At 73.9% G+C, this 56,680-nt stretch carries 56 protein-coding genes and 1 tRNA gene (1 of these 57 cut by a window edge); 36 read left to right on the forward strand and 21 right to left on the reverse strand.

Annotated features, from left to right (window positions below):
• Nucleotides 1-171 precede the first annotated feature (171 nt).
• The 7 genes from WCD74_RS27375 to WCD74_RS27405 are packed head-to-tail and all read right to left on the reverse strand — an operon-like array spanning nt 172 to nt 7,049.
• Nucleotides 172-1,410, reverse strand: a complete 1,239-nt coding sequence (locus tag WCD74_RS27375; RefSeq protein WP_337698081.1) for a cytochrome P450 — start codon at nt 1,408-1,410, stop codon at nt 172-174.
• A gap of 59 nt (nt 1,411-1,469) precedes the next feature.
• Nucleotides 1,470-2,564, reverse strand: coding sequence for a M20 family metallopeptidase (locus tag WCD74_RS27380; protein ID WP_337698082.1), 1,095 nt, complete (start codon nt 2,562-2,564; stop codon nt 1,470-1,472).
• 15 nt (nt 2,565-2,579) lie between these two features.
• Nucleotides 2,580-3,353 (reverse strand): enoyl-CoA hydratase/isomerase family protein, encoded by a 774-nt coding sequence (locus WCD74_RS27385; RefSeq protein WP_337698083.1) that lies wholly within the window; start codon nt 3,351-3,353, stop codon nt 2,580-2,582.
• Nucleotides 3,350-4,453 carry a cation diffusion facilitator family transporter gene (locus WCD74_RS27390; protein ID WP_337698084.1) on the reverse strand — a complete coding sequence of 368 codons (1,104 nt, stop codon included), beginning with the start codon at nt 4,451-4,453 and terminating at the stop codon, nt 3,350-3,352. The genes WCD74_RS27385 and WCD74_RS27390 overlap by 4 nt, the downstream gene beginning before the upstream one ends.
• Before the next feature lie 40 nt (nt 4,454-4,493).
• Nucleotides 4,494-5,201, reverse strand: a complete 708-nt coding sequence (locus WCD74_RS27395) for a YwaF family protein (protein ID WP_337698085.1) — start codon at nt 5,199-5,201, stop codon at nt 4,494-4,496.
• 4 nt (nt 5,202-5,205) lie between these two features.
• Nucleotides 5,206-6,357, reverse strand: coding sequence for a hypothetical protein (locus WCD74_RS27400; RefSeq protein ID WP_337698086.1), 1,152 nt, complete (start codon nt 6,355-6,357; stop codon nt 5,206-5,208).
• The gene (locus WCD74_RS27405) at nt 6,354-7,049 is read right to left on the reverse strand and encodes a substrate-binding domain-containing protein (protein WP_337698087.1); all 696 of its coding nucleotides are present in this window, start codon (nt 7,047-7,049) and stop codon (nt 6,354-6,356) included. The genes WCD74_RS27400 and WCD74_RS27405 overlap by 4 nt, the downstream gene beginning before the upstream one ends.
• 64 nt (nt 7,050-7,113) lie before the next feature.
• Here WCD74_RS27405 and WCD74_RS27410 point away from each other — a divergent pair, with 64 nt between their 5' ends.
• Together WCD74_RS27410 and wsfD are read left to right on the forward strand one after the other, a co-directional pair.
• On the forward strand, nt 7,114-7,512 hold the full coding sequence (locus WCD74_RS27410) for a DUF5997 family protein (protein ID WP_444876352.1): 399 nt from the start codon (nt 7,114-7,116) through the stop codon (nt 7,510-7,512).
• Entirely contained in the window at nt 7,509-8,969 is a 1,461-nt protein-coding gene (gene wsfD / locus WCD74_RS27415; RefSeq protein WP_337698089.1) for a glycan biosynthesis hexose transferase WsfD, read from the forward strand. Before WCD74_RS27410 ends, wsfD begins: the two co-directional genes overlap by 4 nt.
• Before the next feature lie 12 nt (nt 8,970-8,981).
• Here the strand turns inward: wsfD and WCD74_RS27420 are convergent, their stop codons facing one another.
• From WCD74_RS27420 to WCD74_RS27440, 5 genes are all read right to left on the reverse strand, one after another.
• Nucleotides 8,982-9,299, reverse strand: coding sequence for a helix-turn-helix domain-containing protein (locus WCD74_RS27420; protein WP_337698090.1), 318 nt, complete (start codon nt 9,297-9,299; stop codon nt 8,982-8,984).
• Nucleotides 9,296-9,661: a type II toxin-antitoxin system RelE/ParE family toxin gene (locus WCD74_RS27425; protein WP_337698091.1), complete on the reverse strand. Its 366-nt coding sequence runs from the start codon at nt 9,659-9,661 to the stop codon at nt 9,296-9,298. The genes WCD74_RS27420 and WCD74_RS27425 overlap by 4 nt, the downstream gene beginning before the upstream one ends.
• 104 nt (nt 9,662-9,765) lie before the next feature.
• Nucleotides 9,766-10,092: a DUF6247 family protein gene (locus WCD74_RS27430; RefSeq protein ID WP_337698092.1), complete on the reverse strand. Its 327-nt coding sequence runs from the start codon at nt 10,090-10,092 to the stop codon at nt 9,766-9,768.
• Nucleotides 10,093-10,158: 66 nt separating this feature from the next.
• Complete coding sequence (locus WCD74_RS27435) at nt 10,159-11,088, reverse strand: cold-shock protein (protein ID WP_337698093.1); 930 nt, start codon at nt 11,086-11,088, stop codon at nt 10,159-10,161.
• An 89-nt stretch (nt 11,089-11,177) separates the two neighbouring features.
• Nucleotides 11,178-11,261 (reverse strand) — tRNA-Leu (locus WCD74_RS27440).
• A gap of 112 nt (nt 11,262-11,373) precedes the next feature.
• Here WCD74_RS27440 and WCD74_RS27445 point away from each other — a divergent pair.
• The 3 genes from WCD74_RS27445 to WCD74_RS27455 are packed head-to-tail and all read left to right on the forward strand — an operon-like array spanning nt 11,374 to nt 14,398.
• Entirely contained in the window at nt 11,374-12,690 is a 1,317-nt protein-coding gene (locus WCD74_RS27445) for a M20/M25/M40 family metallo-hydrolase (protein ID WP_337698094.1), read from the forward strand.
• On the forward strand, nt 12,684-13,439 hold the full coding sequence (locus WCD74_RS27450) for an SDR family oxidoreductase (RefSeq protein WP_337698095.1): 756 nt from the start codon (nt 12,684-12,686) through the stop codon (nt 13,437-13,439). The genes WCD74_RS27445 and WCD74_RS27450 overlap by 7 nt, the downstream gene beginning before the upstream one ends.
• Before the next feature lie 2 nt (nt 13,440-13,441).
• Nucleotides 13,442-14,398, forward strand: a complete 957-nt coding sequence (locus WCD74_RS27455; protein WP_337698096.1) for an NADPH:quinone oxidoreductase family protein — start codon at nt 13,442-13,444, stop codon at nt 14,396-14,398.
• 149 nt (nt 14,399-14,547) lie between these two features.
• On the opposite strand, the gene WCD74_RS27460 is transcribed toward WCD74_RS27455, so the two are convergent.
• Complete coding sequence (locus WCD74_RS27460) at nt 14,548-14,763, reverse strand: DUF5703 family protein (RefSeq protein WP_337698143.1); 216 nt, start codon at nt 14,761-14,763, stop codon at nt 14,548-14,550.
• Nucleotides 14,764-14,834: 71 nt separating this feature from the next.
• On the reverse strand, nt 14,835-15,824 hold the full coding sequence (locus WCD74_RS27465) for an aldo/keto reductase (RefSeq protein WP_337698097.1): 990 nt from the start codon (nt 15,822-15,824) through the stop codon (nt 14,835-14,837).
• A gap of 107 nt (nt 15,825-15,931) precedes the next feature.
• Between WCD74_RS27465 and WCD74_RS27470 the strand changes: the two genes are divergently transcribed.
• The 6 genes from WCD74_RS27470 (at nt 15,932) to WCD74_RS27495 (ending at nt 21,184) form a co-directional block, all read left to right on the forward strand.
• Complete coding sequence (locus tag WCD74_RS27470; protein WP_337698144.1) at nt 15,932-16,765, forward strand: undecaprenyl-diphosphate phosphatase; 834 nt, start codon at nt 15,932-15,934, stop codon at nt 16,763-16,765.
• A gap of 19 nt (nt 16,766-16,784) precedes the next feature.
• Entirely contained in the window at nt 16,785-17,516 is a 732-nt protein-coding gene (locus tag WCD74_RS27475) for a histidine phosphatase family protein (protein WP_337698098.1), read from the forward strand.
• Between the two features lie 70 nt (nt 17,517-17,586).
• Nucleotides 17,587-18,156 (forward strand): DUF3090 domain-containing protein, encoded by a 570-nt coding sequence (locus WCD74_RS27480; protein WP_337698099.1) that lies wholly within the window; start codon nt 17,587-17,589, stop codon nt 18,154-18,156.
• A gap of 16 nt (nt 18,157-18,172) precedes the next feature.
• Nucleotides 18,173-19,003 (forward strand): SCO1664 family protein, encoded by an 831-nt coding sequence (locus WCD74_RS27485; RefSeq protein WP_337698100.1) that lies wholly within the window; start codon nt 18,173-18,175, stop codon nt 19,001-19,003.
• A gap of 1 nt (nt 19,004) precedes the next feature.
• Nucleotides 19,005-19,940, forward strand: a complete 936-nt coding sequence (locus WCD74_RS27490) for an MBL fold metallo-hydrolase (RefSeq protein ID WP_337698101.1) — start codon at nt 19,005-19,007, stop codon at nt 19,938-19,940.
• Nucleotides 19,937-21,184: an MFS transporter gene (locus WCD74_RS27495; protein WP_337698102.1), complete on the forward strand. Its 1,248-nt coding sequence runs from the start codon at nt 19,937-19,939 to the stop codon at nt 21,182-21,184. The genes WCD74_RS27490 and WCD74_RS27495 overlap by 4 nt, the downstream gene beginning before the upstream one ends.
• Nucleotides 21,185-21,487: 303 nt before the next feature.
• Here WCD74_RS27495 and WCD74_RS27500 read toward each other — a convergent pair whose 3' ends face one another.
• From WCD74_RS27500 to WCD74_RS27510, 3 genes are read right to left on the reverse strand one after another with little or no spacing between them, the layout of a single operon-like run.
• Nucleotides 21,488-21,913 (reverse strand): excalibur calcium-binding domain-containing protein, encoded by a 426-nt coding sequence (locus WCD74_RS27500; protein WP_337698103.1) that lies wholly within the window; start codon nt 21,911-21,913, stop codon nt 21,488-21,490.
• Nucleotides 21,914-21,929: 16 nt separating this feature from the next.
• A complete protein-coding gene (locus tag WCD74_RS27505) occupies nt 21,930-22,565 on the reverse strand; it encodes a class F sortase (protein WP_337698104.1) in 636 nt (211 codons plus the stop codon).
• A complete protein-coding gene (locus WCD74_RS27510; protein ID WP_337698105.1) occupies nt 22,565-22,729 on the reverse strand; it encodes a hypothetical protein in 165 nt (54 codons plus the stop codon). The genes WCD74_RS27505 and WCD74_RS27510 overlap by 1 nt, the downstream gene beginning before the upstream one ends.
• Before the next feature lie 194 nt (nt 22,730-22,923).
• Here WCD74_RS27510 and WCD74_RS27515 point away from each other — a divergent pair, with 194 nt between their 5' ends.
• The 5 genes from WCD74_RS27515 (at nt 22,924) to eccB (ending at nt 29,694) form a co-directional block, all read left to right on the forward strand.
• Nucleotides 22,924-24,375, forward strand: a complete 1,452-nt coding sequence (locus WCD74_RS27515) for an ATP-binding protein (RefSeq protein ID WP_337698106.1) — start codon at nt 22,924-22,926, stop codon at nt 24,373-24,375.
• Nucleotides 24,365-26,344: a VWA domain-containing protein gene (locus WCD74_RS27520; protein WP_337698107.1), complete on the forward strand. Its 1,980-nt coding sequence runs from the start codon at nt 24,365-24,367 to the stop codon at nt 26,342-26,344. The genes WCD74_RS27515 and WCD74_RS27520 overlap by 11 nt, the downstream gene beginning before the upstream one ends.
• 293 nt (nt 26,345-26,637) lie before the next feature.
• Nucleotides 26,638-27,900 carry a cysteine--1-D-myo-inosityl 2-amino-2-deoxy-alpha-D-glucopyranoside ligase gene (mshC, locus tag WCD74_RS27525; RefSeq protein WP_337698108.1) on the forward strand — a complete coding sequence of 421 codons (1,263 nt, stop codon included), beginning with the start codon at nt 26,638-26,640 and terminating at the stop codon, nt 27,898-27,900.
• Nucleotides 27,901-27,925: 25 nt separating this feature from the next.
• A complete protein-coding gene (locus tag WCD74_RS27530) occupies nt 27,926-28,282 on the forward strand; it encodes a DUF2237 family protein (RefSeq protein ID WP_337698109.1) in 357 nt (118 codons plus the stop codon).
• A gap of 2 nt (nt 28,283-28,284) precedes the next feature.
• A complete protein-coding gene (gene eccB / locus WCD74_RS27535) occupies nt 28,285-29,694 on the forward strand; it encodes a type VII secretion protein EccB (protein ID WP_337698110.1) in 1,410 nt (469 codons plus the stop codon).
• A 9-nt stretch (nt 29,695-29,703) separates the two neighbouring features.
• On the opposite strand, the gene WCD74_RS27540 is transcribed toward eccB, so the two are convergent.
• The gene (locus WCD74_RS27540) at nt 29,704-30,561 is read right to left on the reverse strand and encodes a PAC2 family protein (protein ID WP_337698145.1); all 858 of its coding nucleotides are present in this window, start codon (nt 30,559-30,561) and stop codon (nt 29,704-29,706) included.
• Between the two features lie 128 nt (nt 30,562-30,689).
• Between WCD74_RS27540 and metH the strand changes: the two genes are divergently transcribed.
• The 4 genes from metH to hisG all read left to right on the forward strand — a co-directional run bounded on the left by metH (nt 30,690) and on the right by hisG (nt 36,338).
• Entirely contained in the window at nt 30,690-34,238 is a 3,549-nt protein-coding gene (gene metH, locus WCD74_RS27545) for a methionine synthase (RefSeq protein ID WP_337698111.1), read from the forward strand.
• Nucleotides 34,239-34,246: 8 nt separating this feature from the next.
• Entirely contained in the window at nt 34,247-34,918 is a 672-nt protein-coding gene (locus tag WCD74_RS27550) for an HAD family hydrolase (RefSeq protein ID WP_337698112.1), read from the forward strand.
• Nucleotides 34,919-35,021: 103 nt separating this feature from the next.
• Entirely contained in the window at nt 35,022-35,303 is a 282-nt protein-coding gene (locus tag WCD74_RS27555) for a phosphoribosyl-ATP diphosphatase (protein WP_337698146.1), read from the forward strand.
• 51 nt (nt 35,304-35,354) lie between these two features.
• Nucleotides 35,355-36,338 carry an ATP phosphoribosyltransferase gene (gene hisG, locus WCD74_RS27560; protein ID WP_337698114.1) on the forward strand — a complete coding sequence of 328 codons (984 nt, stop codon included), beginning with the start codon at nt 35,355-35,357 and terminating at the stop codon, nt 36,336-36,338.
• A 29-nt stretch (nt 36,339-36,367) separates the two neighbouring features.
• On the opposite strand, the gene WCD74_RS27565 is transcribed toward hisG, so the two are convergent.
• Nucleotides 36,368-37,192, reverse strand: a complete 825-nt coding sequence (locus WCD74_RS27565) for a thioesterase family protein (RefSeq protein ID WP_337698115.1) — start codon at nt 37,190-37,192, stop codon at nt 36,368-36,370.
• 8 nt (nt 37,193-37,200) lie between these two features.
• Nucleotides 37,201-38,016 (reverse strand): RecB family exonuclease, encoded by an 816-nt coding sequence (locus WCD74_RS27570; RefSeq protein ID WP_373696142.1) that lies wholly within the window; start codon nt 38,014-38,016, stop codon nt 37,201-37,203.
• 252 nt (nt 38,017-38,268) lie between these two features.
• On the opposite strand from WCD74_RS27570, the gene WCD74_RS27575 reads away from it, so the two are divergent.
• From WCD74_RS27575 to prcA, 9 genes are all read left to right on the forward strand, one after another.
• Nucleotides 38,269-39,198, forward strand: a complete 930-nt coding sequence (locus tag WCD74_RS27575) for a DUF559 domain-containing protein (RefSeq protein ID WP_337698117.1) — start codon at nt 38,269-38,271, stop codon at nt 39,196-39,198.
• A 223-nt stretch (nt 39,199-39,421) separates the two neighbouring features.
• Entirely contained in the window at nt 39,422-40,258 is an 837-nt protein-coding gene (locus WCD74_RS27580; RefSeq protein WP_337698147.1) for a tRNA (adenine-N1)-methyltransferase, read from the forward strand.
• Between the two features lie 203 nt (nt 40,259-40,461).
• Entirely contained in the window at nt 40,462-42,192 is a 1,731-nt protein-coding gene (gene arc, locus WCD74_RS27585; RefSeq protein ID WP_337698118.1) for a proteasome ATPase, read from the forward strand.
• Between the two features lie 20 nt (nt 42,193-42,212).
• Entirely contained in the window at nt 42,213-43,484 is a 1,272-nt protein-coding gene (locus WCD74_RS27590) for an esterase/lipase family protein (protein WP_337698119.1), read from the forward strand.
• Nucleotides 43,481-44,725 (forward strand): multidrug effflux MFS transporter, encoded by a 1,245-nt coding sequence (locus WCD74_RS27595; RefSeq protein ID WP_337698120.1) that lies wholly within the window; start codon nt 43,481-43,483, stop codon nt 44,723-44,725. The genes WCD74_RS27590 and WCD74_RS27595 overlap by 4 nt, the downstream gene beginning before the upstream one ends.
• Nucleotides 44,722-46,239, forward strand: coding sequence for a depupylase/deamidase Dop (gene dop / locus WCD74_RS27600; protein ID WP_337698121.1), 1,518 nt, complete (start codon nt 44,722-44,724; stop codon nt 46,237-46,239). The genes WCD74_RS27595 and dop overlap by 4 nt, the downstream gene beginning before the upstream one ends.
• Nucleotides 46,240-46,313: 74 nt before the next feature.
• Complete coding sequence (locus WCD74_RS27605) at nt 46,314-46,508, forward strand: ubiquitin-like protein Pup (protein WP_337698122.1); 195 nt, start codon at nt 46,314-46,316, stop codon at nt 46,506-46,508.
• Between the two features lie 127 nt (nt 46,509-46,635).
• Nucleotides 46,636-47,469, forward strand: coding sequence for a proteasome subunit beta (gene prcB, locus WCD74_RS27610; protein ID WP_337698123.1), 834 nt, complete (start codon nt 46,636-46,638; stop codon nt 47,467-47,469).
• Nucleotides 47,470-47,524: 55 nt separating this feature from the next.
• On the forward strand, nt 47,525-48,310 hold the full coding sequence (gene prcA, locus WCD74_RS27615) for a proteasome subunit alpha (RefSeq protein WP_337698124.1): 786 nt from the start codon (nt 47,525-47,527) through the stop codon (nt 48,308-48,310).
• A gap of 92 nt (nt 48,311-48,402) precedes the next feature.
• Here prcA and WCD74_RS27620 read toward each other — a convergent pair whose 3' ends face one another.
• The gene (locus tag WCD74_RS27620; protein ID WP_337698125.1) at nt 48,403-49,980 is read right to left on the reverse strand and encodes a bifunctional phosphatase PAP2/diacylglycerol kinase family protein; all 1,578 of its coding nucleotides are present in this window, start codon (nt 49,978-49,980) and stop codon (nt 48,403-48,405) included.
• 68 nt (nt 49,981-50,048) lie between these two features.
• Between WCD74_RS27620 and pafA the strand changes: the two genes are divergently transcribed.
• The 7 genes from pafA to WCD74_RS27655 form a co-directional block, all read left to right on the forward strand.
• Nucleotides 50,049-51,407: a Pup--protein ligase gene (gene pafA, locus WCD74_RS27625; RefSeq protein WP_337698126.1), complete on the forward strand. Its 1,359-nt coding sequence runs from the start codon at nt 50,049-50,051 to the stop codon at nt 51,405-51,407.
• A 102-nt stretch (nt 51,408-51,509) separates the two neighbouring features.
• Nucleotides 51,510-53,258: a serine/threonine-protein kinase gene (locus tag WCD74_RS27630; RefSeq protein WP_337698127.1), complete on the forward strand. Its 1,749-nt coding sequence runs from the start codon at nt 51,510-51,512 to the stop codon at nt 53,256-53,258.
• Nucleotides 53,259-53,326: 68 nt separating this feature from the next.
• A complete protein-coding gene (locus WCD74_RS27635) occupies nt 53,327-54,319 on the forward strand; it encodes a helix-turn-helix transcriptional regulator (RefSeq protein ID WP_337698129.1) in 993 nt (330 codons plus the stop codon).
• Nucleotides 54,316-55,290, forward strand: a complete 975-nt coding sequence (locus tag WCD74_RS27640; RefSeq protein WP_337698130.1) for a helix-turn-helix transcriptional regulator — start codon at nt 54,316-54,318, stop codon at nt 55,288-55,290. The genes WCD74_RS27635 and WCD74_RS27640 overlap by 4 nt, the downstream gene beginning before the upstream one ends.
• Nucleotides 55,291-55,317: 27 nt before the next feature.
• Nucleotides 55,318-55,572 (forward strand): hypothetical protein, encoded by a 255-nt coding sequence (locus tag WCD74_RS27645; RefSeq protein ID WP_337698131.1) that lies wholly within the window; start codon nt 55,318-55,320, stop codon nt 55,570-55,572.
• Entirely contained in the window at nt 55,569-55,817 is a 249-nt protein-coding gene (tatA, locus tag WCD74_RS27650) for a Sec-independent protein translocase subunit TatA (RefSeq protein WP_337698132.1), read from the forward strand. The genes WCD74_RS27645 and tatA overlap by 4 nt, the downstream gene beginning before the upstream one ends.
• A gap of 73 nt (nt 55,818-55,890) precedes the next feature.
• Nucleotides 55,891-56,680 carry the 5' end (the start) of a DEAD/DEAH box helicase gene (locus WCD74_RS27655; protein ID WP_337698133.1) on the forward strand. 2,087 nt of this gene lie beyond the right edge of the window, so only the first 790 of its 2,877 coding nucleotides appear in the window; it begins with the start codon at nt 55,891-55,893; the stop codon falls past the right edge of the window.

The following is a 56,680-nucleotide window of genomic DNA, read 5'->3' on the forward strand; positions in this document are numbered from 1 at the left end:
ACCACCAGCACTGGATCCATCTCGAACCCTGTCCTGCCCACAGCCAGGCAGGTTGGTCACCACCGTGACCAACCCACCCGTCGGGGCCTGCTCAGTGTCCGCAATGTGCTGAGACATCAACTGTCTGGGAAGTCCTGAGCACAGACAGGCTGCTATGGCCCCACTTAGTGCTCACCTGGGCGTAGCCCACATCACGGGCAGGGCCTCCAGCCCGTGGATCAGGTTCTCGTGCCGGAACCCGACGTCGTCGGGGTCGACCGCGAGCGCGAGGTCCGGGAAGCGTCGCAGCAGCGCGGCGAACGCGATCCGGAGCTCGATGCGCGCGAGCGGCGCCCCGAGGCAGTGGTGGATGCCGTAGCCGAACGCCACGTGCGGGACCGGCTCCCGCCGCACGTCGAGGTGGTCGAGGCCCTCGCCCAGGGCGGGGTCCCGGTTCGCGGCGCAGAGCGACGCGGTGACGACGGTGCCGGCGGGCACCTCGTGCGGGCCGACCTCGACGTCGCGCCCGGCGACCCTCGGGAAGCCGGCGGAGACCGGGGAGACGTGCCGCAGCATCTCCTCGACCGCCCGCGACAGCGCCGCGTCGTCGTCGAGCGCGGCCCGCATCGCGGCCATCTGGTCGGGGTCGCGGAGGAGCTCGTAGGTCCCCAGCGCGATGACGTTCGACGTCGTCTCGTGCCCCGCGACCAGCAGCAGGTTGGCGAGGCCGACGAGCTCGGCGTCGTCGATCCCGCCCTCGGCGGCGGAGCGGTCGCCGTGCTCCGCCACGAGCATCCCGAGGAGGTCGTCGCCCGGCTCGCGGCGCGCCCGCGCGACGAGCGAGGCCATGTACTCGCGCGACTCGCCGAACACCCGGGTCCGCTGCTCGACGGTGAGGTCGGAGCGCAGGGTCAGCTCCGCACGCTCCTGGAAGCCGTCCCGGTCGGCGTAGGGCACGCCGAGCAGTTCGCAGATGACGAGGGAGGGCACGGGCAGGGCGAAGTCGGCGACGAGGTCGGCGGGCGCGCCACCGGCCGCCATCCGCTCCAGGGCCTCGTCGACGATCGCCACGACCCGCGGCTCGAGGGCCTTCATCGCTCGCACCGTGAAGCGGCCGGTGAGCATCCTGCGCAGCCGCGTGTGGTCCGGCGGGTCGAGCGCGAGCAGCATCCCGGCCCGTCGCCGCGCCATCTCGTCGGCGTCGAGGCCGCCCGGCGGGAGCGGCAGCCCCTCGAACCCGAACGCCGGGTCGCCGTGGACGGTGCGGGCCTCGTCGAAGCCCGCCACGAGCGTCGCGCGGTGCCCGACGAGGGTGGTCACCGGGCAGGTGCCGCGCGCGTCGCGCAGGGCCGTGACCTCGGGGGCGGGGTCGAGGCCGGCGCGCCGGAGGCCGAGCCGCGGCGGGAGGTCCGTCGTCTGATCGGTGCTCATGCCAACGACCCTGCCCCACCGGCCGCCGTCGCGGGAAGTGGATCGTGCACCGCGACCGGTCAGCCGCCGGCGAGGAGCCGTCCGTAGGCCTTGACGGCGTCGTCGATCAGCGCCACTGAACAGGTCTCGTCGGTGACGTGCGCCTGGTCCGGGTCGCCCGGCCCGCAGATGATCGTGGCGGCCCCGCCCAGGGCTCCGGCGAGGACGGCGGCGTCGGTGAAGTAGGTGGCGTACACCGGGGCCACGTCGCCGCCGAGGAGCTCGCACGCCCGCGCGACCGACCCCGGGTCGGTGTCGACGACGGGGAGGTCGACCACGCGCTCGATCCCGACGCCGTCGCCGACCAGACCGCGCACGGTCGCGACGGCGGCGTCCGCGTCGGTACCCGGGACCAGGCGCAGGTCGACGGCCATCTCGGCGTGGTCGGGCACCAGGTTCGGCTGCACGCCGGCGTGGAAGGTGCCCACGTTGGCCGTCATGGGCCCGTGGGTGTCGCTCGTGGGCCAGTCGGCGTGGGCGTGCACGGCGAGCGCGGCGCGGGCGAGGTCGACCAGCGCGTTGTGCCCGAGCTCGGGGCGCGACCCGTGGGCGGAGACGCCGCGGGCGGTCAACCGCAGCCACAGCGCGCCCTTGTGCCCGAGCAGCGGCCGGTTGCCGGTCATCTCGCCGACGACGAGCAGCGGCGACGGTGCGAGCAGCGACCGGTCGAGCGCCCGGGCGCCGTCGCAGCCGGTCTCCTCGCCGAACGTGAACACGACCTGCAGCTCGCCGCCCCCGGCCCTGGCGCGGGCGCAGGCGGCCTCGACCATCGCCGCGACCCCGCCCTTCATGTCGCTCGCGCCGCGGCCCCGCAACCGACCGTCGACGACGTCGCCCGCCAGCGGGTCGAACGACCAGGCGTCGTCGATGGCCGGGACGGTGTCGAGGTGCCCGCTGAGCGTCACCGCGGCGGGCCGGTCGGTCCCCGCGACGTCGGAGGTGCGGGCGACGACGTTCGCGCGGCCCGGGGCGGGCTCGTCGAGGTGCACCCGCAGCCCGGCGTCGTCCAGCCGCCCGGCCACCACCTCGGCCGCGGCGCGCTCGCCACCGCCCCGGGTGTCGAGCCGGACGAGCTCGCGGGCGAGGTCGAGGGCGGCACTCACGGGTCTGCTCACGGGTCCGCTCACGGTTCAGCGGCCGCGGAACGACGCCGAGCGCTTCTCCAGGAACGCGGCGCGGCCCTCGGCGAAGTCGTCGGTCTCGAACATGGCGACCTGGGTGGTCTCCTCGACGTGCAGCGCCTCCGCGAGGGAGGCCGGCGGGGCGGCCAGGATGCGCTTGGTCGCGGCGAGGGCGAGCGGCGCGGCCGCCGCCATCTCCCGGGCGCGCTCGACCGCGACGCCCAGGGCGGACCCGTCGTCGACCAGCTCGTCGACGAGCCCGAGCCGCGCGGCCTCCTCGGCGTCGATGATGTTCCCCCGCAGGAGCAGCCGCCGGGCGGCTCCGGCGCCGACCTTGCGCGGGAGGGTCCAGAACAGCCCCGAGTCGGCCACCAGCCCGATGCGCCCGAAGATCGCGCCGTAGCGGGAGCCGTGGCCCGCCACCACGTAGTCGCACGCCGCGACCACCGAGGTGCCCGCACCCACCGCCGCTCCCTCGACCGCGGCCACCACGGGCAGCGGCCCCTCGACGAGCAGCGAGATCACGTCGGCGACGAGGTGCAGCCGGTCGCGGGCATCCGCGCGGTCGCCCTGCGGCATGGAGGAGATGTCGCCGCCGGAGCTGAAGTGCTTCCCGGCCCCCGTGACGACGAGCGCCCGGCAGGCGTCGTCGGCGTGCGCGGCCTCCAGGGCGGCCCGCAGCTCCCGGCGCAGCGGCACCGTGAGGGCGTTGCGCCGCTCGGGCACGTCGAAGGTCAGCACCCGCACCGGGCCGTCGTCGTGGACCTGCAGCGGGCCGGTCATCGGCGGGCCTCCTCGTCGGCGGTGGAGCGGTGGCGGTCCTGCTCGGCGCGCCAGTCGGCCAGGGTCGTCCCGAACCGCTCGAGCACGGCCCGGCGCAGGGACTCGTCCTCCCGGGGCACCGGTTCGAGGAAGACCTGGTCGAGGTCGGTGAAGCGGGCGCGCAGCTCCTCGTCGAGCCGCACGCAGGCGCGCTCGAGGTCGCCGACGGTCAGGTGGTCCTTGAAGTCGACCCGGGCGCAGAGCAGCACGCTGTCGGTGCCGGTGAGCATCGTCTGCAGGTCGACCACCGCCGTGACCTCCGGTGCGGCGCTGAGCTGGTCGTAGATCGCGGTGGTCACCCGGGGCTCCGCGGCGCGGCCGATCAGCAGGTTCTTGTTCGTGCGCCCGAGAGCGTAGGCCACCACGGCGAGCAGCAGGCCGATCATGATCGAGGCGATCCCGTCCCAGACCGACGAGCCCGTCTGCTGGTGCAGGACCACGCCCACGGCGGCGAACAGCAGGCCCAGCAGCGCGGCGGTGTCCTCGAACAGCACGCTCTTGACGGTCGGGTCGTCCGAGAGGCGCAGGTACCGGACGAGGGAGAGCCGCAGCTCGCGCTTCTCGCGCAGCACCTGGCGCAGCGCCTGCTGCCACGAGATGCCCTCGATGACCGCGGAGAGGGCCAGCACCGAGTACGCCACCCACGCGTACTGCTCCTCGGCCGGGTCGGGCGCGTTCTCGATGATCGCCGTGACGCCCTCGTACACGGAGAAGGTGGCGCCGACGACGAACACCGACACCGCGGCGATCATCGCCCAGAAGAAGCGCTCCTTGCCGTAGCCGAAGGGGTGCACCCGGTCGGCCCGCTTGCCCGAGCGGCGCAGCGCGGTGAACAGCAGCACCTCGGTGACGCAGTCCGCGGCGGAGTGCGCGGCCTCGGCGAGCATGGCCGAGGAGCCGGTCAGCAGGCCGGCGATCAGCTTGAGCACCCCGACCGCGGCGTTGGCCGCGAACGTGAGCAGCACCGAGAGGGTGCTCTGCCCCGACGACGAGTCGCCGGCGTCGCGACCCTCGTCGGTGGGATCGTCGGGGGAGGGCGCGACGGCGGCGGAGGCGGTCATGGCGGCAGGACGTTCCTTTCTCACGCGAACGACCTCTGCTCTACCCGTCCGGCGGCACCTTCACCCGTGACCGCGCCGCCGTCCACGGCCACGTGATCAGGGCCCAGACGGCGAGCACGACGGCGGCCTCGACCAGCAGGTACACCGGGTACGGCCCGAACAGGTCGAGCACCGACGCCGCGTCCGGCTTGCGGTCGAGGTAGCCGTAGTTCGCCCCGGTCAGCAGGTTCATCGGCTGCGCCACCGCGGCCCACACCAGCGTCGCCGCGACCGTGCGGCCGTAGTCGGCCCACCCGGGCCGACGTCCGCGGCCCCACGTCATCAGGACCGCCGCCCAGATCGGCAGCACGTGCGCGGCGAAGAAGGCCAGGAACGACGGCGCGGGAAAGTCCGGGCCGCCCAGGGCCGGCGTCGCGAGGGCCTGCACGGTGAGGGTGAGGGCCCAGTAGTAGGACATGCCGTAGGCCCACTGGCGCCCGCTCCACAGCGCCCACGCGGCGACGTAGGGGACGAGGTCGGACAGCCACAGCGGGAGGGTCTGACCCGCGCGCCCGGGCTCGAAGGCGTAGATCTGGTAGGCCAGCGTGGTCACGACCAGCAGCACCGCGAGGGCACGCGAGGTGTTCCCGACGACGGGGGCGGGCGCGCGGCGCCCCAGCGGCACCAGGGCGGCGGCCCCGAGGACCGCGACGATCACGACGACGACGTGCGAGGTCCCCCACGGGGCGAAGGGCACGGCGGCGTGCACCCGGTCATGCTCCCACCGTTCTCCGCCTCCTCCGGCGTGAGGGGAACCCTCGGGCCGGTGGAGCGGCCGGATCGTCCCCTCGCGGCCGGGCGAGTGCCCACGCCGCGAACGGCACCGCGCCGGCGCCGAGCGTCAGGTCGGCCTGCCAGACGCTGCCGGTGACCAGCAGCCAGAACCCGGCCGAGAGCACCGTCGGGGCGGCCAGCACCGCGGCGGCACACCACCCGAGCGCCGCGTCGGTCGTCGGCCGCAGCCACACCAGCGCCCCGACGAGCAGCCCCAGGGCCACGAGCGCGACCACGACGATCCCGAGGTGCAGCCCGCGCTCGCCGGTCACCTTCGCGCCGACGTGCAGCGGGGAGAACCGGTCCGCGCCGCCGAGGAGGAACGGCCCGATCAGCACGGCCCAGGTCGCGGCGGCCACGCTCCCGACCAGCAGGCCGCGCCGGTGCCCTCGTCGTACTCCCACCGCAACGGCGACGATCACGACGACGAGCGCCAGGTGCGGCCGCGTGCAGGTCGCGACGCCCAGCGCGATCGCACCCGTCGTCAGGACCAGCGGGGACCAGGAGCGCAGCACCCAGGCCGCGGCGGCGACGGCGGGGACCACGCTGGTCACGAGGTCGTCGCCGACGAGGTACTCGCGCAGCACCTCCGGGGTCAGGGCCACCAGCACCCACAGCAGCGTCGGCGTCCGACGCAGCCGCCACCCGCCGTTCAGCACCGGCAGCAGCAGGAGCGTCCAGCCCACGTTCTGCCAGGCCGCGTGGCCGGTAATCGCCCAGAACGGCGCCGCGAGCACCAGCGACCCGGGCAACGGAGTGATCGGGTTCTGCAGGTAGGTGACGCCGGTGTAGGGGTACAGCCCGCCCGCCAGCCGGGAGAGGGCGACGTCCAGCGCGTCCGCCCGGTCGCTGCCCACCCCCGGCGCCCACGACGGCGGACCGACCGCGAACGCGACCACCAGCCCGACGGCGACGACCGCGACGAGACCCGGCAGGACCCACCGCGGAATGCGCACGGACGGCAGCGCGAGGGCCACCGCGGTAAGCAGCACGTAGACGGCAACGACCGCCGGTGGACCACCGAGCTCCATCGCCGGGAAGGTCGAGACGACCGCGAGCAGGGCCCCGAGACTCAGGGCGGGGAGCGTCATCGGCGGCGGCGCGGGCGACGGGCCGGACCCCGGGCCGGGGCGCGGGCCGGACGCGCGGCGCGGGGCTCCGGGCGGTGGGGGGTGCGGGTGGTGTTGGCCGTGCGCCCGCGGACGATGCCGATGAGCTCCTCCATGCCGTCGCTGTTCCCGGCGTCCGCCCCGTCCGGCCAGGTGAGGACGACGCTCGAGGTCGGGGCGTCGGTCATCGGCCGGTGGGTGACGTCGCGGCGGTGGTGCAGCCGGGCCAGCGACAGCGGGACGACGAGTACCCCGACCCCCGCGGCGACGAGCTCGACGGCGTCGCCGGTCGTGGCGGGGTCGGACACCGCGGGGCGCCCGGGGCGCTCGGCCGGCCAGGGGAGGGTGTCGTCCTGCGGGCGGAGGACGACCTCGTCGGCGAGGTCGGCAGTGCCGACCTCCTCCGCCGCGGTGAGGAGATGGTCCTTCGCGACGACGACGACGGTGGTCTCGGTGTAGAGCGGGATGGCGTGCAGCCCGTCCCGGTCGATCGGCAGGCGGACCAGCCCGGCGTCCAGCTCCTCCGCGCGGACACCCGCGACGATCTCGCCCGTCGTCGCGAACGAGAGCTCCAGCACGACCGACGGGCGGCGCTCGGCCCACATCCGCGCCCACTTGTCCGGGGTGACGCCCGGGACGCAGCCCAGCCGGAAGGGTGCGTCGGGGCCGGTCACCGGCCCAGGTTAGCGACCGGTCCCAGCTCGATATCGTGGGCGCATGAGCCGCCAGCCGCAGACGATGAAGCCCGCGACGGCGGCGAAGAAGCTCGGGGTGCTCCTCGACGCGACCCCGGCCGAGTTCCGGGAGGGCGTGGTGTCGCGCGACGAGCTCGACGCCCTGCAGGCGGACCCGCCCGAGTGGCTGCGTGACCTGCGCCGCGACGGGCCGCACCCGCGTCCCGTCGTCGCGGACCGGCTCGGGGTGTCGATCTCGGGGCTCGCCCGCGCGGAGATCACCGAGCCGCTGACCACCGAGCAGATCACGGCGATCAAGGACGAGCAGCCGGAGTGGCTGCGCCACGAACGGAACCTGCGCGCCGAGACGCAGCGCGAGGAGGCCCGGCTGCGGGCGGAGAAGGCCGGGAAGTCGGAGAAGGCCGGAAAGGCGGGGCGTCCGGGGAGCCGGCCCGCGCGGTGACCGGCCCGCCGTCGGGCCGCGCCCGTGCCCTGACGGCGGTGGGCGCGGGCCTGAGCGCCGTCGCGGTGGTGCTGTTGGGGCTGGGCTCGCGCGGCGTCGAGGACAACGGCGACGGGTTCCGCCTGATCTGCGGCGAGGGCCTCGTGCCGCGGACGGTCGACGGCATCGCGTCGTGGAAGGGCGGGGTCGTCACCGACTTCGCGCTCGCGTCCGCACCGACGTGTGCGGAGTCCGCTCCGTCCTCGGCGCGCCTCGTGCTGCGGACGGCGGTCCTGCTGTCGGAGGACACGCTGGACCTGCGCACCGTCGGGCTGCTCTACGCCCTCCTCGTGGGGCTGGTGGTCGGCCTCGCCGCGTGGGCGGCGACCGCGACCGGGCTGCGGCGCGCGCTCGTGCTCGTCGTGCCGGTCGCGCCCCTGGCCCTGCCGTGGTTCTCCCGGTTCTTCGTCTCCACCTACGTGGAGCCGGCCGGGTTGCTCGGGACGGTCGCCGTCGGGTGCGGGCTCGCGGCGTTCCTCGCGGCGCGGCACGCGGCGCCGGGTGACCGCGCGGCGGCCCTCGCGCTGGTGGCGGTCGGCGGGCTGGTCGCCGGGACGGCGAAGCCGGCCTACCTGCCGGTCCTGGCCGTGGCGGTCGCCGTCGTCGCGGTCGGGTCGCGCTCCCTGGTGCGTCGCGGGCGGCAACGGTGGGTCCCCGTCGTCGTGGTCGCGGTCCTGGTGGCGGGCGCCGCGGCACCGGTCGGGGCCGCGCTGCGGTTCCAGGCCATCGCGTACGAGAGCGCGAACGTGCACGACCTGGCCTTCACGCTCGTGCTGCCCGAACTGGGACCGGGAGCCACGACCGATCTGGCGCTCCCACCCGAGGCCGCCGCGTACACCGGCACCGGGTTCTTCAACGGACCACCACACCCGTCGGCGGCGTGGTGGCGGGAGGCGGTCCTGACGCGGCCGGACGCCACCCGAGCGCGGGTCCACCGGACCCTCGCGTCCGAGCCGGCGGCCGTGGTGCGGGCGATCGGGGTCGGGCTGCGGGCCACCGTGCGAGCAGACCTGCCCTACCTCGCCTCCGGACCCGCCGTCACGAACCGTCTGTCGCCGCTCGGCGGGGACCCGGGGTGGTCGGGGGCTCGACAGTCGGACTTCCGCCGGGTCCTCGACGCGGGCGGGTGGTGGCAGTGGCTCCCGGCGCTGCTCGTGGCCGCGTGCCTGGCGGTCGGCTGGCGCCGGACGCCGTGGTGCCGGGCGGCGGGGCTGGCGGGGGTCACGGCGCTCGGGCTCGTCGCCGCGGCGGTGTTCGGGGACGGCTACTTCGAGCTGTTCAAGCACGTCTGGCCGGCGTCGTACGTGCTGATCGTGGCTGCGCTGTGTCTCGTGGGCGCCGGGCTCTCGATCACGGTCCGCACCAAGCGTGTCCGAAGGGCCCTTACGGGCCCAACGCTCGCCAACCGAGCTCACTGAGGACGGGGACGATCAGGCGATGGCGCTGATGTCCCCGTCGTCGAAGTAGATCGCCTGATGGAGGCGACCCCCGAGCGCGGAGGCGTAGCGGGCGAGGACCTCCTGCCCGGAGACCTTGCCACGCTCGATCTGGGAGACACGACCCTTCGTGACCTCCATACGATCGGCGACCTGCTGCTGGGTCAGTCCTCGAGAGCGGCGCACCTCGGCCAAGCGGTGACCGATGACCTCGGCGAGCAACTCCCGCTTGCCCGCGTCCACGGCGTCCTCCCCGCCGGCACGCTCCACGTAGTCGGACCGGATGTCCCTCCAGGCCACGTACTCGCTCATGTCTGGCGCTCCTCCTCGTCGCGACGGTCCTTGAGATAGCTCTCGTAGCGCTGCTCAGCCAGAGGAATGGCCTCGCGGTACCACTGGTTCCAGCGTCCCGACTTGTCCCCAGCGACGAGCAGGATGCTGTCGCGCCACGGGTCGAAGGCGAACAGGATCCGGCTCGTGCCAGGTCTGAGTTCCTTGAGGTTCGCGATGGAAGATCCGTGGATCGTGTCGACGAGGGGCCGCCCGAGACCCGGTCCGTGGTCGACGAGCATGTCGATGGCTTGCACGACGCGCCGCTGTGAGACGTCGTCGAGAGTGTCGATCCAGGATCGCACCTCGTCGACGACGTAGACCTGCCACTCGCCGGGCGTCACGCGACAAGTGTACCGATCGCTATACCTGCGGGTCCATCCAACAACCTGCCCGCGCTCCATCGCGTACGAGAGCGTCAACAGTGTCGTGGGCCTTCTACACGGCGCTACAGGCCCGCCTTACCCCTCGTGACCTCGAACGGCTCCCCGGCCGGGCTCTGCTCACCGGTCGCGAGCGCGGCAGCCCCTCGGACGACGCGGTGGAAGGCCACGCGATCGGACTGCAGGATCGCCAAGCGACGGAACTCCTCGAGCACCGCGAAGACCGGAGCGAGATCGAGCTCGCGCCGCATCGTCTCGGTCGCGGCGTCCAGCGCGAGCCGGAAGCGCACCTGGTCCGCCTCGTCAAGGGCTGTGTGGATGGCCTCGGGGCTGGCTCCGGCCGCCAGGGGCGTGGCGGGCGGTTCCGCGTCCAGGCTCCACGACACGCTCATCTGCTGGACGGTACCGGCAGCGGGCCCTGACCCGTCGTCAGGAACGAGAAAGGTGAAGCCGGTTTTTCAGAGGCGCTCGACGCGGTCGGCCTGCGGGCCCCGGTCGCTCTGCCGCACCTTGTAGCGGACCCGGTCGCCCTTCTGCAGCGGCTCCGACCCCACGATCACGGACACGTGGAGGAAGAGATCGTCGCCGCCCGCGTCCGGGGTGATGAACCCGAACCCGCGCTCGCTGTCGTAGCGCGCGACGACGCCCTCGCCGCCTCGTGCGGGTGCATTCCTCGACGCCGGCTTCGCGGCCGGTGCCGGCGTCTTCGGCGCTGCCGGGGGCTCGGAGCCCCGGACCAGCCCCACGTTCCGGGCCTGCGGACCCCTGTCTCCCTCGGCCACGTCGTAGGCGACCCGGTCGCCCTCCGCGAGCCACGTCAACCCCTCCTCGAGAGCGCGGACGTGCACGAACACGTCCCCGGACCCGGAATCGGGGGTGATGAAGCCGAAGCCCTTGTCCTCGTCGTACCAGGCCACCGTGCCGTCGGCACCGTCCGCGGTGGCGGCGGGTGGGCCGACCTCCGCTCCCAGCGGGATCACGTGCCCGGCCTGCGGGCCGCGCTCGCCCTCCACCACGACGAAGGCCACCCGCTGCCCCTCGGCGACCACCCCGCCGGTCACGATCGCGGAGCTGTGCACGAAGACGTCGGGACCGCCGCCGTCCGGCGAGGCGAAGCCGTATCCCTTGGCCGGCTCGTACCAGTTGACGGTGCCGAGCAGCCCCACGGCGCTGCCGGCGGCCGCGTCGGCGGTGACGCGGACCCGGAGCGCCTGGGGTCCGCGCTCGTTCTCGCCGATCTCGAACTCGACGGCCTGCCCCTCACGCAGCACCGTCTCGTCCCCGAGGACGCCGGAGGCGTGCACGAACACGTCCGACGAGCCGTCGTCGGGAGCGAGGAAGCCGAAACCCCGCTCGACGTCGAACCAACGGACGGTTCCCTGCGGCATCGACGGCTCCGGATCGAAGGGTGGACGGGCACGCGCGGCCCGTCGTCGGGAACGACAAAAGGGCCGTCGGATCGACGGCCCTTCGTGTGTGTCCGAGGGGGGACTTGAACCCCCACCCCCTACTCGGGGACTAGCACCTCAAGCTAGCGCGTCTGCCATTCCGCCACTCGGACCTGCAGGTGGAGAGCTTACGCGACGCCGCCTCCGGCGATCACACGGGGTACGTGACTGCGTCCCCGGGTCGAGCTCCGCTGCGCTCCGTCTCCGCCTGGCAGGATGCCCCGCATGGGTCGCGCCGAGGACGAGGTCGTACAGCTCACCAGCGAGCTCATCCAGATCGACAGCTGCAACACCGGCGAGCTCGAGACGACGACGGGGGAGGCCGAGGCCGCCCGGTACGTCGACGCGTTGCTCCGCGAGGTCGGCTACGAGACCGAGATCGTCGAGTCCGGGGCGCCCGGGCGCGACAACGTGTTCTGCCGACTCGAGGGCGCGGACCGCTCGCGGCCGGCGCTCCTGGTGCACGGCCATCTCGACGTCGTGCCCTTCAACGCCGAGGAGTGGTCGGTGCACCCGCTCTCCGGCGCGGTGCAGGAGGGCTACGTCTGGGGCCGCGGCGCGGTCGACATGAAGGACATGGACGCGATGATCCTGGCGCTCGCGCGCCAGTTCAAGGCGGAGGGGACGGTGCCCCCGCGCGACATCGTGTTCGCCTTCCTCGCCGACGAGGAGGCCGGCGGCGCCTACGGCTCGCACTGGCTCGCCGACCACCGCCCGGACCTCTTCGAGGGGTGCACGGAGGCGCTCGGCGAGGTCGGCGGGTTCTCGGTGACCCTCGGCGAGGACGTCCGCGTCTATCCGGTCATGACGGCGGAGAAGTCGATCGCGTGGATGAAGCTGCGGGTCCGCTCGCGGCCCGGGCACGGCTCGATGGTCCACGACGAGAACGCGGTGACGATCCTGTCCGAGGCCGTCGCCCGCCTGGGCCGGCACCGGTTCCCGCTCACGCTGACCGAGTCGGTGCAGGGCTTCTTCGACGAGGTCACGAAGCTGACCGGCATCGAGTTCCCGACCGACTCCGCCGCGTCCCTCGACGGCGCGGTCGCGAAGCTCGGGGGCGTGGCCCGGGTGGTCGGCGCGACCACCCGCGACACCGCGAACCCGACGATGCTGCAGGCCGGCTACAAGGCCAACGTCATCCCGTCCCTCGCCGAGGCCACCGTCGATTGCCGCGTGCTGCCGGGCCGCCAGGAGGCGTTCGAGCGGGAACTCGACGAGATCCTCGGGCCCGACGTCGAGCGCGAGTGGATCCGCAACCTCCCGGCCGTCGAGACCGAGTTCTCCGGCGAGCTGGTCGACTGCATCACCGCCGCGGTCCAGGCCGAGGACGGGGACGCCCACACGCTGCCCTACATGATGTCCGGCGGCACCGACGCCAAGGCGTTCGAGCAGCTCGGGATGCGCTGCTTCGGCTTCGCACCGCTGCGGCTGCCCCCGGACCTCGACTTCACCGCGCTCTTCCACGGCATCGACGAACGGGTGCCGGTCGACGCGCTGCACTTCGGGGTGCGGGTGCTGGAGAGGATCCTGAGGACGTGCTGACGGCACTCGTGACCGGTGGGGCCTCGGGGATCGGCGAGGCGGTGTCGCGGCGGCTGGCCGCGGCGGGCGCGAAGGTGGCGGTCGTCGACCGGGACGCCGTGGCCGCGACCCGTGTCGCCGAGGAGATCTCCGGGCTCGCCGTCGCGTGCGACGTCACGTCGGAGTCCGCGCTGTCGGCCGCGTTCGCCGAGGTCGAGTCGTGGGGTGGGCGCCTGGACGTCGTGCACCTCAACGCCGGCTCGGTGGGCGGTCAGTCCGGGATCACCGACCTCGACGTCCAGGCCTACCGCCGCGTGCTGGGCGTGAACGTCGACCACGTCGTGTTCGGCCTCAACGCCGCGGTGCCGGCCCTGCGCCGCGCGGGCGGCGGGGCGATCATCGCGACGGCGTCGCTGGCCGGGCTGGTCCCGCTGCCCGGCGACGCGATCTACACGCTGACCAAGCACGCCGTCGTCGGCTACGTCCGGTCGGCCGCCGCGACGCTGGCGCCCGAGGGCATCCGGGCGATGGCGCTGTGCCCCGGCTACGCCGACACCGCGCTCATCGCGCACATGCGCGACCAGTTCGGCGACTTCCCGCTCCTGACGGCGGGTGACGTGGCCGATGCGGTCGACGCCATGCTCGACCGCGGCGAGCCGGGGGAGTGCTGGTACGTGCAGCCGGGCCGGGAGCCGGGGCCCTACGGCTTCCGCGGGGTGCCCGGGCCGCGGACCGGTGAGGCCCCGCCCTCGCTGAGCTGGGAGGGCTGAGCGTGCGCGGCTGGACGGTGACGGAGTTCGGCGAGCCGCGGGACGTCCTGTCGCTCACGGACCTGTCCGAGCCCCAAGCAGATTCCGGACGGCGGGTGGTGCGGGTCGAGGCGGCGTCGGTCAACTTCGCCGACGTCCTCTACTGTCGCGGCACGTACCAGGAGAAGCCCCCGCTGCCGTTCACGCCGGGCCTCGAGGTCGCGGGGGTGGACGTCGCGACGGGGGAGCGGGTGTTCGGGCCGGCCGCGATGCCGCACGGCGGGTACGCGGAGCTCGCCGCGCTCGCGTGGGCGTACCCCTGGCCCGACGGCATGTCCGCCGCGCAGGCCTCGGGCTTCTGGGTGGCGTACCAGACCGGCTGGTGCGCGCTGCACCACCGGACGTCGCTGTCGGCCGGCGAGACGCTGCTCGTGCACGCCGCGGCCGGGGGAGTAGGCGCGGCGGCGGTGCAGCTCGGGAAGGCGGCCGGGGCGCGGGTGATCGCGACGGTCGGGTCGGAGGACAAGGCCGAGGTGGCCCGGCGGCTCGGTGCCGACGAGGTGCTGGTGCCGGCCTCCGACGTGGCGTCGCTGATCCCGGCCGTGAAGGAGCTGACCGACGGCCGCGGGGTCGACGTGGTCTACGACCCGGTTGGCGGCGACACCTTCGACGCGTCCCGTCGGGTCGTGGCGTGGGAGGGGCGGATCCTCGTGATCGGGTTCGCGGGCGGACGGATCGCCGACGCCCCGACCAACCACGCGCTCGTCAAGAACTACGACGTCGTCGGCGTGCACTGGGCGGCCTACCAGAAGCGGGCCCCGGAGCTGGTCGACGCGTGGCAGCGGGAACTCGAGGCGCTATGGGCCCGCCGGGCCATCGACCCGCTCGTGGGCGCCGAGTACTCCCTCGAGCAGCTCCCGGACGCCCTGGACGCGATCGCGAACCGCACGACCACGGGCCGGGTCGTCGTCACGCCGTGAGCCGCAGGCTCACTCTCCGGCGAGTGCGACACCAGGCATGTCCCGAGGCCCGCGAAGCTGCCCCACGTCGCACTCGCGACCCGCCGTCGAGAATGCGGATTCTGTGACGTCCAGCGTCAGCATGGCCGCACTGCTGACACCTCAAGGGCTCAGGCCCCCACGGCCTCGCGCATCCGCGACAGCTTGCGGCGCAGCCACACCTTGCGGGTGCCGTCGGCGTAGAGCAGCGTGCGCGCCAGCTCCCAGCCGCCGAACTGCGCGCGCAGGCCGAGCTCGGCGGTGGCGTTCAGCCGCGTCACGTCCCGGGGCAGGCGGACGGGCTGGTACTCCCAGTCACCGTGGACCACGCTGGCCTCGAGGGTCATGCCGGCGGGAACGGAACGCTGCGAGTGGTCACTCACGGGCAACCTCCTAGACGACCGCCGACCACCGTACGTCAGGTCCAGGGTGCGGGGGCATCGTCGATCGACTCGCCGACGCCGACCGGCACCAGCGGCGACGACGACACGTCGTCCAGCGCGCCGCGGATCGCCGGCGGCAGCGTGAGCTCCTCGGCGGCCAGCGAGCCCAGCAGCTGCGCCCCGTCACGGGCGCCGACCACCGGCGCCACGACGCCCGGCCGGTCGCGGACCCACGCGAGTGCGACCGCCAGCGGCGAGGTCCCCAGGCCGTGCGCGGCGGTGACCACGGCCTGCACGATCCGGGCGGCGCGGTCGGTGCGCCGGGCCCCGACGTAGTGGCCCAGGTGGGCCGACGCGCCCCGGGAGTCGGCGGGCGTGCCGTCGCGGTACTTGCCGGTGAGCACCCCGCGCCCGAGCGGGCCCCAGGGGAGCAGGCCCAGGCCGTGGTACTCCGCCGCGGGCAGCACCTCGTCCTCCACCGAGCGCTCCAGCAGCGAGTACTCGGACTGCACGCTCACCAGCGGCAGGCCCGCCGACCGGGCGGCCGCCGCGACCTGCCAGCCCGCGTAGTTGGCCACCCCGGCGTACCGGACCCGCCCCGAGGACACCGCGAGGTCGACCGCGGAGAGCGTCTCGTCGAGCGGCACCTCCGGGTCCCAGGCGTGGAGCTGCCAGAGGTCGACGTAGTCGGTGCCCATCCGCGCGAGGGAGGCGTCCAGCGAGGCCAGCAGTGACGACCGGGACGCGCCGCCGCCGAAGGGGCCGTCCTCCCGCCGCGCCCCGGCCTTCGTCGCGACGACGACCTCGGTGCGGGGGATCACGTCCGCGAACAACCCGCCGAGGATCGCCTCGGCCTCGCCGTCGGCGTAGACGTCCGCGGTGTCGACCAGGGTGCCGCCCGCGTCGAGGAAGGCCAGCAGCGCGGCCCCGGCCTCGTCGGCGTCGGTGTCCCGGCCCCAGGTCATGGTGCCCAGGGCGAGCCGCGAGACCCGCAGCCCGCTGCCGCCGAGTCGTCGCTGTTCCACGGCTGGGCAGGATAGGGGGACCGGTGCCCGACCCGATCGGGGACACACGGACCGACCGGCGCGATCGGCCGGTGGGGGCCGTCCGATAGCGTCCCGGACCCGTGCAGATGAGCTGGCTGGAGTCGGTCGTCCTCGGCCTCGTGCAGGGGCTGACCGAGTTCCTGCCCGTGTCCTCCTCGGCGCACCTGCGCTTCACGTCGGCCTTCTTCTTCGGCCACGACGCCGGGGCGGCCTTCACCGCGGTGTCGCAGCTGGGCACCGAGACCGCGGTGCTGCTCTACTTCTGGCCGGACATCAAGCGCCTGGTCCTGGCGTGGGTGCGCGGCCTGCGGGACCGCTCCCGGCGGGACTACGACTACCGGCTCGCCTGGTACGTCGGCCTGGGCTCGCTGCCGATCGGCGTCGCCGGGCTGCTGTTCCAGGACCTCATCGACGGCCCGGCCCGCAACCTCGCGCTCAACGGCGCGGTGCTGATCCTCTTCGGTCTCGTCCTCGCGGCGGCCGAGAAGTACGGGCGTCAGCGCCGCGGCGCGGACCAGCTGACCCTGCGCGACGGCGTCATGATGGGCCTGGGCCAGATGCTCGCCCTGATCCCCGGGGTCTCCCGGTCGGGGGCGACGACGAGCGCGGGCCTGTTCCTCGGGCTCGAGCGGGCCGTCGCGGTGCGGTTCTCGTTCCTGCTCGCCCTGCCCGCGGTCTTCGCCTCCGGGATCTACAAGCTCAAGGACATCGGGGAGCCCGCGCTGCCCGGCCAGGTCACCTCCAGCTGGGCCCAGATCGCCGTCGCGACCCTCATCGCCTTCGGCGTCGGCTACGCCTCGATCGCCTGGCTGCTGCGCTACGTCGAGAACCACACCATCTACGTGTTCGTCTGGTACAGGGTGCTGCTCGGACTGGTCGTGCTCCTGGCGGTGCTCGGCGGCATCGTCCCCGCGACGTGACCGGTTAGGGTGGGCGGACGTGACCACGGTGATCCTCCTGCGCCACGGACGCTCCACGGCGAACGTCTCGGGGGTGCTGGCCGGGCGCTCGCCCGGCGTCGGCCTCGACGACACGGGCCGGGCCCAGGCCGAGAAGCTCGTGGACCGGCTCGCCCAGCTCCCCGTCGCCGCGGCCGTCCGCTCCCCGCTGCAGCGCTGCGAGGAGACCCTGGAGCCGCTGCTCGCGGCCCGCGGCCTGTCCGCGGTCGTCGAGGACGACCTCGCGGAGGTCGACTACGGCGACTGGACCGGCAAGACCCTCGGCGAGCTCGGCAAGGAGGACCTGTGGAAGGTCGTCCAGGCGCACCCGTCGGCGGCCGTGTTCCCCGGCGGGGAGGGGCTCGCGACGGTGCAGCACCGCTCCGTCGCCGCGATCCGGCGGCACGCGGCGCGGATCGCCGAGGAGCACGGCCCGAAGGCCATCTGGGTCGCGTGCAGCCACGGCGACGTGATCAAGTCGGTGATCGCGGACGCCCTCGGCCTGCACCTGGACTCGTTCCAGCGGATCTCGGTGGATCCGTGCTCGATCAGCGTGATCAGCTACACACCGACCCGGCCGTTCGTGGTCCGCGTCAACGACACCGGGGGCGACCTGGCCTCCCTGGTGCCGAAGCCGGAGTCCGAGGAGGAGAAGGCCGACTCCGAGGCCGCGGAGGGGGCCGCGCAGGAGCGCTCCGACGCGGTGGTGGGCGGCTCCACCGGCGTAAACTGAGCGCGCGCATGCCGAGCAGTCCCGCCGGGAAGACCGTCCCGGCCCGAGCAGCACTACCGATCGAGGGGCCATGCCCAGGGTGATCCACGTCTTCCGCCAACCCGACCGGTTCGTCGCCGGCACGGTCGGCGAGCCCGGCGACCGCTCGTTCTACCTCCAGGCCACCGAGTCGGCCCGCAAGGTCTCCGTCCTGCTCGAGAAGCAGCAGGTGTCGGTGCTCTCGGAGCGGATCGGCACGCTGCTCGAGGAGGTCTCCCGCCGCTTCGGCGCCGAGGTCCCGCCGACCACCCCCGAGGGCGACGTGGACACCAGCCCGCTCGACGTCCCCGTCGAGGAGGAGTTCCGGGTCGGCACCATGGGGCTGGGCTGGGACGCCGAGTCCCGCAGCGTCGTCGTCGAACTCCTCGCGGTCACCGAGGAGGAGGTCGACGAGTCCGTCGTCCTCGACGACACCGAGGAGGGCCCGGACGCGCTGCGCGTGTTCCTGAGCCCGGAGCGGGCGCGGGCGTTCGCCACCCGCGCGGAGCGGGTCGTCGGCGCCGGCCGGCGGCTGTGCCCGCTGTGCACCCAGCCCCTCGACGCCGCCGGCCACGTGTGCCCGCGCCAGAACGGGTTCCGACGCGTCGCGGCGGAGTCGTGATGGGGAGACGGAGCGCTTGACCGGGACCCACGCCACGCCGGACCCGGTCGACGTCGACCGCCTCGAGGACCTGCTGCGGCGGGGGACCATCGACGTCGAGGGCCGGCTGACCGGCGCGTCGAACACGACCCTGTTCTGCTCGGTGACCCTCGACGGCGTCGAGGAGCACTGCGTCTACAAGCCGGTGCGCGGCGAGCGTCCCCTCTGGGACTTCCCGGACGGCACCCTCGCCGGGCGCGAGGTCGCCACGTACCTCGTCAGCAAGGCGGCGGGCTTCCACGTCGTGCCCCCGACGGTGCTGCGTGACGGACCGTTCGGCCCCGGCATGGTGCAGCGCTGGATCGAGACCGACGACGAGCGCGAGCTGGTCGACATCCTGGAGCCGAAGGACGTCGGCCCGGGGTGGCGGACGGTCCTGCGCGCCCGCGGGGCCGACGGGGAGCCGGCGCTGCTCGTGCACGCCGACGACCCCGGGCTGCGGCGGATGGCCGCGCTCGACGTCGTCGTGAACAACGCCGACCGCAAGGGCGGCCACGTGCTCGCCGGCGTCGACGGGCGGACCTACGGCGTCGACCACGGCATCTGCCTGCACCAGGAGACCAAGCTGCGCACGGTGCTGTGGGGCTGGGTCGGGGAACCGCTGGACGACGACGTCAAGGACGGGCTGAAGCGGCTGCGGGCCGCGCTCTCGCCCGGCAACGCCGCCGCGCTCGGCGACGAGCTGAACGACCACATCACCCTGCGCGAGGTGAAGGCGCTGCGGTCGCGGACCGACCGCCTGCTGCACGACGACGAACTGCCCTCGCCCTCCGGGGGCTGGCCGCCGATCCCGTGGCCGGCGTTCTGACGTGGTCCCCCCGGACTTCCACCACCGGCTCGACTCCCGGCTGCTCGGCCCCGTGGGCGCGGCGCGGCTGTGGTGGTCGTTCCCCGACGACGCCGACGCCCGCCGCGACGCCGCGCGCATCCCGGTGACGCCGGAGGCACCGCTGCCGCACCCGTCGTCGGGAATGCTGGGGGTGACCTGGCTGGGACACGCGTCGGCGCTGCTCTGGGTCGACGGCGTGACCGTGCTGGTCGACCCCGTGCTCTCCCCGGGCATCCCGGGCGCCGCGAAGCGCCTGACGCCCCCGGGGCGCACCGTCGAGACCCTCCCGCCGATCGACGCGGTGCTGATCAGCCACGACCACTACGACCACCTCGACGTCCGCACCTTCGACGCGCTCCCGCGCTCGACCCGCATCCTCGCCGGCCTGAACACCGCCGCGTTCTTCCGCGCCCGGCACTTCACCGACGTCGTCGAGCTGGACTGGTGGTCGTCGGTGGGCCTGCCCGGTCGCTCCGGCGAGGTGCGCGTCGAGTTCGTCCCCGCCCGCCACTGGTCGCGCCGCACGCTGACCGACACGTGCCGGAGGTTGTGGGGCGGCTGGGTGGTCACCGCCCCCGACGGCCGCGCGGTCTACCACGCCGGCGACACCGCCTACGGGCCGTTCCTGCGCCGCATCGCGGGGCGGCACCGGCGGATCGAGATCGCGGCGCTGCCGGTCGGGGCGTACGCGCCGCGCGACCTGCTGCGCGAGGTCCACATGGACCCGGCCGAGGCGGTCCGCGCGGCGGGCGTGCTGGGCGTGCGCCGGGTGGTCCCGATCCACTGGGGCACGTTCGTGCTCTCCGGCGAGCCGGTGCTGGAGCCGATCGAGGCGACCCGCCGGGAGTGGGTGCGCGCCGGGTACGACCGCGACGACCTGTGGGAACTGCCGATCGGAGGGTCCCGGACGCTGTGAGACCGCTCGTCTGGGGCACCGCGGTCCTCGCGTACGTCTGCTCGGTGGTCGGCCGCTCCGCGCTCGCCGCGACCGGTCCCGAGGCCGCGCAGCGCTTCGGGGTGTCGGCCGGGGTGCTCTCGCTGCTCGCCGTGCTCTCGCTCGGGGTCTACGCCGCCCTGCAGATCCCGGCCGGGGTGCTGGTGGACCGGTTCGGCCCGAAGCGGCTGATCGCGGGCGGCGCCGTGCTCGTGGCGCTCGGGCAGGTGCTGCTCGCGGTGGCGCCGTCGTTCCCGCTCGCCGTCGTCGGGCGCGTCCTGGCCGGCGCGGGCGACGCGGTGATGTTCGTCAGCGTGCTGCGTCTGGTTCCCACCTGGTTCGCCCCGCGCCGCGTCCCCGTGGTCAACCAGCTCTCCGGCATCCTCGGCCAGTTCGGCCAGGCGATCTCGGCGATCCCGCTGGCGGGGCTGGTGGTCTCCTCGGGCTGGACCGCGGCCTACCTCGTCGCCGGCGGCGCGACCGGGCTGGTGGCGGCGGTGGTTGCGCTGGTCGTGCGGCCGGGTCCGCTCGGGGTGGCGGATTCCGCCGACGTCGGCCGGCTGCGGGAGGTCGTCCGCTCCCCGGGCGCGCAGCTCGGCTTCTGGTGCCACTTCGCGGCGCCGTTCTCCGCGAACGTCTTCGGGCTGCTGTGGGGCTTCCCGTTCCTGACGGCGGGTGAGGGCGTCCCGGTGGAGCTCGCGCGGGTGCTGACCAGCGGCGTCGTCCTCGTGACGATCCTGTTCGGCCCGCTGTACGGGCTGCTCTCCGGGCGCTTCCCGCACCGCCGCGTCGAGCTGATCGCGGCGTCGGTGGCGGCGCAGGCCGTGGCGTGGACCGTCGTGCTCGCGTGGCCGGGACAGGCACCGGTCGGTGTGCTCGTCGTGCTGGTCGTCGTGCTCGCCAGCGGTGGGTCGGCGTCGCTGGTCGCCTTCGACGTGGCCCGGTCCGCGGTGCCTCCGGCGGCGATCGGCCGGGCGTCCGGGCTGACGAACGTCGGCGGGTTCGTCTCGGGGTTGGCGGTGGTCGCGCTGGTCGGGGTGCTGCTCGACCTGCAGGGCGCCGGGTCGCCGGCCGCCTGGGACGCCGACGTCTTCCGGGTGGCCATGGCCGTGCACGTCCCGGTGCTGCTGATCGGTCTCGGCGGCATGTGGTTCTCGCAGCGTCGGGTCCGGGCGCGTGCCGACGAGGCGGGGGACCGGCAGGTGTCAGCGGTGGCACACGGCTGACGCCGGAGGTCAGCAGCACGCCACGCTGAGGTGGCCGCTCCCCGGCTTGTCGCGGGCCACGCCCGGCACTCGCTCGCCCTGTCGCTGGGAATCCCAGCGACAGGCGGCCGGCGGCGTGTCGGTGGACCGCGACAGGACGCCGGAGCACTCCCGCAGGCCGCTCCTCATGACGAACAGGTGCTCAGCGCTGCCGGAGACCTCTGCTGACGACACCGAGCACCCGGTGATCACACGACTGGGGACGACCGAGTGGGCGCCCATCGGGCTTCCGGTCAGCGGGGAGACCGATGGGCGCCCGCTCGGCTATCGACGACCCGTGCGCGAGCGGCGGACGACGAACGTCCCGGCGAACGCGGCGAGCAGACCACCGGCGACCAGCGGGGCCGCCCCGGACTCCGTGCTGCCGTCGCCCGTCTCGGCGCCGCCCTCGGGAACGACCTCGACCTGGTCGGGCCGCGTCGACTCGGAGGAGGACACGGCCTCGTCCTGGGAGCCGGTGTCGCTCGAGGACCCGCCGTCGGTGCCGTCGGCCTCGCAGGCCACGCCGTCGCGGTCGCGGTCGAGGGGGAGGCGGTACCCGGGAGCGCCGGCCGGGATGTTCGAGACGCCGACGGCGAAGGCCTCCCGGCAATTGTCGTACCGGGTCTGGGCCGAGGCCGTACCGGCGAGCCCGAGCGGAGTGAGGACGAGGACCGCCGTCACGGTGACGGCGGAGGCGATGCGCTTCACGGGTTCTCCTTCGTGATCACGAGCTGTTCGACCAGCCGTCGTAGCTGGCGAAGAGGATGACGTTGTCGTCGTAGCGGCGGGCGCTGCGGTCGAGGGCTCCGCCGCAGGTGATGAGCCGGAGCTGGGCGTCGCGGGTGTCGCCGTAGACGGCCGTCGTCGGGAAGGCGTCCTTGTCGACCTGGACGACGTTGGTGACGGTGAAGAACGCCGTCCGCCCGTCCCGGCGGCCGACGGCGATGCGGTCGCCGCGCTCGACGTCGTCGAGGTCGGCGAACACGCCGTCCCGGCCGTCGCCGTTGATGTGCCCGACGACGACCGCCGGGCCGAGTTCGCCCGGCGTCGGGCCGAGCCGGTACCACCCGGCCTGCTCCGGGGTGTGCACCGACGGCACTTCGATGCGCTTCTGCGCGTCCACCCCGACGGGCAGCAGCGACGAGCAGGCGTCGATCGAGCCGACGGTGATGCCGACCGGGTCGGACGACGGCAGCGGGGTGCGGTCGAGGTGGGCCGGCAGCCCGACGGGAGCACACCGCGGCGCGGCCGAGGGGGCCGACACGAACGCCGCGAGGGCGAGCAGGACGGCGGCGACCACCGCGAGGGCGATCGTCGCCCGGGGCGGTGTGGTGCGGAGGACGTCGTGGAGCACCCGCATCAGTGGTGCGACATCGTCCGTCGGATCCAGATCGCGATCCCGCCGAAGAGCGCCAGGACCGCGCCGCCCCCGAGCGTCATGCCGAGGCCGCCCTCGCCGCTGCCGGGCACCAGGATCACGGCGGCGACGACCACCCCGGCCGTCAGCAGCAGTGCCGTTCTCATCACGAGCCCCCCGACCCGGTCGACATCCGACGAACCGGTCGGTCCGTCGGAGGACCGGGAGTCAACTCGTGTGGGTGTCGAGAGTCGTGGAGATCCGTCCCCGGCACGCCGGACCCGTTCGGGCGAAGCGCCCGTGCCGACGGCCCCGGCGCACGGACCGGCACGACAGCGGGTGTCGTCGTAGCGTGGAGAAGGTGAGCACCCCGAGCCCGAACCAGGCCACCGCTCAGACGACGCCGGCCCCACCCGAGGGCCTCCCCACGACACTCGGTGAGCTCCGCGCGAGCGACCACCCCGCGAAGACCCCGCGCAGCGTCCGCGACGAGCTGCGCGACAACCTGCTGGCCACCCTGAAGGCCGGCGGGAACCCCTGGCCCGGCATCGTCGGGTTCGAGCGCACCGTGCTGCCGCAGTTCGAGCGCGCGATCCTCGCCGGGCACGACGTCGTGCTGCTGGGCGAGCGCGGCCAGGGCAAGACCCGTCTGCTGCGCAGCCTCGTCGCCCTGCTCGACGAGTGGACCCCCGTCATCGCCGGTTCCGAGATCGGCGAGCACCCGGAGCAGCCGATCATCCCGGCCAGCATCCGACGCACGACGCTCGAGGGCGACGGCCTGGAGATCTCCTGGCGGCACCGCTCCGAGCGGTACGCCGAGAAGCTGGCGACCCCCGACACGTCGGTCGCCGACCTCATCGGTGACGTCGACCCGGTCAAGGTCGCCGAGGGCCGCTCGCTGGGCGACCCGGAGACGATCCACTACGGCCTCGTCCCGCGGGCCCACCGCGGCATCGTCACCGTCAACGAGCTGCCCGACCTCGCCGAGCGCATCCAGGTCGCGCTGCTCAACGTTATGGAGGAGCGCGACATCCAGGTGCGCGGCTACACGCTGCGCCTGCCGCTGGACATCCTCCTGGTCGCCAGCGCGAACCCGGAGGACTACACCAACCGCGGCCGCATCATCACGCCGCTCAAGGACCGGTTCGGCGCCGAGGTCCGCACGCACTACCCGCTCGAGGTCGACGGCGAGGTCGCGCTGATCCGCCAGGAGGCCCACACCGTCGCGGAGGTGCCCGACCACCTCGTCGAGGTCATCGCCCGCTTCACCCGCAACCTCCGCAACGCCTCCGCGATCGACCAGCGCTCCGGTGTCTCGGCCCGGTTCTCCGTGGCCGCCGCCGAGACCGTCGCCGCCGCGGCCCTGCGCCGCGCCGCCGTCACCGGGGAGGACACCCCGGTCGCCCGGCCGGTCGACCTCGAGGCCGTCCCGCCGGTGCTGCGCGGCAAGCTCGAGTTCGAGTCCGGCGAGGAGGGGCGCGAGGAGGAGCTGCTGACCCACCTGCTGCGCCGCGCGGTCGCCGAGACCGCCCGCAAGCGGCTCGCCGGGGTCGACCTCGGCCCGCTGGCCGACGCGGTCGCCGAGGGCCGCCGGGTGGTGACGGGGGAGCGGGTGCCGGCCCGCGAGGTCGTCGCGGCCCTGCCGTCGGTCCCGGTCGTGCGCACCGTCGCCGACCGGCTCGGCGCCGGCGACACCGAGGCCCCCGGGCCGCTGGCCTCCGCGGTCGAGCTGGCGCTGGAGCACCTCTACCTCACGCGCAAGCTCGCCAAGGACGACGACGAGGACGACGGGACGGTCACCTATGGCGGCTGAGATCCCCGACGAGGGCCCCCGGCGGCCCCGACCCGGCCGCTACTCGTACGGCCGGTTCTACGACGGCCCCGACCCGCTCGCCCCGCCGTTCGACATCCGCGAGGCGATGGACCAGCTCGGTCGCGACGTCATGGAGGGCACCAGCCCGCGGCAGGCGATGCGCGAGCTGATGCGCCGCGGGCTGCGCGACCAGCAGGGTCTCGACGACCTGCAGCGGCGCCTCAACGAGCAGCGCCGCCGGCTGCAGCGCGAGAACCGGATCGACGGCACGCTGCAGGAGATCCGGGAGCTGCTCGACCAGGCGCTCGAGGCCGAGCGGAACTCGCTGCAGGCCGAGGACTCCGACGACGCGCGGTTCCGGGAGATGTCGCTGGACGCGCTCCCGGACTCCACCGCCGGCGCCGTCAACGAGCTGCAGAACTACGACTGGCGCAACGCCGAGGCCCGCCAGGCGTTCCAGCAGATCCAGGACCTCATGGGCCGGGAGGCGCTCGACCAGCGCTTCCAGGGCATGAAGGAGGCGATGGAGAACGCGACGCCCGAGGACGTCGAGCAGGTCCGCGAGATGCTCTCCGACCTCAACGACCTGCTCGAGGCCCACGGTCGCGGCGAGGACACCACCGAGCGGTTCTCCGAGTTCATGGGCAAGCACGGGCAGTACTTCCCGGAGAACCCGAGCACCACCGAGGAACTGATCGACATCCTCGCGCAACGGTCCGCGGCGGCCCAGCGGATGATGAACTCGCTGTCGGCCGAGCAGCGCGCGGAGCTCGAGGGACTCATGCAGTCCGCGTTCGGCGACCCGCGTCTGGCCGAGCAGCTCTCCCGCCTGGACTCCCAGCTGCAGGCCATGCGGCCGGGGGAGGACTGGGACTCCGAGGGCCGGTTCCGGGGCGACAACCCGATGGGCATGGGTGAGGCGACCCGGGCGATGGAGCAGCTCGCGCAGCTGGACTCGTTGTCCGAGCAGCTCTCGCAGTCCTACCCGGGCGCGCGCATGGAGGACATCGACCTGGAGGCGCTGGAGGCCTCGCTCGGCCGCCAGGCCCGGGTGGACGCCCAGCGCCTCGCCGAGCTCGAGCGCGAGCTGGAGAACCAGGGCGTGTTCGAGCGGGGTCCGGACGGGTCGCTGACGCTCTCGCCGAAGGCCCTGCGCCAGCTCGGGCAGTCCGCGCTGCGCGACGTCGTCGGCTCGCTCTCGACCCGCCGCGGCGAGCGCGAGACCCAGCGCTCGGGTGCGGCGGGGGAGGCGAGCGGGGCGACCCGACCGTGGGCGTTCGGCGACACCGAGCGCTGGGACACCTCGCGGACGCTGCTCAACGCCGAGCTGCGCAAGGCCGGCGGCGATCCGAGGGCCCTCGACGTCACCGACGTGGAGATCGTCGAGACCGAGCAGCGGACGCGTGCGGCCGTGGCGCTGTGCGTGGACACGTCGTGGTCGATGGTGGCCGACGGCCGGTGGGTGCCGATGAAGCGCACCGCTCTCGCCCTGCACCACCTGGTCTCGACGCGGTTCCGTGGCGACGCGCTGCAGATCATCACCTTCGGGCGGCACGCGCAGGAGGTCGACCTCGCCCAGCTCACCGGGCTGGAGGGGGTGTGGGAGCAGGGCACCAACCTGCACCACGCGCTGCTGCTCGCGGGCCGGCACCTGCGCCGGAACTCCGACGCCGCGCCGGTGGTGCTGGTGGTGACCGACGGCGAGCCGACCGCGCACCTCGAACCGGACGGGCACGCGGTCTTCGACTACCCGCCGACACCCGAGACGTTGCGGGCGACGCTGAACGAGGTGGACGTGATCGCCCGCCTCAAGGCGGCGCTCACGGTGTTCATGCTGGGGGAGGACCCCCGGCTGGAGGCGTTCGTCGACATGGTGGCCCGGCGCAGCGGCGGTCGAGTCGTCGCACCGGATCTCGACGGACTCGGAGCGGCGGTGGTCAGCGACTACCTCCACAGCCGACGCCGGTGACCCGCAGGGAGACAAACGATCTCCCTGTGGCTCAGCGTCAAGTTGTGTCCAAAGCAACCGCTTTCGGGGACCCTTCCACCCGTTCGGGTCTACCCTCTCGGTTACTCTGGGACATGGCGGGAGTCGAAACCCCCCCGCGACTCCCGCCACCCCGGCCGGGTCCTCGTCCGCCGAAGGGATCGTCGTGCTCGCCCGCGACGGCCCCCGCGGCGGGACCCGGCCGGGACCCCCGCGGTGTGGCCCCGAGCCGGTTCCGGCCCGGCGGCCCCCGCACTGGGCATAGGGTCACGGGCATGCGTTCGTGGTCTGGAGTCGACGTTCCCCCGGTCCCCGGCACCCCGCCCCCGCTGCGGCTGTTCGACACCTCCACCGGCGAGGTCCGTCCCACCGCCCCCGGCGCGGCCGGCGCCCGCATGTACGTCTGCGGCATCACCCCCTACGACGCCACACACCTCGGGCACGCCGCGACCTACCTGGCCTTCGACCTGGTCAACCGCTGCTGGCGCGACGCCGGCCACGACGTGCACTACGTCCAGAACGTCACCGACATCGACGACCCGCTGCTCGAGCGGGCCGAGCGCGACTCCGACGACTGGGTCGTGCTCGGCATGCGCGAGACCGCCCTGTTCCGGGAGGACATGGAGTCGCTGCGGGTCCTGCCCCCGCGCGACTACATCGGCGCGGTCGAGGCGATGGAGGAGATCACCGAGCTCGTCGGGAAGCTGCTCGCCTCGGGCGCGGCCTACCGCGCCGACGACCCCGAGCACCCCGACGTCTACTTCGACCACACCGCCACCGCCGACTTCGGCTACGTCTCGCGCTACTCCACCGCCGAGATGGAGCGCGTGTTCCCCGACCGCGGCGGCGACCCCGACCGCCCCGGCAAGCGGCACGCCCTGGACGCCCTCCTGTGGCGGACGGCGCGCGAGGGCGAGCCGTCGTGGTCCTCCGACCTCGGCGACGGCCGACCCGGCTGGCACGTCGAGTGCACCGCGATCGCCATGAACCGCCTGGGCGAGGCCTTCGACGTGCAGGGCGGCGGCTCCGACCTCGCCTTCCCGCACCACGAGTTCGGCTCCGCGCACGGCGAGGCGCTCACCGGCATCCACCCCATGGCCCGGCACTACTGCCACGCCGGGATGATCGGCCTCGACGGCGAGAAGATGTCGAAGTCGAAGGGCAACCTGGTCTTCGTCTCGCGGCTGCGCGCCGACCGCGTCGACCCGATGGCGGTCCGGCTGGCCCTGCTCTCCGGCCACTGGCGCACCGACCGCTCCTGGACCGCGGACCTCCTGACGGCGGGTCAGGCCCGCCTGCACCGCTGGCGCGAGGCGGTCTCGCTGGACGCGGCACCCGATCCCACCGAGACGGTCCAGAAGGTCCGCACGCACCTCGCCGACGACCTCGACAGCGCCGGCGCCCTCGCGGCGGTCGACGCCTGGGTCGACGAGGCGCTCCGGCGCCCCGGCTCCGGGACCGGGAAAGCACAGCACGCCGATAGGGGGTCGCGCGCGGCGGGTGCGATCGACGCCCTGCTGGGCATCACCCTGCGCTGAGAACCGTCCCCAGCGAGGAGGAACCATGGCCCGCAACGTCCTCGGCGGCGAGCTCGCCGACTGCGGTCACGACCCGGTGACCGGCTTCTACCGCGACGGCTGCTGCGAGACCGGACCCGACGACGCCGGGGTCCACACGGTGTGCGCCCGGGTCACCGCGGAGTTCCTGGAGTTCTCCGCGGCCCGCGGCAACGACCTGACCCGCGCGGACGCGAACTTCCCGGGCCTGACGCCGGGCGACCGCTGGTGCCTGTGCGCGAGCCGGTGGAAGGAGGCCCTCGACGGCGGGGTCGCCCCGCCGGTGGTCCTGGAGGCCACGCACGCGCGGTCGCTGGAGTGGGTCGACCTCGACGACCTGCGGGCGCACGCCGTCGCGGGCTAGTCGTGAACCGTCCCGCTCCCGCCACCCCGGAGCAGGTCCGCGCCCGGCGCGGCGCGACCCGCCGTCTGGACCAGGCGCTGGTGGGGCGGGACCCGCACGCCGAGCGCGACCCGGAGCTCACCCGACGGCGGGCCGTCACGGTCGGGGCGGTCGTGGCGGTGCTGGGGCTCGCGGCCGCGGCGATCGTCGGGCTGGTGCGCGGCGACGCGGACTGGCGGGCGGCGGCGATCGTGCGCGGCGTGCCCAGCGGGGCGCTCTACGTCGTCGCCCGCGACCCCGAGCGGCTGATCCCCACCACCGACCTCGCCTCCGCCCGCCTGCTCGCGGCCGGGGTGGACCCCCGGCGCGCCGACCCGGCGGAGGGCCTCGTCCCCGCGGACCCGAGCCCCGTGCGCGACGACGCCCTCGCCGGCGCCGCGCGCACCGTCCCGCTCGGGCTCGCGGGCGCCCCCGCGGTGCTGCCGGACACCGCGACCCCGCCGGTCCCCGACGTCTGGGCGGTCTGCGACGTACCGGTCGACGGCCGCGTGCGCCCGGTCGTCCTCGGCGGCCCGTCCGGGATCGGCCGCCCCCTGCCCGCGGGGGAGGCGCTGCTGCTCCGCTCCGACGACGGCCGGACGTGGCTCGTCACCGAGGGCAGGCGCGCGGTGGTCGACCCCGCCCAGGGCGCCGTCGTCCGGGCCCTGGACATCGCGGGGGAGCCCGCCCGTCCCGCGGGTCCCGCGCTGCTGGGGACGCTGCCGGAGGGGGCGCCCCTGGTCCCGCCGCAGATCGGCGGGGCGGGCCTGCCGCCCACGGACCCGGCGACGCTCGCGCTGGGGCTGCCCGTCGGCGCGGTCGCGCGGGTCGCCGGCGACCCGGCGCGGTTCGTGGTGGTCCTCGCCGGGGGCGTGCAGGAGGTCCCCGGCGTCGTCGCCGAGCTGACCCGGTTCGCGACGCCGGGTGCGGACGCGCGGGTGGCCGAGATCCCGGCGCCCGTGCTCGACGGGCTGCCCCGCGCCGTCGGGATCGACCTCGCCGCCTACCCGCGGGCGTTCCCGCGCGTGGTCGCCCAGGCGGACGCCCCGGTGGTCTGCGCGGCACCGGCGGTCGGCGCGGGGACGACCGTCGCGGTGGCGGGCGCCCTGCCGTCCCCGGTGCCGCCGACCCCGGTCGGGGAGCCGGGTGCGCCGGTCGAGTCGGTGCGCGTCGCGGGCGCCGGGATGTACGTGGTCCCGGTGGGGCCGGGGGAGCCGGTCGACCCGGCCCGGGGCGTGGTGGTCGACCAGGTCGGCCGGGTGCTGCCCGTCGTCGGCCGGGGCGCCGCGACCGCGCTGGGGCTCGGTGTGCCCCGCCCGGCGCCCCGCAGCGTCGTCGACCTGCTCCCGCGCGGCCCGGCGCTCGACCTGGAGGCGGCCCGGACCCTGCGCTGAGGGTGCGCCTCAGCGCTCCCAGGGACCGCCCAGGCCGGACCCGCCGGCCACGTCACCGGGGCCGCCCGGGTCGCGGCGGCGCAGGTAGCGCTCGAAGTCGGCGGCGATCTCGTCGCCGGAGGCCTCCTGCAGGTCGGACTCGGCGTCGCCGGCCTCCTCGAGGGCCTTGACGTACTCGCGGACCTCGTCGTCCTCGTCGGCCATCTCCGAGACCGTGCTCTCCCACTTCTCGGCCTGGTCGGGCAGCCCGCCGAGCGGGACCTCGACGTCGAGGACCTCCTCGACCCGCTGGAGGAGTGCGATCGTGGCCTTCGGTGCGGGCGGCTGCGAGACGTAGTGCGGGACCGCGGCCCAGAAGGAGATGGCGGGGATGCCGGCCTGCACGCAGGCGTCGTTGAGGACGCCGGTGACGCCGGTCGGTCCCTGGTAGCGCGAGCTCGAGAGGCCGTAGCGGGCGGCCGACTCCTTGTCGAACGACGAGCCGGTCACGGGCACCGGACGGGTGTGCGGGGTGTCGGCCAGCAGGGCACCGAGCGTGATCACCGTCGTGACGCCGAGCTCGGTGGCCTTGTCCACGATCTCGGCGACGAACGAGCGCCAGCGCATGTTCGGCTCGATCCCGCGGACGAGCACCAGGTCGCGGTCGGAGCCGGGCGGGCGGCACAGCGTGAAACGGGTGGTGGGCCAGTCGATCGCGCGGCTGATCCCGTCGACGAGGCGCACGGTCGGCCGGGAGACCTGGAAGTCGTAGTAGTCCTCGGGGTCGATCGCGCCGAGCTCGGTCGCGTCCCAGTTCAGGGCCAGGTGCTCGACGGCCGTGCTGGCCGCGTCGCCCGCGTCGTTCCAGCCCTCGAACGCACACAGCATGACCGGGTCGTTCAGCTCGCGAGCAGGGATTCCGGCGTCGTCGGAGGCGGACACCGGCCCAGCTTACGGGTCGTGACGAGGCTCGCAGCTCAGCGAGGTTGACCCCCTCGTCACGTTACGATCGTGTGATGACTACCCCGAGTGAGTCACCTTTCCTGTCCGCCCTGCACTCCCGCGTCCTGATCGGTGACGGCGCGATGGGAACGGCCCTGCAGGACCAGGATCTGACCCTCGAGGACTTCCAGGATCTGGAGGGCTGCAACGAGATCCTGAACGTGTCGCGCCCGGACGCCGTCAAGCAGGTCCACCTGGGCCACCTCGAGGCCGGCGCCGACGTCATCGAGTCGAACACCTTCGGCACCAACTGGCCGAACCTCAACGAGTACGACATCCCGGAGCGCATCTACGAGCTGTCCCTGGCGGGCACGAAGATCGCCCGCGAGGCCGCCGACGAGTACTCCACGTCCGAGCGCCCGCGGTTCGTCTTCGGGTCCAACGGTCCGGGCACGAAGCTCCCCACGCTCGGCCACGCGCCGTACGCGAAGCTCCGCGACGCCTACGTCGACTCCGTGCTCGGTCAGCTCGAGGGCGGCGCCGACGCGATCCTCGTCGAGACCTGCCAGGACCTCCTGCAGTCCAAGGCCGCGATCCTCGGCGCCTACCGCGCCATGGAGCAGTACGGCCGGCGCATCCCCGTCATCTGCCACGTCACCGTCGAGCTCACCGGCACCATGCTGGTCGGCTCCGAGATCACGGCGGCCCTGACGGCGCTCGAGCCCCTCGGCATCGACGGCATCGGCCTGAACTGCGCGACCGGCCCCGCGGAGATGAGCGAGCACCTGCGGGCCCTCTCCCGCCAGTCGCGCATCCCGGTCACCGTCATGCCGAACGCCGGCCTGCCCGAGCTCGGCCCGAACGGGCCCGAGTACCCGCTGCAGCCGCAGGAGCTCGCGGACTACTGCGCCTCCTTCATCACCGACTACGGCCTCCAGCTCGTCGGCGGGTGTTGCGGCACCACGAACGAGCACGTGCGCGCGCTGGCCGAGACCTGCCGCGACCTCACCCCGGCCACGCGCGACCCGAAGCCCGAGCCGGGCATCTCCTCGATGTACCACTCGGTCCCGTTCCGCCAGGAGACGGGCCTGCTGATGATCGGCGAGCGGTCGAACGCCAACGGCTCCAAGGCGTTCCGCGAGGCGATGGTCGAGGAGGACTACGAGAAGTGCGTGGACATCGCCAAGGCGCAGACCCGCGAGGGTGCGCACTGGATGGACCTCTGCATCGACTACGTCGGGCGTGACGGCACGGCGGACATGGACCGCCTGGCCCACGACGTGTCGACGGCGTCCACGCTGCCGGTGGTGCTCGACTCCACCGAGCCGGAGGTGCTGCAGGCCGGCCTCGAGCAGCTCGGCGGCCGCTCCGCGATCAACTCGGTGAACTACGAGGACGGCGACGGGCCGGACTCGCGGTTCCAGAAGATCATGCGGATCGCGAAGGAGCACGGCGCCGCGATCGTCGGCCTGTGCATCGACGAGGAGGGCCAGGCCCGCACCGCGGAGTGGAAGACCCGCGTCGCGTTCCGCCTCATCGAGGACCTCCGGGACAACTGGGGGATCCGCACCGAGGACGTGATCATCGACTGCCTCACCTTCCCGATCTCCACCGGTCAGGAGGAGGTCCGCAAGGACGGCATCGAGACGATCAACGCGATCAAGCAGCTCAAGGAGCGCTACCCCGAGGTCCAGACGACCCTCGGTCTGTCGAACATCTCGTTCGGCCTGAACCCGGCGGCGCGCCAGGTGCTCAACTCGGTGTTCCTCTCCGAGTGCGTCGACGCGGGCCTCGACACCGCCATCGTGAACTCGGCGAAGATCCTCCCGATGTCGCAGATCCAGGAGGACCAGCGCGAGGCCGCGCTGGACCTGGTCTACGACCGCCGCAGCGAGGGCCACGACCCGCTGCAGCACTTCATGAACCTCTTCGAGGGCGTGTCGGCGCAGTCGGCGAAGGACCAGCGCGCCGAGGAGCTCGCGGCCATGCCGCTGTTCGAGCGCCTCGCGCAGCGCATCGTCGACGGGAACCGCAACGGGCTCGAGGAGGACCTCGACGCCGGCATGCAGGAGAAGGACCCGCTGGAGATCATCAACTCCGACCTCCTCGGCGGGATGAAGACCGTCGGTGAGCTGTTCGGCGCCGGCAAGATGCAGCTGCCGTTCGTGCTGGCCTCGGCCGAGGTGATGAAGGCGGCCGTGGCCCACCTCGAGCCGCACATGGAGGCGACCGACAACTCCGGCAAGGGCAAGATCCTGCTGGCGACGGTCAAGGGCGACGTCCACGACATCGGCAAGAACCTCGTCGACATCATCCTGTCGAACAACGGCTACGACGTCGTGAACATCGGCATCAAGCAGCCGATCAACGCGATCCTCGAGGCGGCCGAGGAGAACAAGGTCGACGCCATCGGGATGTCCGGGCTGCTGGTCAAGTCGACCGTGGTCATGAAGGACAACCTGCAGGAGATGAACGACCGCGGGGTCGCGGACAAGTTCCCGGTCCTGCTCGGCGGTGCGGCGCTGACCCGCTCGTACGTCGAGAACGACCTCGGCGAGCTCTACCAGGGCGACGTCCGGTACGCGAAGGACGCGTTCGAGGGCCTGCGGCTGATGGACTCCGTCATGACCGGCGAGGGCCCGTCGGAGGAGGAGCAGGCCAAGGCGGCCGAGCGCAAGGAGCGCCGCGAGCGGTCGGAGCGCATCAAGGCCAAGCGCGCGGCCGAGGCCGGCGAGGAGAACCCGGCGTTCGACCCGGACGCGATCTCCGACGTCGCGCGTCGCATCGAGGTCCCGCAGCCGCCGTTCTGGGGCACGCGGGTGGTGCGCGGCCTGCGCCTCGCCGACTACTCCGCCCTGCTCGACGAGCGCGCGACCTTCTTCGGGCAGTGGGGGCTGCGCGGCTCCAAGGGCGGCGACGGACCGTCCTACGAGGAGCTCGTCGAGACCGAGGGCCGGCCGCGGATGCGCTACTGGCTCGACCGGCTGCAGTCCGAGGGCATCCTCGCCCACGCCGCGGTCGTCGCCGGCTACTTCCCGGTGATCTCCGAGGGCCAGGACGTCGTCGTGCTCGACGAGGCCAAGCCCGAGGCGAACGAGCTGCACCGCTTCTCGTTCCCGCGCCAGAAGCGCGACCGGCGCCTCTGCCTGGCCGACTTCTTCCGCACCCGGGAGGAGGCCACCGAGCTCGGCAGCGTCGACGTCATGCCGATGAACCTGGTGACCATGGGGCAGCCGATCGCGGACTTCGCGAACACGCTGTTCGCGGAGAACTCCTACCGCGACTACCTCGAGGTGCACGGCCTCGGGGTGCAGCTGACCGAGGCGCTGGCGGAGTTCTGGCACCGCCGCGTCCGCGAGGAGCTGACCTTCGCCGACGGGTCGACGATGGCCGACCAGGACCCGGCCGACGTCAACGAGTACTTCAAGCTCGGCTACCGCGGCGCCCGCTACTCGCTCGGCTACGGCGCGTGCCCGAACGTCGAGGACCGGGCGAAGATCGTCGAGCTGCTCGACCCGAGCCGCATCGGCGTCGAGCTCTCCGAGGAGGACCAGCTGCACCCGGAGCAGTCGACCGACGCGCTGGTGGTCCACCACCCGGAGGCCAAGTACTTCAATGCGTAGGGCCTTCGATGCCTGATCTCGCGGCCGTCCTGTGGGACATGGACGGCACGCTGGTCGACTCCGAGGGCCTGTGGTCGATCACCATGGCGGAGCTCGCCGTCCACCTGGGCGGCGAGCTCTCCGCGGCCACGCGCGAGGAGCTGACCGGCTCGAGTCTGCGCCGCACCGCCTCCACGGTGCTGCGTGAGGTCGGTCTTCCCGATGACGAGGCCGCCGTCGACGCCGCGGGCCGGTGGCTGGTGGGGCGCACCCACGAGGTGTTCTCCCGCGGTCTGCCGTGGCGTCCCGGGGCCCGCGAGGCGCTCGCGGCGGTGCGGGCCTCCGGCGTGGCCACCGCGCTGGTCACCAGCACGTACCGCAAGCTCACCGAGGTCGCGCTGGACACGATCGGCCGCGAGTGGTTCGACGTGACCGTGTGCGGCGACGAGGTGAGCGCCACGAAACCGGACCCGGCGCCCTACCGACGGGCGTGCGAGCTGCTCGGGGTCGACCCGGAGGCGAGCGTGGCGGTGGAGGACTCCCCGACCGGGACCGCCTCCGCGGCCGCGGCCGGGACGACCGTGCTCGTGGTGCCCGCCGGGCCCGCGGTACCGCCGGGGGAGCGACGGGTGTTCCGGGACTCGCTCGAGGGACTCACCGTGAGCGACGTGCGGCTGCTCCTGTCGGCGAACGTTCACTAGGCCATTCGTAGGAGTTGGCGCGCGGTTGCCGGGCACCCTCCGCCGATCGGCGACGACCGTCCGGAGCAGGTGACACCGTCCGTGCAGCCGGGGAGACACGATGATGCGAGCATCGGTGAACGTGAAGACGTTCGACGGGCTCTTCGAGGAGCTCAGCACCAAGGCACGCGACCGCCCCGAGGGCTCGGGCACGGTCGCCGCTCTCGACGCCGGGGTCCACGCGCAGGGCAAGAAGGTCCTCGAGGAGGCCGGCGAGGTGTGGCTCGCCGCCGAGCACGAGACCGACGACAAGCTCGCCGAGGAGATCTCCCAGCTGCTCTACCGGACGCAGGTGATCATGCTCGGCCGTGGCCTGACCCTCGAAGACGTGTACAAGTACCTCTAGACCCATCGAACAGGGCAGCGCGACCGGTGCGGTGCCCGCCAGGAGAGAGCCATGCTCCGCGTCGCCGTCCCGAACAAGGGGTCCCTCGCCGAGGAGGCGTCCCGCATGCTGCGCGACGCCGGGTACCGGCAGCGGTCGGACAACCGTGACCTGTCCCTGCACGACCACGCGAACAACGTGCAGTTCTTCTACCTGCGGCCCAAGGACATCGCGACCTACGTCTCCGAGGGGCAGCTCCACCTGGGCATCACCGGGCACGACCTGACCGAGGAGTCCTCCGCGTCGGTCAACGAGGTCCTCAAGCTCGGCTTCGGCAACTCGCAGTTCCGCTACGCGGCGCCGATCGCGAAGAACTGGACGGTGCAGGACCTCGCCGGCAAGCGGATCGCGACCTCGTTCCCGCGCCTGGTCCGCGCCAACCTCGCCCAGCAGCGGATCTCGGCCAAGGACGTCATCCGGCTCGACGGCGCGGTGGAGGTCTCGATCGAGCTGGAGGTGGCCGACGCCATCGCCGACGTGGTGTCCACCGGCCGCACGCTCGCCCAGCACGGGCTCGAGCCCATCGGCGACCCGATCCTGTCGTCGGAGGCGGTGATCGTGGACCGCAACGCCAAGTTCGACCAGCAGCCCGACGCCCCGGAGACCACCAAGGCCAAGTACCGCTTCGTCGAGCGGCTGCGCGGCGTCGTGTTCGCCCGCCAGTACGTGATGCTCGACTACGACTGCCCGGTCGAGGTGCAGGACGACGCGGTCCAGGTGACGCCGGGCGTGCAGTCGCCCACGGTCGCGCCGCTGTCGTTGGACGGCTGGGTGGCGGTCCGGTCGATGGTGCGGCGCAGCCGCGTGAACGACGTCATGGACGAGCTGGCCGACCTGGGCTGCACCGGCATCGTCACCTCCTCGCTGCAGTCGTGCCGGGCGGTGCTGCCGGGCACCGGCGGCGTCAGCTCCATGCCGGGGGCGGCGCCGCCGCCGGCCGAGTCGCCGTCGTCGGCCGACCCCGCCGTCGCGCGGATGGGCGTCGCCGGCCGCTGAGGCGGGGACCCGGACGGGGCTGGACGGGTCTACCGGGGCCGCACCGTCAGGGCCTGGGCGGCCCGCCCCACCGGCCCGTGCTCGTCGTGCAGCACGGAGTACGCCGACCCCGTGCCCTCGGGCCCGATGACGCTGTCGGCGTCCAGGCCGGTCCACTCGCCGGCCGGGGCGCGGTGCAGGTGCAGGGTCAGGTCGGTGTTGACGAACAGCCACCGCCGCAGGTCGAGCCGGCTCGCCACGCCGTTCGTGGAGTCGGCGACGGCGGCGAGGCGCTGCGCCGGTGACGGCTCCTCGCCCTCGACGACCTGCCCGCGCAGGCGCCCCCACGCCCGACCCGGCCCCGGGTGGTCGAGCCCGCCGGTGATCCAGCGCCAGTCGACGGACGTGAGGTAGCCGCGCAGCCAGCCGTCCGGGATGTCGCGGGCCGTCCCCGTCTCCGGGCCGGGTATCGACGGCATCGCGGTGCCGGGCACCGTCACGACCTCCGTCGTGTCGCCGGTCCCGTGGAACCAGCCGTGGGCGCGGGCCACCGGGCGCAGCGTCCCGGTCGACGGGTCGGTGGCGGCCAGCTCGGCGGTGGCGAGTTCGATCGTGCGGCCCGGGCGGGCGACCTCGGCGCGGACGACCAGCTCGCCGACCGGGACCGGGCCCAGCACCTCGACGGTGACGCGTGCGAGCCGCAGCTCCGGCCGGCCGGACCGGCGCTCGAGGGCCCGGATCAGCAGGGCGCTGGGCGGCCCCATGTGCTGGGCGTCGGCGAACCAGGGGCCGGCGGTGGACGCGGACGCCAGCACGCGCGTCCCGTCCTCCCGGGCGGCGTCGAGGAGGCGGAAGTACGGCTCGGGCTCGGACATGAGCCCGATCATGGGGGAGCGTCCGGGTCGTCGGGCCAGCCGGGGTAGTCCGGCGGCGTCCCGCCGAACGCCGGGCAGACCGCCCGGTGCGAGCACCAGCCGCACATCCGACCGGGGTTCGGCCGGAAGTCCCCGGTCGGCGCGGCGCGCAGGATCGCGGCCCACAGGGCGACCAGGGTCCGCTCGAACCGCTCCAGCTCCCCGCGGGTGGGGGAGTGGGTCAGGCTCTGCCCGTCGGCGAGGTACATCAGGCGCAGCTGGCGGGGCAGCACGCCGCGGGCCCGTAGGAGCACGAGGGCGTAGAACTTCAGCTGGAACAGCGCCCGGGCCTCGAACACCTCGCGGGGCGCCGAGCCGGTCTTGTAGTCGACGATGCGCACGTCGCCCTCCGGGCTGACGTCCAGCCGGTCGACGTAGCCGCGCAGCCCCACCCCGGAGTCGAGCTCGACCTCCAGGAACACCTCGCACGCCTCCGGGCGCAGCCGTCGCGGGTCCTCCATCGCGAAGTAGGCGTCCACGAGCGCCGCGGCCCCGGCGAGGTCCCCGAGCAGCGCCCGGTCGTCCTCGGCCAGCTCGGCCGCGACCTCCGCCAGCAGGGTGTGTGCCCGGGACGGCACCCGCAGCGGCGGGTCGAGCCCGAACAGCCGCTCCAGCACCGCGTGCACCACGATCCCGCGCACCTGGGCCGGGCTGCGCTGCTCGGGCAGCCGGTCGACCGCCCGGAACCGGTAGAGCAGCGGACACACCTTGAAGTCCCCGGCCCGCGACGGCGACAGCGCCGGCCGGCGCCGGGGCCGCTCGGGCTCGAGGCGCTTCGGAGTCACCGGGCGCGGCGCGTCCTGCGGCGCGCGCGGGGCGGGGACGGCCGGCGTGGCGGTGCTGGTCTCGATCACGGCGCGGACGCTACGACCGACCCCTGACAGCCTCGGTCCTCCTCGAGGGCGCCGGGCGGGGTCTCACGGACCATGATCGTGACCTCGTGAGCGACACGCGCAAGCCGTCGTGCGACGCGCTCACGAGGTCCGGTGCGCCGAATCCGATGGATCCGCGTCCGTGCGGCGTGCGTCGGAACCCGTGTGAGCGTCGACGACAGGGATCGGGCGGTCCGGGCGTGGATCCGCGACCGGGACGGGCTGCTGGCGGTGGCCCAGGCGAAGGAGGCGGGCTTCTCGCGGGCGCAGATCGCGGCACGGGTGCAGAAGGGCGAGTGGGAGCGCGACCTGCACGGAGTACTGCGTGCCGCCGACCACGTGGTGACCCCTCGCTCCCGCGTGCGCGCCGCCGCGCTGTCGGTCGGTGAGGTCGGCACGATCACCGGGTGCGCGGCGGCCTTCTGGTGGCGCCTGACGGACTTGTGTCCCGCCGAGATCGAGGTGGCGATCCCGCACGGCACACGTCTGAGGCCCCGGCGCGGGGTGCGGTTCGTGCACCGGGCCGTGCCCGCGACCGACCGCGTGGTCGTGCACGGGGTGCCCGTGACGAAGAAGCCCGCGACGGTCCTCGCCGCCGCCGTGTCCCTGGGCCTGGCTCTCGGCGCCCGTCTCATGGACCGCGCGCTCCAGGCGGGCGTCGACCTGGAGGAGATGCGACGGCTGCACCGGCTCGGGATCGGGCGCCACGGTGCGGTCCTCGCGTTGCAGCTGCTCGTGCTCGCCGGGGGCGGCGCCCGGTCGGAGGCCGAGCGGAAGGCCCACCGGGTGCTCCGGGCGGCGGGCATCGGGGGCTGGAGCGCGAACCACGAACACTGGTTGCGGGGCTACGGGCAGGCCGTCCTCGACCTCGCGTTCCTCGAGCAGAAGGTCCTGGTGGAGATCGACGGGTGGGCCTACCACCGGGACCTCCGCACGTTCCTCACGGACGCCCGGAGGCAGAACGCCCTGATGCTCGAGGGGTGGATCGTCATCCGGACGAACTGGTTCGAACTGCGGGACGCCCCGGACACCTTCGTGCAGAACGTCCGCGACGCCTTGAGGTCCCGGCGGAGCACCGTGATCGGGACCTCGTGAGCGCGCCGCAGCAGGGCTTGCGCGTGTCGCTCACCAACCGCTGATCACGGGCCGCGGCCGGGCCGACAGGGACCGCCGCCTAGGGTGGCCCGTCGTGCAGGACACGACCGGCGAGGGGCCCGACGACGGGCCGGAGCCCGACGACGCGGTGCGGATCGACGACCCGGCGACCGCGGAGCCGGCGACCGACGCCACCACCCCCGCCGTCGGGATCGAGCACGAAGTGCGCGGGCCGGCGCGCAGCGGGCCGTTCCTGCCCGGCGACCGGGTGCAGCTGACCGACCCGAAGGGCCGGCACTTCAGCCTCGTCCTGGAGCCCGGGCAGAGCTACCACACGCACCGCGGCGCGATCGCCCACGACAAGCTGATCGGCGCCCCCGAGGGCAGCGTGGTGCACTCCGCGGCGAACACGCCCTACCTCGCGCTGCGCCCGCTGCTGCCCGACTACGTCCTCGCGATGCCCCGCGGCGCGCAGGTGATCTACCCGAAGGACGCCGCGCAGATCGTCATGTGGGGCGACGTGTTCCCGGGCGCGAACGTGCTCGAGGCCGGCGCCGGCAGCGGTGCCCTGACCTGCAGCCTGCTGCGCGCGGTCGGCCCCGAGGGCACCGTGACCAGCTACGAGATCCGAACCGACCACCTCGAGCACGCCGAGGCCAACGTCGTCCGCTTCTTCGGCGAACACCCCGCCAACTGGTCGCTCCACGAGGGGGACGTCGCGGACACCACCGGCACGTTCGACCGCGTCGTGCTCGACATGCTGTCACCGTGGGAGGTGCTCGACACCGTCCGGAACGTGCTCGTCCCGGGGGGCGTGCTGGTCGGTTACGTCGCCACCACCACCCAGCTCTCCACCCTCACCGAGGCGCTGCGCGACCAGGCGGGCTGGACCGAGCCGCAGGCGTGGGAATCGCTGGTCAGGCCCTGGCACAGCGTCGGCCTGGCGGTCCGCCCGGAGCACCGGATGATCGCCCACACCGCCTTCCTCGTCACCGCCCGGAGGCTCGCCGACGGGGTCACCCCACCGCGGGTGCAACGCCGCCCGACCCGGAGCCGGTAGCCCCCTTCTGAACCCGCAAGAACCACGCAGGGTGAGGAATGCAAGTGGCCGACGGGAGAACTCCGTCACCGGCTCGCTACTCCACGGACACCCGTGTTCACGGGTACGGTTGCGCCACGGAGTAGCGGGAGGAGGGCGCCGTGACGATGAACGACGACCCCAGGGGCCGATCCGACCAGGGCCGCGACAGAGGCGCGGCGGACATGGCGGCACAGGTGCGATTCCTCGAGGAAGAGGTCGCCCTGCTGCGTCGGAAACTCACCGAGTCCCCGCGCCACACCCGGATCCTCGAGCAGCGGCTCGCGGACTCGGCGGCGCGGGTGTCCCAACTGACCGAGCGCAACGACAAGCTCACCGACACCCTCAAGGAGGCGCGGGCGCAGCTCGTGTCGCTCCGCGAGGAGGTCGACCGTCTCGCGCAGCCGCCGTCGAGCTACGGCGTCTTCCTGACCCTGCACGAGGACCAGACCGTCGACGTGTTCACGTCGGGACGCCGCATGCGCGTCGCGGTCTCGCCCGCCGTCGAGGCCGCCGAACTCACGCGCGGCCAGTCGGTGCGGCTCAACGAGGCCCTCACCGTCGTCGAGGCCGGCGACTACGAGCGCATCGGTGAGGTCTGCTCGCTGCGGGAGGTCCTCGTCGACGAGGACGGCACCCGCAACCGCGCCCTCATCATCGGGCACGCCGACGAGGAACGGGTCATCCACCTCGCCGACTCCCTGCTCGACGAGAACGCCCCGGAGCTCAAGCCGGGCGACTCGCTGATGATCGACACCAAGGTGGGCTACGCCTACGAGAAGGTGCCGAAGGCCGAGGTCGAGGAGCTCGTCCTCGAGGAGGTCCCCGACGTCGCGTACACCGACATCGGCGGCCTCTCCCGGCAGATCGACTCCATCCGCGACGCGGTGGAGCTGCCGTTCCTGCACGCGGACCTGTTCCGCGAGTACCAGCTCCGCCCGCCGAAGGGCGTGCTGCTCTACGGCCCGCCCGGGTGTGGCAAGACGCTCATCGCCAAGGCGGTGGCGAACTCGCTGGCGAAGAAGGTCGCCGAGCAGCGCGGCGAGGACAGCCGCGACATCAAGGCGCACTTCCTCAACATCAAGGGCCCGGAGCTGCTCAACAAGTTCGTCGGCGAGACCGAGCGGCACATCCGGATGATCTTCCAGCGGGCGCGCGAGAAGGCGTCCGAGGGCACGCCGGTGATCGTGTTCTTCGACGAGATGGACTCGATCTTCCGGACCCGTGGTTCCGGCGTCAGCTCCGACGTCGAGACGACGATCGTGCCCCAGCTGCTGAGCGAGATCGACGGGGTCGAGGGGCTCGAGAACGTCATCGTCATCGGCGCCTCGAACCGCGAGGACATGATCGACCCCGCGATCCTGCGTCCGGGCCGACTCGACGTGAAGATCAAGATCGAGCGTCCCGACGCCGAGGCCGCCATCGACATCTTCGGCAAGTACCTCGTCGACGGACTGCCGGTCCACGAGGAGGACATCGAGGAGTTCGGCGGCAACCGGCAGGCCTGCCTCGACGGCATGATCGAGCGGGTCGTCGAGCGGATGTACGCCGAGACCGACGACAACCGGTTCCTCGAGGTCACCTACGCCAACGGGGACAAGGAGGTCCTGTACTTCAAGGACTTCAACTCCGGCGCGGTGATCGAGAACATCGTGGGCCGGGCCAAGAAGTCGGCCATCAAGTCGCACCTGGAGACCAAGCAGTCCGGTCTGCGGGTGCAGCACCTGCTCGACGCCGTGGTGGACGAGTTCGCCGAGTCCGAGGACCTGCCGAACACGACCAACCCCGACGACTGGGCCCGGATCTCCGGCAAGAAGGGCGAGCGGATCGTCTACATCCGCACGCTCGTCACCGGCAAGGGCGCGACGCAGGGCAAGGAGATCGACACCGCGTCCAACACGGGCCAGTACCTGTAGTACCGGGTACCGTCGCGGACATGACGGACGACGACCACCGGCCGCTCCCCGCTCCTCGCAACGAGGTCCGGGGGGCGGCCGGTGTCGCGTCCGAGGCGGTCGACATCGTCTCCCGCCCCGTCGAGGGCACCCACCGCGCGGTCTCGGACACGGTGTTCGCCACCCTGCGCAAGGTCGGGCTCGGGCCCGCGTCGAGGCCGGCACAGCTGCTGCACGACGGGATCAGCGCGGGCGTCTACTCCGCCGTCCGTGGGATCGGCCACGCGGCGGGCCGCGGCGTCGGGCTGGCCGCCGAGCTCTACCGCGAGGCCTCCGGGAAGACCGAGTGGACCCCGATCACCTCCCGCCCGGCCGGCGCGGTGCTCACCGGTGCCGTCAACGGCCTCGTCGGGGACCACATGGTCGCCCTGGGCAACGACCTCGCCGTCCCCATGGCGCTCCACACCTCGACGACGAGCGAGGACGACCCGCACGCCCAGCTGCGGCTGGACGACATCCGGGTCGCCGACCACCCCGACCGCGACCTCGGCCACGTCGTGCTGTTCGTCCACGGCCTCGGGGAGACCGAGCACGCGTGGCGGCTGGCCGACGAGGAGTCGGCGGGGGAGGGCTACGCGGAGCGCATCGCCTCCACCGTCGGGGCGGTCCCGCTGCTGCTGCGCTACAACACCGGCCTGCGCATCGCCCACAACGGCGCGGCGCTCTCGGTGCTGCTCGCCGAGGTGTTCGACGCCTGGCCCGAGCCGATCCGCCGTCTCGACCTCGTCGGGCACTCCATGGGCGGGCTGGTCCTGCGCCACGCCTGCCACGCGGCCGTCGCCGCCGGGGAGCCGTGGGTGCACACGGTCCGGCGCATGGTCTACCTCGGCTCGCCGCACGAGGGCGCGCCGCTCGCCCACCGCGTCGACCAGCTCGCGACGCGCCTGTCCCGCTACGCCCGCTCCCGCACGTGGGGCGAGTTCCTCGACCGGCGCTCCGCCGGCATCCGCGACCTGGTCGCCGGGGTCTCCGACACCGACGTCCCGCTGCTCGCCTCCTCGACCCACCACGGCGTCGCCGCGTGCCTGACCTCCAGCGCGCACCACCCGCTCGCGAACATCCTCGGCGACCTGCTCGTGCCCGTGGACTCGGCGCGGGGGGCCGTCGCCGACGTCGAGACCCTCCCGGCCTCGCACCACTTCCACCTGCTCAACGACCCGCGGATCCACGAGCACCTGCTGCGCTGGCTCGCGGCCGACGAGCAGGACCCCGACGACGGGGCCGGTCCCGCCGCCCTCGACGACCGGCGGTGACGCGGCCGGACCCGCCCGCCCGACGCGGCCGCCTCGCCCGGACCGCGGTCCTGGGCTCGCTGACCGCCGCCGCCCCGCTCGCGATCGACACCTACCTGCCGGCCCTCCCGGCGATCGCGGTCGAGCTCGAGGCGTCCGCCTCCCTGGTCGCCCTCAGCCTCACCGCCTGCGTCGTCGGGCTCGCCGTCGGGCAGCTGGTCGCCGGGCCGCTCTCCGACGTCCTGGGCCGCCGCCGGCCGATCATCGTCGGCGCCGCCGGCTTCGTGCTCCTCTCGGCGGCCTGTGCCGCCGCACCCGACGTCGGCACCCTCGTGGCGCTGCGGCTGGGCCAGGGGCTGTTCGGCGCGGTCGGGATCGTGGTGGCCCGCGCGGTCGTCCGGGACCTCTACGACGGACCCGCCGCCGCCCGGGCGTTCGCGGCGCTGATGCTGGTCTCCGGGGTGGCACCGATCGTCGCCCCCGTGCTGGGCGGCCAGCTGCTGCGTCTCACCTCGTGGCGCGGGGTGTTCGTGGTCCTCGCCGCGCTCGGGGCGGTCGTCCTGGTCGGGGTCCTGCTGGCGGTGCCGGAGACGCTGCCGCCGGACCGTCGCACCGCCGCCGGGTGGCGCACCACCCGCCACGCCTTCGGGGTGCTGCTGGCCGACACGCGCGTCCTCGCCTGCGTGGCCGCGGCCGGCCTCGGGTTCGCGGCCATGTTCGCCTACATCTCCGGGTCGACGTTCGTGCTGCAGGGCCTCTACGGGCTCTCGCCGCAGGGCTTCAGCGCCGTGTTCGCGGTGAACTCGGTCGGGATCGTCAGCGCGGTGCAGCTCTCCGGGCGCCTGGTGGGCGCGGAGAAGGTGCGCCCGCACCGGGCGGTGCTCGTCGGGCTCACGATCGCGTCGCTGGGGTCCGCGACGGTCCTGGTGGGCGCCCTCGGCCTCGGCCTCCCGGGGGTCGTCGCGGGGCTGTTCGTGACGGTGTGCGGGGTCGGCACGGCGTTGCCGGCGGCCACCACCCTGAGCCTCGCCGACCACCCCGAGCACGCCGGGAGCGCGTCGGCCCTGCTCGGGACGGCGCAGTTCATCGTGGGCGGCGTCTCGGCGCCCCTGGTCGGCATCGGCGGCGGGCGCACCGCGGTACCCATGGGCGTGGTCATGACGGTGGCCGCGCTGCTGGCCCTGGTGACGTTCGGCGTGCTCTGGCGACGCGGCCCGGCTGACGGCGCCCGGGACGGCGGACAACTAGGGTCGGACCCATGACCGCGCGCCGCATCATGGGCACCGAGATCGAGTACGGCATCTCCGTGCCGGGCGACCCGACGGCCAACCCCGTCATCACCTCCACCCAGGTCGTGCTGGCCTACGCCGCGGCGGCCGACGTCCCGCGGGCGCGCCGGGCGCGCTGGGACTACGAGGTGGAGTCGCCGCTGCGCGACGCGCGGGGCTTCGACCTGGGCCCGAGCGCGGGCCCGCCGCCGGACACCGGCGACCTGGACGACCTCGGCGCCGCCAACGTCATCCTCACCAACGGCGCCCGGCTCTACGTCGACCACGCCCACCCGGAGTTCTCCGCCCCCGAGGTGACCACCCCGCGCGGCGCGGTGATCTGGGACAAGGCGGGGGAGCGGGTGATGGAGGACGCCGCGGACCGCGCCGCCACGGTGCCCGGCACCGGCCGCATCCAGCTCTACAAGAACAACATCGACGGCAAGGGCGCCTCGTACGGCTCGCACGAGAACTACCTGTGCAACCGCCAGACGCCGTTCCCCAGCATCATCACCGGCCTGACGCCGTTCTTCGTCACGCGGCAGGTGATGACCGGGGCCGGGCGCGTCGGGCTCGGGGCGTCCGGCGACGAGGCCGGGTACCAGCTCTCGCAGCGCGCGGACTACATCGAGGTCGAGGTCGGCCTGGAGACCACCCTCAAGCGCGGCATCATCAACACCCGCGACGAGCCGCACGCCGACGCCGACAAGTACCGCCGCCTGCACGTGATCATCGGCGACGCGAACCTCTCCGAGTACTCGACGTTCCTCAAGGTCGGGACGACGGCGCTCGTGCTGTCGATGATCGAGGACGGGGTCCGGTTCGACGACCTGCGCCTGCTCGAGCCCGTCCGCTCGGTGCACCGCATCAGCCACGACCCGACGCTGCAGGTCGAGGTGGACCTCGCCAACGGCAAGCGGATGACCGCCCTGCAGATCCAGCGCGAGTACTACGAGCGGGCCCGCAAGCACGAGCAGGAGACCCAGGGTGACGACATCGACGACGTCACCCGGGAGACCCTCGAGATCTGGGGCCAGGTCCTGGACGACCTCGAGACCGACCCGATGCGCTGCGCCGACCGGCTGGACTGGGTGGCCAAGCTCAAGCTGCTGCAGAGCTACCGCGACCGCGACAACCTGCCGTGGGACTCCCCGAAGCTGCACCTGATCGACCTGCAGTACTCCGACGTCCGGCAGGGCAAGGGCCTCTACAACCGGCTCGTCACGCGCGGGTCGATCAAGCGGCTGGTCACCGAGGACGAGGTCCGCAGCGCGGTCACCCGGCCCCCGGAGGACACCCGCGCCTACTTCCGCGGACGCTGCCTGGAGCGCTACCCGAGCGAGGTCGCGGCCGCGTCGTGGGACTCGGTCATCTTCGACCTCGGCCGCGAGTCGCTGGTGCGCATCCCCACCCTGGAGCCGCTGCGGGGCACCCGCGGGCACGTCGGGGAGCTCATCGACAACGCCGACAACGCGACGGCGTTGGTCGAGGCCCTGACCCGGGGATGATGTTCATGACGTCGGGTGCGGGCCCGGCCAGGTAGGGTTCGGGGTCGCAACACCTTCGGCATCGGGAGGCAGCCATGGCGCAGGAACAGACCCAGCGGCAGGGCGGTGGCGACGACGGCGACGGCGGCGAGGACTCCACCGCCGCCGGCCAGGAGCGCCGGGAGAAGCTCGGCGAGGACACCGACACGATCCTCGACGAGATCGACGACGTGCTCGAGGAGAACGCCGAGGACTTCGTGCGCGCCTACGTGCAGAAGGGCGGCCAGTAGTCACACGGGCCGCCGCGCGCGAACCGCGGCGGGTCGGCAGTACCTGCACGGCGGGTCGGGAACCAGCGTTCCGGCCCGCCGTGCCGTCTCGAACGGGAAGCACCAGCGAAGGAGCGACGAACAGCCGATGGACCCCAGGACGACCCCGGGGCTCGCCCCCGCGTACTTCGACTCCGGCACGTCCTCGTTCGTCGACTTCCTCTCGACCGTCCGGCCGGACCTGCTGCCCAGCGCCCGCGGGGCCGGCCCGGAGATCGCGGGCGGGGTCCCGCACGGCACCACGATCGTGGCCGCGCAGTACGACGGCGGCGTGGTCATCGCGGGCGACCGGCGCGCCACGATGGGCAACCTGATCTCCCAGCGCGACATGCAGAAGGTCTACGTCACCGACGACTACTCCGCGGCCGGCATCGCCGGGACCGCCGGGCTGGCCGTCGAGGCGATCCGGCTGTTCGCGGTCGACCTGGAGCACTACGAGAAGCTCGAAGGCGTCCCGCTGACGTTCGACGGCAAGTCGAACCGGCTGGCCTCGATGATCCGCGGCAACCTCGGGGCGGCCATGCAGGGGCTCTCCTACGTGCCGCTCTTCGTCGGCTACGACCTGGACGCGACCGACCCGGCGCGCGCCGGCCGGATCGTGTCCTACGACGTCGTCGGCGGGCGGTACGAGGAGTCCGGCGGGTTCGCGGCCGTGGGCTCGGGCTCGCTGTTCGCGCGCTCGTCGCTGAAGAAGACCCACGACGTCACCGCCGACCGCGACGCGACGGTCCGGCACGCCGTCGAGGCGCTCTACGACGCCGCCGACGACGACTCCGCCACCGGCGGCCCGGACACCGTCCGGAACATCTACCCGATCGCCGTGGCCATCGACGCGCAGGGGGCGGTCCAGCTCCCGGCCGACGAGATCCAGGGCGTCGCCGAGGCCGTCATCGCGGCCCGCCGCGAGCGCCCGGTCGGCTGAGCCCGACCCTCCCACCCGCACCCCCGCCCCACCTCGGAAGAGGAGCCGCCCCGCCATGACGATGCCGTTCTACGCGTCGGTCGACCAGCTGATGCGCGACCGCTCGGAGCTCGCCCGCAAGGGCATCTCCCGCGGCCGCAGCGTCGTGGTGCTGAGCTGCGCGGACGGGGTGCTGTTCGTCGCGGAGAACCGCTCGAAGTCGCTGCGGAAGATCTCCGAGATCTACGACCAGCTCGGGTTCGCGGCGGTCGGGCGCTACAACGAGTTCGAGAACCTGCGCCGCGCCGGGGTCCGCTGGGCCGACGTGCAGGGCTACTCCTACGACCGCCGCGACGTCTCCGGGCGGGCCCTCGCCAACGCCTACTCGAACATCCTGGGCGCCAGCTTCATCGAGCAGCAGAAGCCGTTCGAGGTCGAGCTCTGCGTGGCCGCGCTGGGGGAGAACCCGGACACCGACCAGCTCTTCCGCATCACCTACGACGGGTCGATCTCCGACGAGCCGCAGTTCGTGGTCATGGGCGGCACCACGGAGCCGATCTCGACGGCGCTGAAGTCCTCCTACGACGGCACCCTGGACACGCAGGGCGCGCTGCGCACCGCACTCGACGCGCTCCAGGCGCAGAACGGCTCCGCGTCCGAGGACCGCACGCTGGGCGTCGACTCACTCGAGGTCGCCCTGCTCGACCGGGCCCGCCGCCCGCGGCGCTCGTTCCGCCGGATCACGGGCGCCGCGCTCGCCGGGCTGCTGCCCGCCGCCGGGTCCGCGCCCGCCGACTCCGCCGAGGCCGGCGACACCGGCGCGGGCGACGAGGTCTCCGGCGCCGGCGGCGCGGACGCCTGACCCGACCGCCGGGCCCTCCGAACCGTACGAACGGGCCGTTCGTCACCTTCTACCGTGACGAACGGCCCGTTCGTTCGCTTCGGGCCAGGGCCTCACCAGGCCGGGGTGCGCTCCGGCCAGCGGGACTCGTCGCGGCGGTAGACCGGCACCTTGACCTCGGCGACCGAGAAGGTCAGCCGGTCCCCGGCGACCATCACCTCGCCGTCCGTGGCCACCTGCAGCGGCCCGTCGAGCAGCTCCACGTCCAGGGTCTCCGCGGTGTGCTCCACGTAGGTGCGGATGTGCCCGAGCGTGCCGGCCAGCAGGCCCCCGATCGCGCGGGCGCGGGAGAACCGCCGGTCCGCGCGCAGGTAGCGGACCTCCAGCAGGCCGGTGTCCAGGCGGGGCCGGTAGGCGGGGGTCATGCCGGACGGCGCGTAGGGCCCGTTGCCGACGAAGAGCATCCACACCGACGTCTCGCGGCCGTCGATGCGGCAGCGGACCGGGCGGGCGGTCCACAGCACGGCCACGAGCGCGGCGGAGGCGGCCGGCCACTTGCCCCAGCGCTTCTCCCACTTCTCGCGGAGCCGGACCATGTCCGGGTAGCCCCCGAACGACGCCGTGTTGACGAAGACCTGGCGGGCGCCGCCCTCGGGGCCCAGCGAGGTGGTGTAGGCGCGCAGCTCGCCGACGTCCACCGCGACGGCCTCGCCCGCGCCGGTCGCGTCGACGACCTCCTGCAGGTCGTACACCCCGACGTCGCGGCCGAAGTGGTTCAGCGTGCCCGCCGGCATCACGGCCAGGGGGAGTCCCATGTCCTCCGCGACCCGCGCGGCGGCGGCCACGGACCCGTCGCCCCCGGCGATGCCCAGGGCCCGCGTCCCCGGCAGGCTCGCGGTCTCCACGAGCTTGTCCAGGAGGTCGTCGCCCTCCTCCAGGCGCACCACCCGGGCCTTCGGCAGGGCCGCGGCGATCTCCTCGGCCGGGTCGACCCCGGGCCGGCCGGAGCCCATGTTCACCATCATCGACAGGCCCTCGCCGTCGACGAGCGCGGGCGCGTCGAGCCAGGGCCGCGCGATCGCCTCGTCCGAGGGCCGGCGCGGCAGCCAGCGCTGGGTGAGCAGGGCCGCGCCCGCCCCGAGGGCCGACCCCACGGCCACGTCGCTGGTCCAGTGCACCCCGACGTGGATGCGGGAGTAGGCGACGGTGGCGGCCAGCGGCGCCAGCAGCGCCCCGGCCCGGGGGCCCTCGAGGCCCACCCCGACGGCGAACGCGAACGCCGAGGCGGAGTGCCCCGACGGGAACGACGACGAGGTCGGGCGCTCGGGCAGCGACCGGTACGGCGGCAGCAGATCCGCGGCCGGGCGGCGGCGGGGCACCAGCGGCTTGGCCACGGCGTTGGCGGCGAAGCTGGCGAGCGCGATGCCGAAGATCCCCCGCACGGCCCCGCGGCGGGTCCGCCGGGTGCCCAGGCCGGCGAGCAGCGAGGCGGCCGCGAACCACAGCCAGGAGTGGTTGGCCGACCGGGTCAGGTGCAGCAGCGCCGCGTCCCCCCGGTTCGGGGGGAGGTCGCCGACCGCCTCGGTGATGCGCCGGTCCAGCGCGCCGACCGGGCGCAACGACCGACGGCTGTGCCGGATTCCGCTGCGGATGGCCACCTTGGCGCGGCGCGCGCGCCGCCGGGGGAGCATGGGACGGGACCCTACGGGGGCGAGCGGAAGGCAGCCGCGACCGGCTCCGGGGGCTTAGGCTGGAGCCCATGCAGCGGCGGATCTACGGCATCGAGACCGAGTTCGGGGTGACCTGCACGTTCCACGGGCAGCGTCGGCTGTCCCCGGACGAGGTCGCTCGCTACCTGTTCCGGCGGGTCGTGTCGTGGGGGCGCTCGTCGAACGTCTTCCTGCGCAACGGGTCGCGGCTCTACCTCGACGTCGGGTCCCACCCCGAGTACGCCACCGCGGAGTGCGACTCGCTCGAGCAGCTCGTCGCGCACGACAAGGCGGGCGAGCGGATCCTCGAGGACCTGCTGCTCGACGCGGAGCGCCGGCTGGCCGACGAGGGCATCGGCGGCGACATCTTCCTGTTCAAGAACAACACCGACTCCGCGGGCAACTCCTACGGCTGCCACGAGAACTACCTGGTCGGGCGGTCGGGGGAGTTCTCCCGGATCGCCGACGTGCTGCTGCCCTTCCTCGTCACCCGCCAGCTCATCGCGGGGGCCGGCAAGGTGCTGCAGACGCCCCGGGGAGCGGTGTTCTGCCTCTCGCAGCGGGCGGAGCACATCTGGGAGGGCGTGTCCTCGGCGACCACCCGCAGCCGGCCGATCATCAACACCCGGGACGAGCCGCACGCCGACGCGGAGCGCTACCGGCGCCTGCACGTGATCGTCGGCGACTCGAACATGTCCGAGGTCACCACCCTGCTCAAGGTCGGCACCACCCACCTGGTGCTGGAGATGATCGAGCAGGGCGTGCAGTTCCGGGACTTCACGCTGGACAACCCGATCCGCGCGATCCGCGAGATCAGCCACGACCTCACCGGCCGCCGCCCGGTGCGGCTCGCGGGCGGGCGCGAGGCCGGGGCGCTGGACATCCAGCGCGAGTACCACCAGCGCGCCGTCGAGCACGTCGAGCGCCGGGGCCACGACCCGGTGACCGACCGGGTCCTCGAACTGTGGGGGCGCACGCTCGACGCCGTCGAGCGCCAGGACCTCTCGCTGATCGACCGCGAGATCGACTGGGCCATCAAGCACAAGCTCGTCGAGCGCTACCGCTCGCGCAGCGACCTGGGCCTCTCGAGCCCGCGGATCGCCCAGCTCGACCTGGCCTACCACGACATCCGTCGCGGGCGCGGGGTGTTCGACCTGCTGCAGCGCAAGGACCTCGTCGACCGCGTGACCGACGACGGCGAGATCGAGGCCGCGAAGGACACCCCGCCCCAGACCACCCGCGCGAAGCTGCGCGGCGACTTCATCGCCGCCGCCCAGAACGCCGGGAGGGATTTCACGGTGGACTGGGTGCACCTCAAACTCAACGACCAGGCCCAGCGAACCGTCCTGTGCAAGGACCCGTTCCGCGCGGTGGACGAACGGGTGGACCGGCTGATCGCCACGTTGTAGCCCGACGCCGTCGCGTCGGCCACGTGTCGGGACGCCGGTCCGTGGACATCCACCACCCGGCCCTGCGCCACCGACCCGACGACGAGGACGGCCACGAACGACATGGACACCCCCGCGCACCAGGACCGCACGTCCCGCGTGGGCGCCGATGCGCAGCCCAGCACGCTGCACGACCGCGAACCGGTCGTCCCCGACCCCGCCGTCGAGGGCACGCTGCTGGCCGGCCGGTACCGGGTCGGCGAGTGCATCGGCGCCGGGGCCATGGGCGTCGTGTGGACGGCGTGGGACCGGCGCCTCGCGCGGACGGTGGCCGTGAAGCAGCTCACCCCGCCGCGGGACGGCGACGAGACCGAGCTGCGCGCGGCCCGGGCCCGGGCGATGCGCGAGGGACGGATCGCGGCCCGCGTGGTGCACCCGCGGGCGATCGCGGTGTTCGACGTCGTCACGCACGCGTCGATGCCGTGGATCGTCATGGAGTACCTGCCGTCGCGCTCGCTCGCGGCGGTCCTGGCGGAGCGGGGCCCGCTGCCGCCCACCGAGGTGGCACGGATCGGCGCGCAGATCGCCGACGCGCTCTCCGCGGTGCACGAGGCGGGCATCGTCCACGGCGACGTCAAGCCGGGCAACGTCCTCCTGACCGACGACGGGGTCGCGAAGCTGACCGACTTCGGCGTCTCGCGGGCCTCGTGGGACACCTCGGCGACCGCCGGGGGCGTGGTCGCGGGCACGCCCGGCTACTTCGCCCCCGAGGTCGCCCGCGGCGGCGACCCGACTCCTGCATCGGACGTGTTCTCCCTGGGCGCGACGCTGTACGCGGCGGTGGAGAACGAGCTGGTCTGCGGCCCCCTGGACAACACGCTGGCCGTGCTGCACGCGATGGCGGAGGGCCGGCTGCGCCCCGCCACCCGGGCCGGCGTGCTCGGCCGGCCGCTCTCGGCCATGCTGCGCCTGGAGGCCCGGCACCGGCCGGACACGGCGCTGCTGCGCTCGGCGCTCGAGGCCCGCGCCGCACTCGGTGAGTCGGTGGCCGCGGTGCCCCCGCCGACCCCGGCGGGCGCCGAGGGGGCCCCGGAGTCCTCGGACCCCTCCACCGCCGACGTCGCGGGCCGGCGCGCCGCGGCCACGCCCGTCCCGGCCGGCTCAGCCGTCGCCGGACCGCCGACCGCTCCCGGCGGCGCCGGGGACCTCGCCGACGACGGGTCCGGCTCGTGGTTCCCGCTCGCTCCCGGACCGTCCACCACACCTGCGTCCCCCACGTCGCCGCGGCCCCACCGTCGACGGCGGCGGGTGCTGGCGGTGGCCGCGGCCTCCGCGGTCGTCCTCGCCGCCGGCATCGGCGCCGCGCTCGCCGCCACCGACGGCGCGCGCCCCTCGACGCCGTCCGTCACCGCCGCCGCACCCCCGACCACCGCGACCACGACCGTCCCGCCGACACCGCCGACCGCGGACACCGTCCCGCCCGTGGCCGGTGCGCCGCTCTCGCCCGGCAGCCCCACCGAGGCCGGTCCGGACGACCCGGACGCCCCCGTGAGCGAGGACGACGTCCGGCGCACCGTGTCCGCCTACTACGCGAGCCTGCCCGGCGACATCCCCGGGGCCTGGGCGCTGCTGTCCGGGGACGCCCGGAGCGCCTCCGGCGGCTACGAGGGCTACCAGCGGTTCTGGGGCGGGATCACCTCGGTGAGCGCGGACGACGTGCGGGTCGACGGGGACTCGGCCCGCGCCACGCTGCTCTTCGTGACCTCGAGCGGGCGGACCAGCCGCGAGAACTACGTCTTCGAGGTCGACCGCAACGACCAGGGCGCCCTGGAGATCCGCTCCGCCTCCCGCGGCAGCGCCGACTCCGCCTGAGTCGAACACGCGATCGAACGACGCCGATCTCCCCCGGCGGGAGGACCCGGCGTCGTAGGCTCGCGGGCGTGCCACCCCCGCCGACCGCTCGCGCCGAGCGTCTCGTGAACCTGGTGCTGGCGCTGCTGTCGACGCGCCAGTTCCTGAGCGCCGAGCGCATCCGCACCACGGTCGCCGGCTACGAGGACGCCGCGACCGACGACGCCTTCTACCGCATGCTCGAGCGCGACAAGGCCGAGCTGCGGGAGCTGGGTGTCCCGCTGGAGACCGGCAAGCAGTCGGTGTTCGACACCGTCGAGGGCTACCGCATCGCCCGCGGCGACTACGAGCTGGCCGCGATCGACCTGGCCCCGGACGAGGCGACCGCCGTCGCGCTGGCTGCCCGGCTCTGGGACTCCCCACAGCTCGCGGGGGCCGCCCGCACGGCGGTGACGAAGCTGCGTGCGGCCGGCGTGGAGGTCGACCCGGCCGCCGCGTCCGAGGTGCAGCCGCGGGTCCGCACCACCGATCCCGCGTTCGCGCCCCTGCTGGCGGCGGCCCGCGCCGGTCGCGCGGTCACGTTCCACCACCGCGGGCACCCGGCCGCGCCGGCCCGCGTGCGCACCGTCGAGCCGTGGGGCGTCGTGTCGTACCGCGGACGCTGGTACCTGGTGGGGCACGACCGCGACCGCGACGACGTCCGCTGCTTCCGCATCTCGCGCATCGAGGGCGACGTGACGCCGATCGGGGCCCGTGGCGCGGTGCAGCGGCCCGCGGGGGTCGACCTGGTCGACCTCGTGGCCCGCTCGGCCGGGCCACCCCCGCCGTCGGGCACGGCCCGGGTGCGCCTGGTGCCCGGCCGCGCGGCCGGGCTGCGCCGCGCCGGGCGTCCCGATCCGCAGGGCGACCCGGACGTCGTCGAGCTCGACCTGGCCCGCGTCGACGCCCTCGCGCGCTGGATCGCGGGCTTCGGGCCGGACGCGGTGGTCCTGGAGCCGCCGGAGCTGCGCGAGGCCGTCGTCGTCACCCTGAAGGCCGGGCTGGCCGACGTGACCTCCCGGGCCGGGGCGGGGGCGCCGTGAGCGCGGAGGGGGTCGCCGAGCGCCTGCCGCGCCTGCTGACGCTGGTGCCGTGGCTGCTGGCCCGGCCGGGGGTGCCGGTCGCGGAGGCGGCGGCCGAGTTCGGGATCACCGAGGCCCAGCTGCGCCGCGACCTCGAGCTGCTCTGGATGTGCGGGTTGCCCGGATACGGTCCGGGCGACCTCGTGGACCTCTCCTTCGAGGGCGACACGATCACGGTGGTCTACGACGCCGGGCTCTCCCGCCCGCTGCGCCTCTCCGGCCCGGAGGCGGCCACCCTGGCGGTCGCACTGCGGGCGCTGGCGGACGCCCCCGGGGTCGCCGACACGGACGCCGTGCACCGCGCGCTGGCCAAGATCGAGGAGGCCTCCGGGCGGACGGAGGCGCCCGACACCGTCGCCGTCGGAATGGGCCGCACCCCGGGCGACACGGGCGCGGAGTCGACGGTCCGCGACGCCGTGGCCCGGCACCGGGCGCTGCGGCTCACCTACTACTCGGCCTCGCGCGACGCGGTGGGCCGCCGGGACGTCGACCCGATCCGCCTGCTGCTGGTGGACGGCTCGACCTACCTGGAGGCGTGGTGCCGCCGGGCGGAGGGCGTGCGGATGTTCCGCCTGGACCGGGTGGACGACGCCGAGGTCCTCGACGAGCCCTCCCACCCGCCGCCGGACGTGGTCGGGCGGGACGTGCCCGCGGACGCCTCCGGCCTGCTGACCCCGGACGGCTCCCAGCAGCTCGCGGCCCTGTGGCTGGCGCCGCAGGCCCGCTGGGTCGCCGAGTACTACCCGATGGAGGACGTCGTCGCCGACGACGACGGGTCCGCGCGGGTGCAGATGCGCTACGCCGACCGGGCCTGGATGGTGCGCCTGCTGCTCGGGCTCGGCGACGCCGTGGAGGTCCTGTGGCCCGCGGACCTCGCCGCGGCCCGGGCCGGGCGCGCCCGCGAGGCGTTGGCCGCCTACGGGGCGCTGTGACCGACGTCCCGCGCTAGGGTCGCCGGCGTGTTCGGTCCGATCGTCTGGAGCATCCTCGCCGCCGTGGTCGCGCTCGTGGTGCTCGCGCTGCTGGTCGTGGGCCTGCTGCGCACCGTGAACCGCACCACGACCGTGCTCGGCGCCTTCACCGCGCTGCTCTCCGACCGGGTCGGGCTGCTCCGGGCGCGGGCGGCGGCGGTCGGAGTGCGACTGGCACGACGGCCGCCGGACGGCCCGTCACCGGTAGAGTCGGCCGCGAGGACGGAAGGAGCTCCCTCGTGAGCGAATGGATCATCGTCGCCGTCGTCGGCGTCGTGCTGCTCTTCAGCGCCAAGAAGCTCCCGGACATGGCCCGGGGCCTCGGACAGTCGATGCGCATCTTCAAGGCCGAGACCCGCGGCATGAAGGAGGACGACGCGAAGGCCCGCACCACCGACGAGCCGGCGCCGAAGCCCGTCGAGGCGTCCGCGCCCGTCGTCGAGAAGCCCCGCGAGACCGTTCCCGACGAGGCCCGCAAGGCCGAGTGAGGGATCACCCGCCGTGGCACACCGCGCGGACCCGACGGGATCGCGGAAGGTGTGACACGGTGGAGGCGTGGCCATGCGCTCTCCCGCCGAGGCCTACGCCGCAGCGCGCACCCGCGCGGCGCACCCCGAGCTCGGCAGCTTCGTCTCGTCCCTGAGCTTCGAGCTCGACGACTTCCAGCGGCGCGGATGCCTCGCGCTGGAGGAGGGACACGGTGTCCTGGTCTGTGCGCCGACCGGGGCCGGCAAGACCGTCGTCGGCGAGTTCGCGGTCCACCTCGCCCTCGCGCGGGGCCAGAAGTGCTTCTACACCACGCCGATCAAGGCGCTGTCGAACCAGAAGTACGCCGACCTCGCCGCCCGCCACGGCGCGGACGCCGTCGGCCTGCTGACCGGGGACACGGCCGTCAACGGCTCCGCACCCGTCGTCGTGATGACGACCGAGGTGCTGCGCAACATGCTCTACGCCGACGCCCCGGCGCTCGACGGCCTCGCCTACGTCGTCATGGACGAGGTGCACTACCTGGCCGACCGGTTCCGCGGGGCGGTGTGGGAGGAGGTCATCCTCCACCTGCCCGACCACGTGCAGCTGGCGTCGCTGTCGGCGACGGTGTCCAACGCCGAGGAGTTCGGCGACTGGCTGGTGGAGGTCCGCGGCGACACCACTGTCGTCGTCGACGAGACCCGCCCGGTGCCGCTGTGGCAGCACATGGTGGTCGGGTCGCGGATGTTCGACCTGTTCGCCGAGGAGCGGCAGGCCGGCCGGACGTCGCACAAGGTCACCGTCGACCCGACGCTCGCGAAGGCCGTCGCCGAGGTCGACCGGGACGGCCCCGGACACCGTCGCGGCCGCTCCGGCCCCCCGC

This window comes from Actinomycetospora aurantiaca (genome assembly GCF_037401875.1).
GTDB lineage: Bacteria > Actinomycetota > Actinomycetes > Mycobacteriales > Pseudonocardiaceae > Actinomycetospora > Actinomycetospora aurantiaca.

Coding starts and splice junctions, on each gene's coding strand:
- WCD74_RS27520 (WP_337698107.1), top strand. CDS start 24,365: ATGGCGGCTGAGATCCCCGACGAGGGCCCCCGGCGGCCCCGACCCGGC.
- WCD74_RS27400 (WP_337698086.1), bottom strand. CDS start 6,357: ATGACGCTCCCCGCCCTGAGTCTCGGGGCCCTGCTCGCGGTCGTCTCG.
- WCD74_RS27435 (WP_337698093.1), bottom strand. CDS start 11,088: ATGCCGCAGGGAACCGTCCGTTGGTTCGACGTCGAGCGGGGTTTCGGC.
- arc (WP_337698118.1), top strand. CDS start 40,462: ATGGCGGCACAGGTGCGATTCCTCGAGGAAGAGGTCGCCCTGCTGCGT.
- hisG (WP_337698114.1), top strand. CDS start 35,355: ATGCTCCGCGTCGCCGTCCCGAACAAGGGGTCCCTCGCCGAGGAGGCG.
- WCD74_RS27530 (WP_337698109.1), top strand. CDS start 27,926: ATGGCCCGCAACGTCCTCGGCGGCGAGCTCGCCGACTGCGGTCACGAC.
- WCD74_RS27565 (WP_337698115.1), bottom strand. CDS start 37,192: ATGTCCGAGCCCGAGCCGTACTTCCGCCTCCTCGACGCCGCCCGGGAG.
- WCD74_RS27505 (WP_337698104.1), bottom strand. CDS start 22,565: ATGCGGGTGCTCCACGACGTCCTCCGCACCACACCGCCCCGGGCGACG.
- prcA (WP_337698124.1), top strand. CDS start 47,525: ATGACGATGCCGTTCTACGCGTCGGTCGACCAGCTGATGCGCGACCGC.
- mshC (WP_337698108.1), top strand. CDS start 26,638: ATGCGTTCGTGGTCTGGAGTCGACGTTCCCCCGGTCCCCGGCACCCCG.
- WCD74_RS27390 (WP_337698084.1), bottom strand. CDS start 4,453: ATGACCGCCTCCGCCGCCGTCGCGCCCTCCCCCGACGATCCCACCGAC.
- WCD74_RS27420 (WP_337698090.1), bottom strand. CDS start 9,299: ATGAGCGAGTACGTGGCCTGGAGGGACATCCGGTCCGACTACGTGGAG.
- WCD74_RS27540 (WP_337698145.1), bottom strand. CDS start 30,561: ATGCTGTGTGCGTTCGAGGGCTGGAACGACGCGGGCGACGCGGCCAGC.
- WCD74_RS27550 (WP_337698112.1), top strand. CDS start 34,247: ATGCCTGATCTCGCGGCCGTCCTGTGGGACATGGACGGCACGCTGGTC.
- WCD74_RS27510 (WP_337698105.1), bottom strand. CDS start 22,729: ATGAGAACGGCACTGCTGCTGACGGCCGGGGTGGTCGTCGCCGCCGTG.
- WCD74_RS27430 (WP_337698092.1), bottom strand. CDS start 10,092: ATGAGCGTGTCGTGGAGCCTGGACGCGGAACCGCCCGCCACGCCCCTG.
- WCD74_RS27630 (WP_337698127.1), top strand. CDS start 51,510: ATGGACACCCCCGCGCACCAGGACCGCACGTCCCGCGTGGGCGCCGAT.
- WCD74_RS27620 (WP_337698125.1), bottom strand. CDS start 49,980: ATGCTCCCCCGGCGGCGCGCGCGCCGCGCCAAGGTGGCCATCCGCAGC.
- WCD74_RS27410 (WP_444876352.1), top strand. CDS start 7,114: ATGAAGCCCGCGACGGCGGCGAAGAAGCTCGGGGTGCTCCTCGACGCG.
- WCD74_RS27605 (WP_337698122.1), top strand. CDS start 46,314: ATGGCGCAGGAACAGACCCAGCGGCAGGGCGGTGGCGACGACGGCGAC.
- prcB (WP_337698123.1), top strand. CDS start 46,636: ATGGACCCCAGGACGACCCCGGGGCTCGCCCCCGCGTACTTCGACTCC.
- WCD74_RS27470 (WP_337698144.1), top strand. CDS start 15,932: ATGAGCTGGCTGGAGTCGGTCGTCCTCGGCCTCGTGCAGGGGCTGACC.
- WCD74_RS27555 (WP_337698146.1), top strand. CDS start 35,022: ATGCGAGCATCGGTGAACGTGAAGACGTTCGACGGGCTCTTCGAGGAG.
- WCD74_RS27460 (WP_337698143.1), bottom strand. CDS start 14,763: ATGACCCTCGAGGCCAGCGTGGTCCACGGTGACTGGGAGTACCAGCCC.
- pafA (WP_337698126.1), top strand. CDS start 50,049: ATGCAGCGGCGGATCTACGGCATCGAGACCGAGTTCGGGGTGACCTGC.
- metH (WP_337698111.1), top strand. CDS start 30,690: ATGACTACCCCGAGTGAGTCACCTTTCCTGTCCGCCCTGCACTCCCGC.
- WCD74_RS27385 (WP_337698083.1), bottom strand. CDS start 3,353: ATGACCGGCCCGCTGCAGGTCCACGACGACGGCCCGGTGCGGGTGCTG.
- WCD74_RS27590 (WP_337698119.1), top strand. CDS start 42,213: ATGACGGACGACGACCACCGGCCGCTCCCCGCTCCTCGCAACGAGGTC.
- WCD74_RS27480 (WP_337698099.1), top strand. CDS start 17,587: ATGCCCAGGGTGATCCACGTCTTCCGCCAACCCGACCGGTTCGTCGCC.
- WCD74_RS27445 (WP_337698094.1), top strand. CDS start 11,374: ATGGGTCGCGCCGAGGACGAGGTCGTACAGCTCACCAGCGAGCTCATC.
- dop (WP_337698121.1), top strand. CDS start 44,722: ATGACCGCGCGCCGCATCATGGGCACCGAGATCGAGTACGGCATCTCC.
- WCD74_RS27375 (WP_337698081.1), bottom strand. CDS start 1,410: ATGAGCACCGATCAGACGACGGACCTCCCGCCGCGGCTCGGCCTCCGG.